The organism is Haladaptatus sp. DYF46 (assembly GCF_021083305.1).
In the GTDB taxonomy this organism is placed as follows: domain Archaea; phylum Halobacteriota; class Halobacteria; order Halobacteriales; family Haladaptataceae; genus Haladaptatus.
In genome coordinates this window covers 1-57,671 of the sequence record NZ_JAJFAY010000006.1, presented here as the reverse complement: position 1 = coordinate 57,671, position 57,671 = coordinate 1, and the positions used below count along the sequence as shown (strand labels likewise).

Here is a 57,671-nt window from a genome sequence, read left to right as displayed (position 1 = left end):
GACGCGTTTCGATTCGCCAGCGACGAGAGATATCCGCTCGAACCCGACCAGTTCTTGAACCGGTCGTGCTTGACTCGGGGACTTCGCGCTCGCGTACAGCTGGACGACTTCGTGTCCGTCGCGGTCGCCCGAGTTGCTGACCGTGACTTCGGCGCTCACCCGCCCGGACGGAGCGAGCGAGTCGGTCGATAGCGATAGGTCGCCGTATTCGAAGTCGGTGTAGCTCAGACCGTGGCCGAACGGGTACAGGGGTGTGCTCGCCGTGTAGACGTGCTCTTCGTTCGCGGTGTTGGGTTTTCGGTTGTAATAAACCGGCAGTTGGCCGACCGACCGCGGGATGGAGACGGGGAGGCGGCCGCCGGGATTGTGTTCGCCGAACAACACTTCGGCGATTCCTTCACCCCCGCGTTCGCCCGGAAGCCACGCGTAGAGGAGCGCGGGCGCTTCCTCTACGATCCACTCGACGGAGTGGGGTTTCCCGCTCACGACGACGACGACCAACGGCGTTCCGGTCTCGTGGACGCGTTCCACGAGTTCCTGCTGGACGCCGGGGAGGTCCAAGTCGACCACGTCACAACCTTCGCCGCTGGTGGGAACGCTCGGGAGGTCGGCTTGCTTCTCGTCGATGTCGGAGAAATCGACGGCGGAGCGCGCGCCGACGAACGTGATGGCGACGTCGGCGTCTTCGGCCGCCTCGGCAGCCGAATCGAAGTTTTCGGTCGAGGATCCGGTCGTCGTACACCCCTGCTCGTATCGAACATCGAACCCGGCGTGCTCGCCGCGCGCTTCGATGGCGTCGAGTGGGGTCGTGGCATCGAAGTCGACTTCCTCCGTGGGATAGTGGGCCGGATACGCGTAATCGCCCATGAGTTCCTGTGCGTTGTCGGCTTTCGGACCGACGACGGCCACGGCGTTCAGTTCCTCCCCGTCGAAGGGGAGAAAATCGTCCTCGTTCTTCAGGAGGGTCATCGATTCGCGGGCGGCGCGGGTAGTGAGTTCTCTCGCGCTCTCGGTGTTGAACGGAGCGTCAGCGGCGTCGACGTCGACGGTCGGTTCGTCAAGGAGTCCCTTCTCGGCCTTCGCACGGAGGACCCGACGAACCGCCGTATCCACCGTCGCTTCGGCCACGTTTCCATCTTCGACGGCGTTCACGAGATGGTCTCCGTAGCAGTCCGTGTATGGGAGTTCGACGTCGAGACCGGCCTCGACGGCCATCACCCCCGCCGCTTGCTTCGATGCCGCGACGCCGTGCTCGCTTTGCAGGAATTCGACGCTGTAGTAGTCCGAAACCACCGTCCCGTCGAATCCCCACTCGCCACGGAGAACGTCCGTCAGCAACCACTCGTCGCTCGCACACGGGATGCCGTCGATGTCGTGGTAGGCGTTCATTACGGACTCGGCGTCGGCCGTTTTGATGACTGCCTCGAACGGGAACAAGTGGGTCTCCCGAAGTTCCCGGCGTCCGACGTTGACCGAACTGCGGTTTTTCCCGCCCTCGCCGGCGCCGTGACCGGCAAAGTGCTTGAGCGTTGCGGAGATGCCGTCGCCATCACCCTGCAAACCGTTTACGTATCCACGGGCCATCGCTGCGACGAGATACGGATCCTCGCCGAACGTTTCCTCGACGCGACCCCACCGAAGGTCCCGAGCGATGTCGAGCACCGGCGAGAGCGCGTGCGTCGTCCCGATCGCTTCCAACTGACCGCGGATGGTGTCCGTTATCTCCGCGACGAGGTCCGGCGACCACGTACTCGCGACGCCGATCATCTGCGGGAACGTCGTTCCGCTCGGTCCCATATAGCCGCTCAGACACTCCTCGTGGGGAATCGCGGGGATGCCGAGTCGAGTCTCGTTCCCGAGATAGTCCTGGAGTTCGTTCGTCCGTTTCGCGGCTTCCCGTGGTGGAAGGCTTCCTTCCCCGCCGAGTCTCGTCAGGTGACCGATTCCGTTTTCGAGGAGTTTTTCCACTGCCTCCCGGTCGAGGCTTCCATCGTCGTCGAGCAGTTTGTTCGCGTTCACCGACCCCAGTTGTGCGACCTTTTCCGTTATCGTCATCTCTTCGAGGAGCTCTTCTACTCGCCCTTCGTCGGCGATACGAGGCTCTCCACGATCCGATTCAGTTTGCATCAGTTGATCTCTCACAATCACATCTCTTAATGGTTTGGACGGGAGGTATCGCGGTATTTCCGCGCTCGGTTACTCGCTTCCCTCGGCAACGATGGAGTAGTCCACGACAACGGTACCGCCTAAACGCACGACGGAACAGGTGTGATTCGAGCCGTCACCGAACTGGAGGTCGTTCCGCCAGTTCGGGAAGCCGGGAACGCCCACGGCGTTCGCCATCGATTCCCGCCAATACGGCATCCAAACTCATTTCTCGGACGATGCCGCGCCGATATCTACCGCCAATTCCCCGATTCGGCAGTCGAAACGTCATGAGCCGATACATCCGACGCGAAGTGCAAACACGTCACCGGCTTCGTCGGGTATCTCGACGAGACCGACCCCATGGACGGACAGATTCCGACGACCGGAACCGAATCGAGGGAACAAACGTCACGCCGAAAAAGGACGAACCGAACGGCGGTACCGAGTGGTTCCTCAGTAGCTGTCGTACACCGTCTTCTCGATGGTGTAGAACTCCAGTCCCTCGTCGCCCTGTTCGCGCCACGTCTCGCTGGACGAGCGCTTGAACCCGCCGAAGGGAACGTGCAGTTCGAGTCCCGTCGTCTTGTCGTTGACCTTCACGACGCCCGCCTCCACCTCGTCGATGAAGCGGTTGGCTTCCGTGTGGTCGTCGGTGACGATGCTCGCCGAGAGGCCGTAGTGAACGTCGTTCGCGACGTGGAGACCCTCGTCGAAATCGCTCACCTTGATGACGGCGACGACCGGCCCGAAGACCTCCTCCTGTGCGATTCGCATCTCGGAGTCCACGTCGGTGAACACGGTCGGCTCGACGAAGTAGCCCGATTCGACCGCGTCACCGTCGGGCGTGCCGCCGCCCGCAGCGAGCGTCGCGCCTTCCTCCTCGGCGATGCCGATGTAATCGAGCGTCGATTCGAGTTCGCTCTCGCTGACCTGCGGTCCCATCTCGTGATCGGCACCCGGTCCGATGTCGATGGATTCGGCGCGGTCCACGAGTTCGGCGACGAACTCGTCGTACACGTCCTCGTGGACGATGGCGCGGGAACACGCGGTACACGACTGGCCGGTCGTTCCGAACCCGCCGTTGGCGACGATGTCGGCCGCCTCCGCCGGGTCCGCCGAGGACGCGACGACCGTCGGGTTCTTGCCGCCGAGTTCCGTCTGGACGCGCTTCCCGGCGTCCGTCGCTTGGTCGTACACCATTCCGCCGACTTCGCTGCTCCCGGTGAACGACACCGCGTCCACCGCGTCGTGTTCGATGAACTCGGTGCCGACGGTGCTTCCCGACCCGGTGACGACGTTCAGGACGCCGTCGGGCAGACCCGCCTCGTCCAGCGCTCGCGCGAGTTCGATGGCGACGCCGGGTGCGGCCGATGCGGGCTTGAGAACGACCGTGTTCCCCGATGCGAGTGCCGGCGCGAGCTTCCACGCCGGGATGGCGATGGGATAGTTCCACGGCGTGATGAGCGAAGCGACGCCGACCGGTTCCTTGACCGTGTACAGGTTCTGGTTCGGCGCGCTCGGACTCTTCATCGTCCCGCCGAGGTCGGCCGCCTTCCCGGCGAAGTAGTGGAAGATGTCGATTGCCCGTTGAACCTCTCCACTGGCTTCGGCGTAGGCCTTGCCTTCCTCCGCGACGAGCATGTCCGTGAGTTCCTCTTTGCGTTCCGCGAGCAGACTTCCCGCCTCTCGGAGGATTTTCCCGCGCTCCGGTCCCGGTGTGGACGCCCAGTCGTTCGCAGCGGCCGCGGCGGCTTCGACCGCATCCGTCGCGTCGGCCGTACTGGACGACTGATAGCGTCCCGCGACCTCGCTCGGGTTTGCGGGGTTCTCCACCTCGATGGTGTCGCCCGTCTCCGCTTCTGTCCACTCGCCGTTGACGTAATTTTTCGTCGTGTGCGACATCATCCTCCTATTCACACCTCTCCCATACGACTTTTACGGTCCGACGAAGGTTTGGCGCGAATTTTTACTATCGCCATCAGTAGCTTTTTGCCGACCGGGTCGAATCATCGGATTATGACCGTCAACGACTACCTAAACGGCGTCAGGCAGCGAGATTGGGAGGAACTGGATGCGGGGACCCTCCGCCTCGCCGTCGTGGGGCTCGGGTGGTGGACGCGCGAACAGGCCATCCCGTCGATTCGGGAATCGAAGTTCTGCCAGACGACCGTCGCCGTCAGCAGTTCACACGAAAAGGCGGAAGACGCCGCCGACGAAATCCCGACCGCCACGGCCGCCATCACCTACGAAGAGTTCGTGGACGGTCGCGCGACCGACGAATACGACGCCGTGTACGTCTGCACGCCGAACGCGTATCACCTTCAGTACGTGTCCGCCGCGGCGGACCACGGAAAGGCCGTCCTCTGTGAAAAGCCGATGGAAGCCACGCTCGAACGGGCGGAGGAACTCGTCGCGGCCGCCGAAGACATCCCGCTGATGGTTGCCTACCGGATGCAAACCGATCCGCAGGTCCGGCGGATGCGCGAACTCGTCCGCGACGGTGCCATCGGCGACCCGGTCGCCGTCCACGGCCACATGGAACAGCAGATGCTCGACTTCGTCTCGGGCAACCCCGACCAGTGGCGACTCGATCCCGACCTCGCCGGCTACGGTTCGACGGTGATGGACTTGGGAATCTATCCGCTGAACACCGCCCGGTTCGTCCTCGACGCCGACCCCGTGAGCGTGACCGCACAGATGCACTCCGAACACGACGCGTTCGACGAGGTCCCCGATGAACACGCCACCTTCTCGCTCCAGTTCGACGACGGCACGTACGCGGCCTGTACCGTCAGCCAGAACGCAAACCTATCGGGTGGTTTCCAACTCATCGGAACCGAGGGCGAACTGCGCCTCGACCCTGCCTTTTTGGGCATGACGCCGCAGACGCTCACGCTTCGGGGCGCGGAGGGGCGGGAGATGAAAATCGACGACGGCCGACGCGACCTGTTCGGCGACGAGATGACCGAGGAGTTCGATTACTTCGCCGACCGCGTCATTCGCGGCGTCGAACCCACGCCGGACGGCGACCACGCGCTCGTCGACATGCGGACGCTCGCCGCCATTTACGAGGCCGCCCACACAGGAACACGGGTCACGGTCGAGTAACCGACCCGAACGGCTTCTCCCGATTCGCAACCTTTACTACCGACCTCTAGGAACCCTCGCATGCAATGGTTGATCATGCGAAGCTCCGCGACCCGAACGCGGAGTATACGATGCGCGACCTCTCCGCCGAAACGATGGGCATCACGAACCGTCGCGGCGGGGTCCGCGATGCGGAGATAACCGACGTTCAGACGACGATGGTGGACGGCAACTACCCGTGGATTCTCGTTCGCGTCTACACCGACGCCGGCGTCGTCGGTACCGGCGAGGCCTACTGGGGCGGCGGCGACACGGCCATCATCGAGCGGATGAAGCCGTTCCTCGTCGGCGAAAACCCGCTCGACATCGACCGACTTTACGAACACCTCGTCCAGAAGATGTCCGGCGAAGGTTCCATTTCCGGAAAGACCATCTCGGCCATCTCCGGCATCGAAATCGCCCTCCACGACCTCGCGGGTAAACTCGTCGAACTCCCCGCCTACCAACTCGTCGGCGGGAAATACCGCGACGAAGTTCGGGTCTACTGTGACCTCCACACCGAGGACGAAGCCGACCCGCAAGCCTGCGCGGACGAAGGCGTCCGCGTCGTCGAGGAATTGGGATACGACGCCATCAAGTTCGACCTCGACGTCCCGTCGGGCCACGAGAAGGACCGCGCGAACCGCCACCTCCGCGGCCCGGAAATAGATCACAAGGTCGAAATCGTCGAAGCCGTCACGGAGGCCGTCGGCGACCGCGCGGACGTGGCGTTCGACTGCCACTGGTCGTTCACGAGCGGCAGCGCGAAACGCCTCGCCCGCGAACTCGAGGAGTACGACGTGTGGTGGCTCGAAGACCCGATACCGCCGGAGAACCACGACGTACAGCGGAAAGTCACGGAATCGACGACGACGCCCATCGCCGTGGGCGAGAACGTCTACCGGAAGTTCGGCCAGCGGACGCTGCTCGAACCGCAGGCCGTGGACATCGTCGCGCCTGACCTGCCCCGCGTGGGCGGCATGCGCGAGACGAGAAAGGTCGCCGACCTCGCGGACATGTACTACATCCCGGTCGCGATGCACAACGTCTCCTCGCCCATCGGGACGATGGCATCCGCGCAGGTCGCCGCGGCGATTCCCAACAGCCTCGCGGTCGAATACCACTCCTACCAACTCGGCTGGTGGGAGGATCTCGTGGAGGAGGACGACCTCATTCAGGACGGTCGAATGGAGATCCCCGAGGAACCCGGCCTCGGCGTGACGCTCGACTTGGACGCCGTCGAGGAACACATGGTCGAGGGTGGGGAGTTGTTTGGCGAAGAGTAATCTTCGTCGAGCCAGCGGAGTTTCACTCCGCGTTGTTTGATGAGGCGTAGCCTCATCAAGCCAGCAAAGCTCCAATTTGCGTCGTTCGACGAAGAGTAATCTTCGTCGAGCCAGCGGAGTTTTACTCCGCGTTGTTCGACGAAGTGTAGCCCGACACCTCCTCGGTCGAAAACGCTTCCGACGACGATACTCTTTTAACACCTTCCGCTCATCACTGTGTATGCGCTATTACCGACTCCCCGGGGGAGAGACTCGCTCATCCACGGATTACTTGGTAGCAATCGACGACGACGGAACCGCATACGACCTCTCGTCCGTTTCAGCCGATCTCGGCTCGTTCAGGGATCTCGCCCGCGCGGCGAACGCGAACGGCGAATCGGTCGATTCGATCGCCCGAAAACGTCTCGGCGAGGCCGAACGCATCGATTTCGACGCCGCCCGGGACGTCCTCCAACCCGTCATCGCCGACGAGGTGTGGGCGGCGGGTGTCACGTATCAAATCAGCGAGGAGGCACGCAAAGCCGAGAGCGGAAAACCCGAGGTGTACATGGACGTGTACGACAGCGACCGACCGGAACTGTTCATGAAGGCCACGCCGTCGCGGACGGTCGGGCCGGGAGAAGCCATCGGGGTGCGCGGAGACTCCACGTGGGACGTCCCGGAACCGGAACTCGGCATCGTCCTGCACCGCGGCGACATCGTCGGCTACACCATCGGAAACGACGTTTCCAGCCGCGACATCGAAGGGAAGAACCCGCTGTACCTTCCGCAGGCGAAGGTGTACGACCGTTGTTGTTCGCTCGGCCCGTGTGTCGCCTCGGCGGAAACGGTCGAGGACCCTCACGACCTCTCGATGTCCCTCTCGATACGACGCGACGGTGAAACGGTGTACGAGGACTCGACGTCGACGAGCGAGATGGTGACCACCTGCGAGGAACTCGTCTCCTATCTCGCTCGCCACAACAGCCTTCCGGAGACGCTGGTTCTGCTCACGGGAACCGCGCTCGTGCCTCCGGAGTCGTTCACCCTCTCCGAAGGTGATGAAGTCGTCATCGACATCGACCGTATCGGCCAGCTCGTCAACGATACCGTCACCGTCTGACCCGATAGCAAGCGCTAACGCACCCGAACAGAGTCATCTTTTCCGGCGGGCGGTCCGTTTCGACGTGATGGCCCGTCCGCTCGGTCGTCAACGTGTTCTACAATCCAGAACAGAACTGGACGACAAGGAAGGTGGTATTCCGGTCGAGAAACCCTCGGTCGAGTGGTGACCCCTCGTCTCACCGAGTTATACGCCGGAATAACGCAGCTGTTGCAATTTATCGATGGAGTGTAATGGTTCTGGCATCGAGAACAAATTTCGGCTGAATTCGTTATACGATCGACTATTCGCTTCCTCTCCACCATTGGCATTACAATCGTAGGGTTGTATGCCTTACGAAGATTTATCCGATTTTACTGCTGTTGGCCCCCGATCGGCGACCGCGGTGGGAAATCGTTTTCTGCAGCAGAATCCACGAAGATCTGCATTCCCGATGTTGGAACCGAACGGAACCGCATCTCTCCGCAACCACGGTGTTCTTGAAGAACGATGACCGCTCGAAGTTTTGAACCGGAATCGACCGTTTCTCCGGCGTGAGTCCGTGTTTCGTGCGAAGTCCTTCGGTGGGAATCGTAGCTCTGTTCGTCGAACCCCGTCCGCTCACTCGGAACGTACGGTGTCGATAACCCCGCGGAGATATCCGACGGTAAATCCGCGCGCTCGGTGACGCCAATCGTCGTCGCCGACCATCTTCGGGACGTGGTCCGGAATGGCTACCCCATCGAATCCGACGTCGTGAAGCGTTCGAACCACTTCGACGGTGTCGAAGTTCCCCATATCCACGAACGTCTCGTGAAACTCCGGAACCGTCCCCACGACATCTCGGAAGTGGATAAAGACGATCTGGTCGCGCTCACCAAACCGGCGAAGTACTTGCGAGACGTCCTCGCCCATCTGGGAGAAACAGCCGAGACACAGCTTCAATCCATGGTTATCGCTCGGAACGAGGTTCATCGCCCGTTCGAAGTTCTCGACGTTGCGGAACAGTCGAGGGATGCCTCCGAGCGATTCTATCACCGGCGGGTCGACGGGGTGCAGTGCGAGTTGGACGCCCGCTTCTTCCGCTACCGGGAGCACCGCTTCTAAGAACTCGCGGTAGTTGTCCCAAAATTCGGGTTCCGTGTACTCCCTGTCCAAATCGGGAGCGAGCGCGTGCGGATCGTCGAGTTCGGCGAGGTCGAACCCGGTGCCGAGCGCTTGACCGCGAACGTTCACTGGAGATGTTCGCATCGGCACGACGCCACGGGGGTTCCATTGATATCCCAAGATGGGAATCTCTGCCTCGCCGAGATTCCGGATGAGGGTTGTGATCTGGTCGAGCGATTCTTCACTTCCTTCCCGACCGAACATGATGTCCCCGTACAGTGAATACGGAAGCGATTGAATACCTGTGAGCGACAGCCCCGCCGATTCGACCCGTTCGCGCGCTGCCGTTAGCTCTGTAACCGTGGGGATCGAATCGCGGCCGACGGAAACCGTTTGAGCCCCTTCCTTGTCGTTGAACTCGTCCGGTTCCTCGTCCGTGTCCGCGTGATCGACGAATATGTCGGTCGCACCCAATTGACGGATGTATCTCAAACGGTCCTCCGAGAGCGAACGTGTTCTGACACCGACCCGAACAGCAGCACCTTTCGACGTCTCAGCAGTAGCACGGTTGCTATCCATACCTCAACCACGTTCTGGAACACATAAATATATTTGATATCTTAAAAACAAGTTCGGTGGATGAAAAACCGTTTCCGCCCCCTTACGATGTGATTCACCCGATCTCGTTCCCCGTGTCGGAGTGAAAAAGGACAACTATCTTTTTCGTGTATTTTGATGTTAACCGTATCGAGTATGCGGTCAATACTGTGGATTTTTTATCGTAGAGGACAGTGGGTACCGTATGGCTCCACGCACAAAAAAAGCGGCAAACAAAATAAAATCCATCGACACGTCATTCGAGATCATTGAATATCTCATGGAAAAGGATGGTGCTGGAGTGACTGAACTTGCGAACAACCTAGGACGGTCTAAGAGTACGATCCACGCTCATTTAAACACCCTCGAGCAACGAAGGTACGTGGTACAAACCGGCGACACGTACCGCGTTGGGCTACGGTTTTTGAATATCGGCGGGTACGCCGCCCACTCCAACTCGGTGTATCGGCTCACGAAAGACGAGGTAGACGAACTTGCGGCCGAAACCGGTCTCGCCGCTCAACTCGTCGTCGAAGAACACGGCAAAGGGATCATCGTTCATCAGTCGAGAGGAAACAAAGCGGTTCAAACGGATTCCCACATCGGTACCGAACGGCATCTTCATTGCACGGCATTCGGAAAGGCCATGCTCGCATACTTCCCCCGCGAGCGAGTTCGAGAGATCCTCGACAGACACGGGATGGTCGAACGGACTTCGAGGACCATCACATCGATGGACGAACTCACCAAGGAATGTGAGGAAATTCGTTCACGAAACGTGGCGTTCGACGATAACGAACAAATCGAAGGCATTCGATGCGTAGGGGTGCCAATACTCACAAACACCGAGGAGGTCCTCGGAGCTATCAGCGTTTCCGGGTCGACTCGTCATATGGACGATGAAACGTTCCGCAAGAGAATGCCCGAGCTAATTCAACATACGGTGCGTGTTATCGAGATAAACTATTCGAACGTGTGAAGAATGGATGGGATAGCTACTATCGAATCGGAGTCCATACCCTCTTCGTGTTACGGTGTCGGATTCGCAACGTGGGAACGAGCGTGAATGGTTTTTACGAACGGGTCTGCTTTACAGACATAGTGCTGTAATCCGTCTCTCCGTTCGATAATATAGAACACCATCCGCGTACGGAGCATCCCATCGTGACAACTAGATGAATGATATGTCGTATTCGACGTCCGAACGCTCCGAAACGGCCGACTCCAGCCGTAACCGAACGGTGAGTACCGTTGTGTTCGATAATTCGGAACGGAATCTGGGGTCCCCCGGAACCTCGATTACGGACTCGGAACTTCGACTCGCTCGTTCGTCGCCGCGGACTCGTACGCCGCTTCCTTTACTATCGTCGCACGCAGGGCGTCCCGTGCCGTAGCCGGGGGTGTTTCGTTTTCTCGGATCGACTCGATGAACGCTTCCGGTTTCGTCTTTCGCTCACCGCTGTCCGCATATGGTGACACTTCCGAACCATCGCCAGTAATCTTCTTCATCGTTCTGTCTTCCCATTCTCGACCATCGAAGTACATCGCTCCCTGGTCGTCCCAGATGTGGATATGTTCTCGCGTTCGGGGGACGATACCCGAATCGAAGACGTTTGCGATCGTACCGTTTTCGAACTCGATAACGATCGAGGATTGTGTATCGAGTCGTTCGTCGTCGCCGTGATAGTCCATTCGAGCAGTAACGTATTTCGGAGTCAGTCCTGTCACCCAGAGTATCGCATCGATGATGTGCGTACCTGTCGTATAGAGGTGGCCACCGCCACTCAAGGAGGTGTTCATACGCCAATTGGTTCCCTTTTCGAAGTGGTGACGCCAGTCTTGAGTAATCTCGGCGGTGACGAATGTCGGCGTCGAATTCCCGAGCGCCCAGCGTTCGCGGGCCTCGATGAACCCGGGGTTCAGGTGACGTTGGTACCCGACCATCAACACGGAATCGCTCGCCTCGTCCCGTTCGACCAGCGCTTTCGCATCGGCGAGATCGATGGTCAACGGTTTCTCACAGAGGACGTGAAGTCCCCGGTCGAGAGCGGCGACGGTTTGCTCGTAGTGGAGTCCATTCGGGGTGACGATGAGTACGGCGTCTAGCGACTCGTCGTCCAGCATCCGCTCGTAATCCTCGTAGAGCGACGTCTCAGGAACGGCAAGTCGCGTCGCCGTTTTGGATAACGCGGCCGGATCGATGTCTGCTATCGCCGAAACCTCTGCCGATGGGAGTCGGTTGAATTGCTCCCCCAGTACGCCTCCCAAGCCTCCTGTGCCCACTATTCCTATTTGACTTACGGCATCGCCGTTCGTATGATCGGTCATTGCGGTGTGTTCGTGGGAATCAATCACGAGGATATAAACTTATGGAAAGATCATAGTTTGAATATATGTTGGAACATCTACGAACAACTACTTCGTACGGCGTCAATTCTCCAATCATCGGACCACGAAAAATCTCACACCGTGAGGATAGCGTCAGTGCGCTGGATGTCTCCCTTACCGATGACGAAATAGAAACGCTCGAGGCACCGATCGACCCCACGTGGTGTTCGAAGAACCTCTGATAACCGGTCGCGCGACTGTGCGCTCTAAAACGACCGATACTGGTCATATCGACCGTTTCGGTGTCGTCTCCCGCTGGACCTAGGTGGTAACTTCCGTTCGCTTGATCCGTGGGGACGAGCGACCATTTATATGGCTCCTCTTTGGATACTACCGTATGAAACAAACACCGAATCCGAGCGTCACGTCTCGTGCTCGAACCGACCATACGCATTGGATGACGGTAGCGGCCTACGCCGTCCTCGGTATCGCCGTGACTATCTACACGGCTTACACGCTTCTGCCGGTCAGTACAAGTCCGTATAGCTTTCTCACGGGTCTCGTACTGACCGGTGCTGCCCTGTTGAGCTTGTTCGCATACTTCGCTCTATTCAAGGATACGATCCATCTCTCACACACCGAGTCCCAGTGGAAGCCGAGTTGGGTCCGATACTTCATCTCGGGGTTCGCCATTCCATTCTTCTGTTACCTACTCCTTGTAGAGGGTATCTCACTCGGAAAACCGACGCCGTTGATCATCGTCTACTCGTTGATTTTCTCCACGACCGTCACGTGTCTCGTCTACCTTTCCTTCCGTCGGCGCTACGTGGGACTGGCATAACTGGCGGGGTGTCGTTCCTCTCGTCCACTCGCACTTGTTCTCCACGGAACTGATTTATTCCTCAGATATAGTGTATAATACTAATAGCAACTCATATATAGGGTGAAATCATCAACTCATGATAGACCATGGCAAACACAGGTTGTAGTAGACGCAAGTATATGAGCCTCGCCGCCGCGATGGGCGCAGGTAGTATCGCTGGCTGTTCCGGTGGCGGCGGTGGCGGCAGCGGTTCGGACACGATAACCGTCTGGTCTGACGCGTTCGATTCCCAGACACCGAAGCTCAAGAAACTGATGCGCGATTCGGTGGACGGGAAGGTCGAATTTTCGGATATGCGCTACGACAGTATCAAGAAGAAGTATCTCACCGGCGCAAAAACGGGGACGCCGGACGTCGTCGAAGCGACGCCGAACCACCGAGGCGATTACGTCTCGGCGGATCTGATCGAGCCGTTGACCGACCGGGTGGACAAGCTCGACTACAAGGACGGATACACCGGTCTGGATACGATGAAGTACAAAGACGATATCTGGGCGTTACCCTATATCGGAAACGGTCGTGGGTTCGTCTACCGACAGGATATACTCGAGAAGTACGGCTTCGAGGTCCCCGAAAAATGGTCGGACTTCGTCGAAATGGGCGCTGAAATCACGAAAAAAGAGGACGGGATGCACGGCTTCACGCTCACCAGCCAGAAAGGAAACACTCGCGGACTTCAGGAGTTCCTGTCGTTCCTCTTCCAACGTGTCGATGCGATATTCGAACCGGACGGAGACGGATGGAAACTGGTGCCGACGGCGGAGGACTTCGGTATCGTCTTCAAGGAGTACTTCTGGGATCCCTTCTACAAGACGGATAAACCCGCGACGGACCCGAACGCGAGGGGAATCGACTCCCTCGCTCACGATATCGCGTACGTGAACGGGAACTATGCCGCCATCTCCACCGGCCCGTGGATTCCGGGATTGGCCAGCGGGTCGGACGACACCAACGAACAGGCGATGAAGAACTATCGGAACAGCGTCGCAACGCATAACCCCCGAGTCGAAGGTGGTGAGAAAGGCACGTACATGGAAGTCAAGCCCGTTTTCCTGAACAACAACTCGAAAAACAAGGACGACGCGTGGAACGTGGTCAAAGCGGCCACGAGTCCGGAGGGAATCAAAACGTTCCTCGAAGAGGACCCCGGCAATCTCCCGGCCCACGAGGACGTCGAATGGAACGTCCCCGAGCAGACCAACAATCCCGATTGGAAAGGGTTCAAAGAGGTCTTCAAAACCGGGAAGTCCTACGGATTTTGGAGCGTCAGTAAGGTTTCGACGACGTGGTTCGACCTGTCGCAGAAGGTGATGTACGACGAGATAGACCCGATGAAGGCGGGCAAACAACTCCACCAGGAGTGGTCCAGCAAGGCAGGGGAAATCTAAACGCGTCCTCTTTTCGAGAATTTCGGCGCAAACTCGGTAGTACCGCACTGATATCGGTCGTCCTTCCGTAACACTTCCAGCGTCGATACGTTCGGCACTCTTCTCACCGACGCTACTCGTTCCGGGGTGAGAGAATATACGTACACCAACTCGACGGGTGTTTCGTCGTCGGTGTTCGAATCGAAGTGAGGAGAAGACGGCCTTCAATACCATCTCGTTTCTCTACCGAATCCCATTACTCCTCTCGATTCGGTCGTGCTGAAACGAGTGTGTGGTTCGGTTCGCAGCGAGGTGAGAAACCGTCGCTGCCGAGAAATCGGCGGTTACGTACCGTGCATTCCGCCGCTTGCGAGCCCCTCGACGATGTAATTCTGGACGAGGGCGAAGAACACGATCGACGGAATCGCGGTGACGGTTGCTGCTGTGACCGTCGCTCCCCAGTTGATGGTGTTCGCGCTCTGGAACAGGAAGAGGCCGAAGGGGAGCGTTCGCGTTCCGCCACTCTGTGAGAGGACCGACACGAAGAGGAAATCGTTCCACGACGTGACGAAGGTGTAAAACGATGCGACGGCGATGCCGGGCAGCGCCAGCGGAATGATCACGTGGTAGAGGGCGGTTAAGTGAGAGCAACCGTCTATCCGTGCTGCTTCGTCGAGCGCTTTCGGTATTTCGTCGAAGAATCCTTTCAGTAGCCACATGGCCAACGGGAGCGCCCGCACGCAGTGTGCGAGGATGATCCCGAGATAGGAGTCGACGAGGCTCAACGAGTACATCATCAGGAAGAACGGGATGATGATCAGCGCGGGGGGCAACATCTTCGTCGACATGAAAGCGACGAGCAGTACCTTCCGCCCCGGGTAGGTGAATCGGCTCAGCGAGTACGCCCCGAGAATTCCCAACACGAGCGTTATCGCGGTCGTACTGAACGCGATGATTATCGAATTGACTAACAGCGATTGGAACTGCGGATCGGACAGTACCAACTCGTAATTGCCGAGCGTGAAGTTCTCCGCCGAGGGAATGATGATGAGATGGTCCGCCTGAATGATCGAACCCGATTTGATAGTCGATAGCGCGAGCCACACGACCGGGAGGAGAAACCAGATGAAATACAGTGCCAACGCCGCGTACACACCGAGCGCGTATTTGAGACTGTGCTCTTCGCCGACCCATGCGTCTAAGCGGTCGATGACGCCTTCGTTTCCGTCCGTCGTATGTCGATTAGTTGTTGCCATTGTCGTTCTGTTTTCCGTTGGTCGTGGTTCGGGAGCCGTCGTCGTTCGAAGCCATCATTCCGTGTCCTCCAGTACGATGTAGACGGTCGTGAACATCGCCAATAAGACGAGCATCACGGCGCCGACGGCCGACGCGTACCCCAACGCGTACTCGCGGAACGCCTGTTGATACACGTACGTGCCGAGTACTTCCGTCGCGTTCACGGGACCGCCGCCGGTCGCGATATAAATCATCTGGAACGAATTAAACGCGGCGATGGTCTCGATGACGATCATGATCATCGAAATGTACGAGATGTTCGGTAAGGTGATGTATCGAAACATCTGTAGCCGACCGGCACCGTCTATTTCCGCCGCTTCGTAGTACTCCTCGGGAATCGACTGCATGCTGGCCATAAGCGCGATGGCGACGAACGGGGTGTCTTTCCAGACCCGTAACATCGTTACCAGCGGCAGCGCGAGCGACTTGTCGCCGAACCACGATTTGTTCGGCCCACCGACCATCTTCATCAGTAGATTGGCCAAGCCATAGTCGACCTGAAACGTCCACGTCCAGATGATGACGATAACCACGGGGGGAATTACCCACGGGACCATGGATAAACTCCGTAGCTTTCCGATCCCGGGCAGATTCTCCTTGAGTAAGAGCGCGAGGCCGAGTCCGAGGAGATACATCGACACCACGGCTCCGACCGTCAGCAGTACCGTCTGTTTCAGTGCGAGCGCGAACACCGGGTCCGCGAACAATTCGTGATAGTTCACCAATCCGATCCACTCGACGTTGTCGGGATTCAGGAACGAACGAGAGTGAAAGCTAATCCAGAGGGCTTGTATCGTCGGATACACGATGATCACGAGCATCATCACCGTCGCGGGTAGTACGAGCCCGTATCCGACCCACGTTTCACGTGCGAACCACTCGGCCTCGCCGAAGAATCGGCGTACGCGATGAAATCTATACTCTTCTCCCGTAGGTGTCGACATCGATTGTGACAATTATCGACGGCCATATAAAAATTTATGCCAAAAACCGACACGAATGTGTGTACAATAAGATAGTACTCCCCGATTCGACTCTCAATCGCTACAGCTGCCACGCGGAAAACGCCTTATATTGTTCGAGACCACATTTATCAATATACTTCAAAAAGACATATAGTAACAATTCGCAAATACTCCGTTCAGCAATGGCGGATCTAGAGCTACGAAACTTCACGAAGGTTTATCAATCGGGGTCCGCGGATCCGATCATCGGCGTCGATGACCTCAGTATCACGCTGGAGGAAGGCAACTTCCTCGTTCTGGTCGGCCCGTCCGGATGCGGAAAGTCCACGACGCTTCGGAGCATCGCCGGTCTCGAATCGGTGTCGGAGGGTGAGATTCGGATCGACGGAACGGTCGTCAACGACGAGAAGCCGAAAAACCGGGACATCGCGATGGTGTTTCAGAACTACGCGCTCTATCCGCACATGTCCGCGCGTGAAAACATGAGTTTCGGGCTCAAAATGACCACGGACCTGTCGGATGAGGAAGTCTCGGACCGCGTCGAGCGCGTCTCGGAGATGATGGGCATCGACGACCTGCTGGGGGATAAACCGAAGGAACTCTCCGGGGGGCAGCAACAACGGGTGGCCCTCGGTCGTGCTATCGTTCGTGAACCCCACGTGTTCCTGTTGGACGAACCGCTCTCGAACCTCGACGCCAAACTCCGGGCACACATGCGTACCGAGATTCAGGAACTGCAGGAGAACCTGAACATCACCACCGTCTACGTCACGCACGACCAGACGGAGGCGATGACGATGGGGGACAAAATCGCAATCCTCGATGGTGGGACGCTTCAACAAGTCGGAACCCCGCTGGAATGTTATTACACGCCACAAAACCAGTTCGTCGCGGGTTTCATCGGCGAACCGGCGATGAACTTCTTCGAGATGGAAGTCGACGACGGGGACCTCGTGAGTGACAGGGTCAGATATCCCCTTTCCGGCACTCGTCTCGACGCGGTACGTGGAGAGGGCCACGTCACGCTCGGCATTCGTCCGGAGGATATCGAACTCGCCGATGGTCCGGGCGATCATACGATCCGTGCGAACGTCAACGTCGTCGAACCGCTCGGAGACATCAACTACATGCACGCCGACGTCGAGGGTATCGAGTTGACGGTGAAGATACCCGGCGAACGATACGTAGAACAGGACACCGATGTCACGCTGGTGCTTCCCGAAGAGAAGATCCATCTCTTCAGCGGCGAAACGGGCGACACGCTTTGTAACCGAAGTTTGCCGACGGACGAATCGTTCCCGAAACAACTGTCCTCCCACGGGGATTGAGACCCCTCCGACGAATGGTCCTTCCGTGACCGGAAACGAACGGCCTCGTGTGCGTTAGTCCTTCGACAGTTCCGTTGCCGGCAGTACACCGTCCACCTTCAGAACGAGATTCGCGGCTTCCGTGGCGCTGATGATCGCGTTCCGTTTTACCGCCGCAACATCGACGATTTCGGACGCGTACGCGTCGGTCGACTCCCCGGAACGGACGTTTATCCCAGCATCCCTCTCGCCGCCGTCGTGGGCGGCACGTAGCTCGGTCAGGGCCCGTAACGAGTCGCATCCCGCATTTTTCGCGAGGACGTATGGGATCTTTTCCAACGCGTCCGCGAAAGCCTCCATCGCCAGTTGCTCGCGGCCGCTCCGTTGTACCGCACTGTTCCGAACGCTTTTCGCGAGTTCCATCTCTATCGCACCGGCACCCGGAACGACTTGCCCATCGGAGAGCAATCGGACACCGAGGCCGATCGCATCGGTGACGGCACGTTCGAGTTCGTCCGAGACGGTCTTCGTCGTCCCCCGGAGGACCAGCGTCACGGCGGCCGCAGCCGTTCGATCGATGTAGAAGGTGTTTTCGTCCCCGGTATAGAGAACGTCCGCTCGCCCGACCTCGTTTCGTATCTTCACACTCGGGTCGGAAACGATCGGTACGTCGAGCAACCGTGCCAAAAACTCCATGTCCGGTTTGGGAGTGAACCTCGTTATCGGAACGCCCTCCTCGGCCAGACGCCCCGCTATTTCGTCGTCGACGCGTTTCTGACAAAACACGACGTCGACTCCGGCCTCGACGATACCGTCTACTATCCGACGGCGGACGCGCGAATCCCGCTGGACGAACCGTCGATACCGATTCGGGTCGCTCACGTCGGCGATGAAGTCGCTTTCCGAGTCACCAACTTCGAGCGGTGCCTTTACGAGAAGTACGGAGGCATCGTCGAGTTCGACGGGTACGTCCTCGACGATCGGTGACTTCTCTATAACCGCGCCGGAACGTAGCTCGGATTCCCCGACCCGTCGGCCGGGGCGACGAACGACGGCGATTCGCTCGGTGTGGTCCCCGCCTTTTCGGTCGCCGACCTGTCGAAAGGCATCGACGAGCAGTTCCGCTATCGCTCTCCCCTCCGCATGGGAGACGGTTCCGGCGAGGGTACTCGCTATCGCCTGCTCGAACAGGGGGTCGTCCTCGTTCGCTACGCCCCTCGCCATGGTCTCCAACTGATCGCACGCGAGGGAACTCGCGGCGCGAAATCCGGAGACTATCGATGTCGGATGGACTCCCTCGGAGAGGAGCGTCCGTACTTCCCGTATCAGTTCTCCCGCGATGATTATCGCGGTCGTCGTTCCGTCCCCTACCTCCGACTTCTGTGCAAACCCTACGTGTGCAACCATCGTTCCGAATGGATCGTCGAACGACATCCTCTCCAGGACGGTCGCACCGTCGTTGGTGATCGTCACGTCACCGTTCTCGTCGATGACCATCTTGTCCATCCCGTTCGGCCCGAGCGTCGATCTGACTGCCCCTGCGACCGCTCGGGCCGCTCTAGCGTTGTGGAACTGTACCGTTCGTTCTTCTTCGCCGTTGGAGTCCCACCATCTCCTCCCGTCCGTGGTGGCTTGAGCCATGTGATACCTATTTGCGTGGACATCCTTAAATACGTTCTGTGACCCCGAAATACCAGAACGAACCGATTCCGATATCGTCCTTCTTCCTAAACTTCCGTATTCATAAAATATATGTTTCTTCGGGAGATTGGGTGACGTAGTTATGGAGAGTGAGATAGGTTCGAAGACTGATGGTAGTGCAACTGCTTCCAAACGGAGCGACCAGGTCGAGAACATAAAAATCGGCTACGTCGGTGGGGGAAGTCGGGGATGGGCGTACACGCTGATCAACGACCTCGCACAGTGTCCGACGATATCCGGGAAAGTGGTGTTGTACGACCGCGTTTTCGACAGTGCCAAACGAAACGAGCGGTTCGGAAACTGGGTACAGGAGCGCGAGGGGGCGGTGGGTGACTGGGAGTACGAGGCGGTCGAGGAGCGAGACCGGGCGCTCGACGGTGCCGATTTCGTCATTCTCTCCACGCAAGACCCTCCCCCGGAAACGATGGCCCACGAAATCGATATCCCCGCCGAATACGGCATCCATCAGTCCGTCGGCGACACGGTCGGACCCGGTGGAACCGTGCGGGCGATGCGAACCATCCCGGTGTATCGGGACATCGCCGCGGCCGTTCGGGAGCACTGCCCGGACGCGTGGGTGGTAAACTACACGAATCCGATGACCGTCTGTGTACGGACGTTGTACGAGGAGTTCCCCGACATCAACGCTATCGGCTGTTGTCACGAGGTGTTTCATACCCAGGAACATCTGGCGGAACTCGTCGGGAAGTACCGTGATACGGACCAGCCGTCGAGAAAGGAAATCGACGCGAACGTCAAAGGAATCAACCATTTCACGTGGATCGACGAAGCGAGTTGGCGCGGAGAGGACCTCCACCCCCTCATCGAACGGCACCTCGAAGAGGAGATTCGTGACCGCTCGTTCGAACCGGGTAGTTTGGACGGCGAATCCTATTTCGTCGATAACGAACTCGTCACCTACGAACTCTACGAACGGTTCGGAACGTTCCCGGCCGCGGGGGACCGACATTTGGCGGAATTCGTCCCTTGGTTTCTTACCCCCGACGACGAAACGGAGATCCAACGGTGGGGGATCCGTCTCACACCCAGCGAGTATCGGATCGACCGCCAGGAGGACGCACTTTCGAAGTTCCACGACCCGATGAACGGCGAGGAGGAGTTCGAGTTCTTCGACTCCGGCGAGGAACTGGTCGAAATCATGCACGCACTGTTGGGGTTCGAGGCGCTGAAGACGAACCTCAATCTGCCGAACCGCGGTCAAGTATCGAACCTCCCGTCGAACGCCGTCGTCGAGACGAACGCGCTCTTCACCGACGACAGCGTGACGCCGCTGGCTTCGGGTGAACTTCCCGCACAGGTACACAACCTCGTCAGTACACACGTCGAAAACCAGGAGACGCTCATCGAAGCGGGTTTTTCGGGCGATCTCGACCTCGCGTTTCGAGCGTTCCTCAACGACCCGCTCGTCTCCATCCCCATGACGGAAGCACGGGCGATGTTCGACGACTTGGTCAACGCAGTTCGACCCTATCTGGAAGACCACTGGGACTTCGAGAACGCATCGGCGGTTCGTTGATACCGATGTTGTCGATCGTCGAACCGACCATTGTTTATTCACAACCCCTCGTTTCGAGGGTGTACTCCAGTGATATCGTTCGGGAACGGCCCGTTCGAACATCGGTTTCACACTCCTCTCCGATTCGAAGCTCACTTCGCAAAAACCTTTCACCGATGCCGCTCGAACGAAATTTTAAATATACCGTCAACGAACCTACCACGAGAACAGCCAATGAATACAGTAGTAGTAACCGGTAGTTTCGGTCGGTTAGGCCGCTGGACCGTCGATATGCTGGCAGAAGAGGGATATTCGGTCGTCGGCATCGATACGACCCATCCGGGGTCGGGAGTGAGAGCGCGAGACCGTGTGGAGCTCAAATCCTGCGATTTGACCACGCAGGGTGCGTTCGAGGAGTTGGTCCGGGAAGCCGATCCGGACGCTGTCGTACACCTCGCCGCGATTCCGAACCCGGAAGTTCACCCCGGAACGCAGGTATTCGAGAACAACGTAATGAGTACCTACAACGTTCTCACCGCAGCGGGGAGGGAGGGTCTTCCCGTGACGTGGGCGTCGAGCGAGAGTGCGTACGGATTTCCGTTCGCGGAAAACCCGGCGCTCCCCGAATACCTTCCCATCGACGAAGGTCATCCTCTACGACCGGAAGACCCCTACGGTTCGTCGAAACTCGTCGGCGAGGACGTCGCGGACGTCGTCACACGACGATACGGCATTCCGATCGCCAGTCTTCGGATTTCGAACGTCCAATATCCGGGCAGGTATTCGGTACTCGACGGTCGAGACTCGCTGGAAAACGGCGTCGGTAACTTTTGGTCGTACGTGGACGGACGCGACGTCGCAACCGCGGTTTCCCAGTCGTTGGACGCGGATCTGTCGGGCCACGAGCCGTTCGTTATCGCGGCCGACGACAACTATCTGGGCCGACCGACGACGGAAGCGTTCGAGGAGTACTTCGGCGACCTCCCGGACGACGTTTCGATACGTGGCGAGGAGTCGGCCTTGTGTTCGGAAAAAGCGAAAGCAGCTCTCGGATGGCAACCGAAGCACACTTGGCGAACGGCGGCAGACGAGAATCGGCCCGTGCCGACCCTCACGACGTAAGCCGGAGACGACCAGAAGTATGAGAGAAACCACTATCAAATCGGTATCCGACGGCGTTCGACTCGATGGTGACGTCGAGGGAACACCGTGGTCCGAAGCTAACCGAATCGACGTCGATCAGTTCAATTGGCACCGGGACGGCCCGAAGCCGTCGCTGACAGCACGGATACTGTACGACGACGACGCGCTGTATCTACAGTTTCACGTCGAGGATCACAACATCTCTTCGCTCGTGACGGACCTGAACGGACCGACGTATCGGGACAGTTCGGTCGAACTGTTCGCCGACCCAAATCCGAACGAGGATTCACGGTACTTCAACTTCGAAGCGAACTGTTGTGGCTACTTCAAACTGGCGTGGCAGGAAAAGGGCTGGCAGGAACGCGATATCGGACGCGATCTCGTCTCGGCGAGTGTGGCCGAACGAGTCCGTGTCGAAACGTCCATCGAAGGACCGACGCGCGAACCACGTGACGACGACGAAGGGTGGTGGTTGGCTGCCGCACTTCCCTTTTCGGTACTTCGGTCGCTGACGGGTATCGATATCGATCCGGATTCGGATACCGTTTGGAGGGGAAACGTGTACCGAAGCGGTGTTCCCTCCGACGAACAGAAGGCGACGTGGAATCCCATGCCGACGCAGGTGCCTGCGTATCACTCCCCGACGTATTTCGGCCGGTTCACATTCGACTGACGGGGTTGGAGGCATCTCACCACCGAAAGGGGAAAGCGCGGGTACGTTCAACGAACGAACTCTGTCCACGGGCCGTCGACGTACGGATACTCATCGATAACGTCGCGGTTCACCTCGATACCGAGTCCGGGGTCGTCGGAAAGTTCGAGCGTTCCGTCTTTTATTTCGAGCGGAGTCGATAGGATGTCGGTCGCGAGCGGATTCGGGTACATCCCCGGAGTACCTGCGTCCTCGTAGATCGGATATTCGAGGAACGGCGTCTCGGGCGCGGACGCCGCCAAATGGGCGTTTGCGACCAGTCCGAGTTCCGTTCCGAAGTGGTGTGGCACGAACGTAACCGGCGACTCGCGGCAGTATTCGACGACTTTTCGGCAGCCGGAGAAGCCACAGTGTTGTCGAACGTCGCCCTGTATATAGTCGACACCGCCGGTCTTCGCCAATTCGATCAGGTCCTCCGGCATCGCCTTGCTTTCCCCGCCCGCTAACGGTACACCGGTCCGTTTCGAAATGTGGCGGTACCGTTCGTGGTCGCTCGGCTCGATCGGTTCTTCCACCCATCGAACACCGTACGTTCCGTGGTCCGATACGAGGTCGACGATGGTGTTTCGGTCGTATGATCGCTGCCCGAAACCCCACCACGTGTGTCCATCGACCATGACATCGATTCGTTCACCGACGGCGTCGTGAACGCGGCGTATCATTTCCCTGTCCTCGTCCGGTCCCCGCCCGACGTGATATTTGTATCCCTCGAAACCGTCCTCAGTGACTCGTTTCGCCTCGGCGGCCACGTCGTCCGGTGAGGGATACATCCCTCCCGACGCGTAGAGAGGGATTTCGGGGGTACCGTCGCCTTCCTCGGCGAGCAGTTCGTACACCGGTACCCCGTGTTGTTTGCCCGCTATATCGTAGAGCGCGATGTCGAGAGCCGCTGTGGACCGGGATTTGAACTCCTGGGACAGTGTCGTCTGTCTGATTATCTTCCCGACAGTCTCTATTGACGTGATCTTTTCCCGTTTCAAACTGGGGGCGATCGCCCGTTCGATCACCGTCACGAAGTCATCGAGGCTTCCATCGGTGGAAAACTCCCTCATCACTGAACTACTGGCGTCGACCGGTGCGTACCCCATTTCACCGCTGACTGTTTCCACGGTTACGAGGACCAAATCACGCTTGAGTATCCGCCGCCGCCCGCTGTAGAGTTGGTATTCCCGAGGAGGATCGAGCGTGGACGACAGGTTATACGCCTGTATATCGGCAATTTGCATCTCTCTGGACTACTGTACACGTAGATGGTTTATATAATTATTCGCCTGCGATAATCGTCGCTGGCGTGGAACCACTCGCCTGGTGGGGTCACAACGACACCGATGGACGCTGATTCGTACGCCGTTCGGGTTACGGCGGCCCTCACACCGGACCCGTTCGGTATGATCGAACAACCCGTCGCAAACCCCCTGTTTCCGGCGTCCCGTTACAGGACTACTACTGTAATAATGCCGTGCAGGAAGGCCCGAAAGGAACGCGCACACCTTGATTCGGTATTATCGAACGATACTGTCCGATACGGAAAACGGTGTCCCGCTTCGAAAACTTGACTCTTCTAACAGTTGGTCAAAAACACATCGCGGGTGGTCGCAAGCCGCAGACCTAAACGGGTCGAAAGTTACTGCTGGTAGGCGTCCGATTCCGAGAGGACAGCGGAACCTCCGAGGTTCCACTCGTCGAGATAGTCCGCTTCCGCATCGACGAGTTCGGCGAACAGTTCCCGTGCGGTCTCCGTCTGGAGCGACCTGACCTGTGGGTCGTTGAGGAACGCCTGAAACGCGAGGTCCACGTTCCCTCCATCGACGGCCGCCTCGATGAGCGTTTCGTGGGTGTCCACGTGGGTTCGAAGTTGCGTGCGTACCGGTCGCGGAAGCGGGCCGGCGGTGATCGGTTTGGCGTTGTTCGGCGTTATCAGCGCGTTCGTTTCGACTACCGCTCCGTCGGGGAGGTCCGATATCTGTCCACGGTTGGGGAGATTCACGTGCGTCTTCATCATGTCCCCGGAGGTGAGCGTTCGGATGAGGTCGACGGCGATTTCGCCGGATTCGGCGAGCGAAAACTCCTCCCGTCCGTCCATCCACGACTTGACGTCGTACGTCTGATGGTCCGTCGCGTCGTCCTCCCAGTGTTGACTGCGGTATTCGCTCGTCGTCCGCTTGACTCCCCACCGGTTGAGGTCGTCGGGCATCGTCCCTTGGATGAACCACGGGGCGTACTCGACCAGGTGCCGGTCGCCCGCTGCGGGAAGAACCCCGAACCGCCGATACAACTCGAACGTCACCTGATTGTTGTCGACGAACGGGTCCTCGTCCGCCATTTCCGCCACGCTGAACTCCCGCGTCGCGCCGTCCTGTTGCAAGTGATAATCGATCACGTCGAAGAGATCGATTCCACGCCAGTACGCCTCGTCGACCCACGTGAAATGGTTGATTCCCTTGACGTTCATGTCGATCTCGTCGCGGTCCGGTCGTCCCACGTCGAAATACTCACCGACCAAATCGGCCAGCATGTCCTGTGCGTGGAACACCTCGTGGCATAACCCGAGTGCGTTGATATCGGGGAACGCCTCGTACAGTGCGCGGGTCGCCCACGTCATCGGGTTGGTGTAGTTCAGTACCCACGCGTCGGGACAGTGTTCTCCGATAGCGGCACCCAATTCACGATACACTGGAATCGTCCGCATCGCACGCAGTATCCCGCCGGGACCGATGGTCGCCGCGACGGCCCCGTATATCCCGTATTCCTCCGGAATGTCGAGGTCGTGAACGAACGTCTCGGCGGGGTTGAACTGCGTGGAGAGAATGACGAAATCGGCACCGTCGAGCGCCCGGTCTCGCTCCTCGACCGCCTCGTACTCCCAGTCACCCACCGCCCCCTCGCGCTCCTGTACCCAGTTTCCGAATTCCGCGTTGAGTTCGGCGCTCTCGTAGTTGATGTCGTACAAGGCTACCTCGCCTTCGACCTCGGTACAGAGGGCGAGGTCGCGGAACAGATTTGGCGCCCACTGCCGACTACCACCGCCGATATAGGTGATTTTGACGCGGTCGTCCGGGAGTTTCGGAAGCGATTGCTGGTGGCTACTCTGGCCGATCAGCTGCTGATCATTCACCATGGACTGTAGTATCTTTCACATAGGTCTTAGGTGTTATGCTCGCCCTTTAACTCGACACCTCGTCGTACTGAAATTCGGTCCACGCCCCCTCGACGAACGGGTAGTCCTCGACGACGTCCATGTTCACTTCGATACCCAGTCCCGGTCCGTCCGGGACCGTCAAAACGCCGGTGTCGATGTCCGGCGTTTCATCGACGATATCGAACGCCAGTTCGAACGGATACATTCCCGGCTCATCGGACGAATCGAGTACGGGGTCGTTCTCGAAAACAGGATATTCCAACAATTCCGCCTGTGGTGCGGCAGCGGTGAGGTGTGCGTTCGCGATCAATCCGAGCCACGTCCCGAAGTTGTGGGGGACGAACGTGACGGGTCGGTCGATACAGAACTCCACGGCGTTCCAACATCCCGAAAATCCCCCGTGATGACGAACGTCACCTTGCAGGAAGTCGACTGCGCCGGTGCGTCCGAGTTCGACCAATCCCGCCGCGGACTCCTCGCTCTCGCCTCCAGCGAGCGGGACGTCGCCGCTTAGAGCGCGATATCCGTCGTAGTCGTCCGGTTCCACCGGTTCCTCGACCCAGTACACATCGTGCTCCGCGGCGTGCTCGACGAGGGACCGGACGGTCTCCCGTCCGTACGACCGGTCGTCCATCTTCCACCACGTGTGTGCATCGGCCATGATCTCCAAGTCCACGGTTTCGTCGAGGCGTTCGACGATCCGGCGGTCGTCTTCCGGTCCGATGCCTGGACGATACTTGTATCCGAAGAACCCTTCGTCGTCGAGGAGTTTCGCCTGTCGAACGTAGCCCTCCAGTTCCATGTACATTCCCGCGCTCGCATACAACGGAAGTTCCGGGGTCGGTGTCGTCCCGTGACGTTCGCAAAGCAGTTGGTAAATCGGTGCTCCGACTTCCTTCCCGAGCAGGTCGTACAGCGACACGTCGATTACGGATTTGACTTGATTACGGAGACGCTCGGGGAGGTCCATCGCGGCGACGACGGCGTGAGCCTGTTCGATTTCGTCGATCGTTTCGCCTTCGAACTCGTCAGCGACGGGTCCGTTGATCACGTCGGCGAAGGTGGCCTGTGACGCGCCGTCGAAATATTCCCGCATCGCGGAACTGCTCGCGCCCGCGGGTGCGAACCCACGGGTTCCGCCCGCCGTCTCGACGACGACGAGGACGACGTCCCGTTTCAGAAGTCGACGTCTCCCTGCGTGAAAACGGCGCGTTTGAGGCGGATCGATAGGTGACGACAGTGCGTACCCGCGAACATCGGTGATGTTCATATTCCTAACATCGGTGACGAGAACTTAAACTACTAGCTCGATACCGAAACCGTGTCACATCGTTCTGTCATCAATTGTGAAATCAAAATGATAGCAGGACTTATATCCTACGGGATGAATTCTCAACTATGTCTTTGTCAGACGATACGGTGAGGGAGCGCCTTCGAGGCGTCGCAGTTGGTTTATTGACGCCGTTTGACGACGAACTGGAGGTCGACCACGCGAAGATGGAAGAAAACGCTCGAACGATATACGAGGCCGGGATTCGAACGTTTCTCTCGACGGCAAATATAAGCGAATATCACTCGCTGACACACGAAGAGCGGGTGGACATCGCCGAAACGAACACCGACGCGCTCCCTTCTGACGCCTGCATTCTCGCCGGAGTCGGGGGAAACACGAAGGACGCAAGACGACTCATCAGGGATTACGACGACGTCGGCGTTGACACCATGATGATCATGCCACCCGACCATACGTACGTTCACGAACAGGGACTACTCCGGTATTATCGAAAGCTCACGTCAGTTACGGAGACACCGTTCGTACCGTACGTTCGCGGGTTCGATCCATCGGTCGCATTTCTCCGTGATATGAGCGGGATCGACGGCATCGTCGGCATAAAATACGCACTGGAAGACCCGGTAAAACTCGGGGCGAGCATCGCCGCTGGGGACGACGAGACGGTCTGGATCGACGGACTCGCGGAGCCGTATTCGATCTCGTACTGGAACGAGGGTATCGAAGGCTTTTCCGCCGGCGTCAGTAACTTCCGCCCGGAAGTAGGCCTCGAACTCTTCGACGCGCTTTCGGCCGGGGAGTGGGAGTATGCCCGACAGCTCCGGAACATCTGTTTACCGTATCAGAACTTCCGCGGGGAAACCGGCCAGCACAACTCCCTTCCCGGAGCGATCAGCGTCCCGGCGGTGAAGAAGGGACTCGACCTCGCCGGTCTCAACGGTGGGCAAGTTCGTGAGCCGATCGTCCCGCTTTCGGAGGAGGAGGAACGTCGGGCCGAGGACCTGTACCGACAACTGGACGACGACATCGAGCGATTGATCGGGTGAACCCATCCGAATCACGTACGGTTCATTCCGGCGGCGCGTTCCACTCCTCACCGTCGTCCTGCGGCCGATAGCCGATTTTCGACCGCGCGTGTTCCAAGTCGAACCACCGTCTGTAGTTGTCGCTGACGCCGTAGAACACGTCGAACTCGACATTCTCGTCCTCGAGACAGCAGTCGACTTGGTGGGCGAAGTCGCGTCGGGACTGCCACATCGCCTTCATCCGTGCGACTTGCTCCTCGTACTCCGGGCTGCCCCGTTCGTACTCCCCGTCTTCGACTCCGCTTTCGGCGTCGCCGTACGGATGGTCGTACGCGTTACTCCGGACGCTACAGATTCGCAGCGCGTAGAACCGTTTCGGGTAGTCGTAGTTCTCGACGTAGTATCGACCGAGATTTTCGCCGAAGCTCTTGGTGGTGCCGTAAAACGAATCCGGACGCACGGGAACGGTGTGGTCCAGTACGATGTCGGTATCGCGACGATAAATCCCGGGCGAATTCTCCCGCTCGTACATCCCGACCACGTGATTCGTCGAACCGAAAACGACCGTCTCGACTTCCGCCTCGCGGGCGGCCTCCAGCGCGTTGAGCATCCCGAGGACGTTCGGTTCGAAAACGTCCTCCCACGTCCCATCCACGTACGGATAGGCCGCGAGATGGACGACAGCCTCCTGTCCCTCGAAGGCGGGTCGAATCGCTTCGTAATTCGACACGTCAGCGACCACGGTGTCGAAGCCTCCGTACGGATGGCCGTCGGGACGGTCCGAGCGATTCAGATACGTGAACTCGTACTCGTGACGGTCGTGGAGATGGTCGATAATGGCGGTCCCACACCGGCCGTAGGTGCCCGTTAAAAGAACGTTCATCGGTCGAAAAAACAAGGGGACAGACCATAAACCTGTGCCTCCGAACGAAACCTGTGAACGGATCGCTTCAGTTCGCGTGGTCCTCGTCGCCGAAGGGAGTCACTGTTCCCGAAACACATATGTGGTACCGAAGGGAACTCCGACCGTGGGTCGAAAAGAGACATAAATTATGGGTGGTGACCCCGACGAAATTCGGGACGAATGCGTTCTACGGGGCTGTTCCGTAACGGGATTTCGTCGTAACCACCACCGTCACAACTAGCGACGTCAATTACACCGGACACTGGTCCGAATAACAAGGAAGAAACCAACATGGAAATCACCGAAATAGAAGCGATTCCACTCTCACACTCGCTCGACGAAGGCCGCGGCGTCGGGAGTGCACGTGGGATTCACACCACTCGATCGACGACGCTCGTCAAACTGACGACCGACGATGGAGCCGTCGGCTGGGGTGAAGCGTTCGCCCCGGCACGGACGACGGCGACCTTGATAGACGAACTGTTCGCGGACAAAATCGTCGGAATGGACCCTTTCGAAGTCGAATCACTCGCGGAACGGTCGTACATGGACGGGTATCACTTCGGCGGGAGTGCCATCGTCCAATGTGCGCTCAGCGGTATCGACGTTGCGATGTGGGATCTCATCGGAAAGAGCGTAAACCGCCCCGTGCATCGACTGTTGGGCGGGACGAAGACGACTTCGATCACCCCGTACGCGTCGACGATGTACGTCACCGAATGGGGGCAGGACCCCGCCGAACCGATAGAGCGAGCGGTCGAGGAGGGATTCACCGCGGCGAAGATCAAGATCGGTCGCGGGTTCGAAGACGACGTCGAACGCGTCCGAACGGCCCGAGAGATACTCGGCGACGACGCGTCCTTGATGGTCGATTTCAACGGGAACTATCGACCGAAGCAGGTCGCTCGGTCCATGGAGAACCTCTCGCGGTTCGACATCGCGTGGGTCGAAGAACCGGTTCCCCCGGAGAACCATTCGGGATATCGGCAGGTACGAGACCTCGTCGACGTTCCGATAGCGGCGGGCGAGGCCCATTTCAACCGATTCGAGTTCAAACGACTCATCGACGACCGAACCGTCGACATCGTCCAACCGAATCTGGGTCGGTGCGGTGGTCTTTCCGAAGCGCGCCGTATCGCCGATATGGCGACGACGGAAAACGTGGCGGTTCGTCCCCACGTGTGGAACAGCAGCGTCGGGTTGGCGGCGGCGATCCAGTTCGCCGCGAGCGTTCCGGCGTATCCACACCCCGACCACGTCCCGGAACCGCTCCTCTTCGAGTTCGACCGAAGCGAGAACCCCCTTCGAGACGACCTGCTGGTCGACCGAATCGACCCCACGGGAGGCGTGTTGGAGGTGCCACAGGAACCCGGACTCGGAATCACGGTGGACGAGGACGCCGTCGAACGGTACCGACTGGACTGAACCGGTACTCACACGTGCTTTGAATCCCGTCACCGACCATGGATGCAGTCCTCGACAGCGGAATGGCGTACGCGGTCATCGGGGCCGTCGTCTGGGGATACTTCCTCTTTCTCAACAAATATCAGTTCGACCGGGTACCGTCTACCGTTTTCATGACGATCACCTTCGCCTCTGCGGCGGGCTGGTACGCGCTCGTCGCGGTAGTGACCGGGACGCCGATGACACTTCCCACACGATATTCCGGGACCGATTGGGCGGTCGTATTCGGCGCCATCGTGTTCTTGGCTGTCGGTCTGTTCCTCCTGTTTCACTCGATTCAAATCGGGCAAGTGTCGTACGTCGCGCCGATCAGCAAAATCACACCCGTGTTCGTGCTTCCGTTCGAAATCGTCCTCCTCGACGAACGGCTGACGGCCGTTCAGTTCCTCGGTGTGGGGCTGGCCACGCTGGCGGTGTACGTTGCGAACTATCAGGGTGACAACTTGGCGACACCGGTGTTGAAGGCGACGACGTACCGGCCCGCACAGTTGGCACTCCTGAGCGCGTTCGTCTTGGCGATTTTGAACGTCGCACAGCGGGTCGTCCTTCAGGAGTTGGCGTTTCCGAGGACGACGTGGGTCATCCTCAAACTCGGCGGCACGGCAGCCCTCCTGTCACCGCTAGCGGCTCGTGATTGGCGTTCCGAGTTCACCGGATCGTTTCCGAAACTCGTCTTCTCGGGGGCGATTCTGATCGTCGGGGAACACTTCATCGCGCTCGCCTTCACACGGATCCCGGCGAGCATCGCGTCACCGATCCTCAGTATGCAGGCGGTCGTCGCCGTGTTGTTAGGCGGAGTCGTCTTGAACGAAGAGGATCTCCGAATCCGTCTCGTCGCGGCAGTTATCGCCGTGTTCGGGGTCGGGTTTATCGCGATTTGACCCTCCGTCATCGTTTCGCTCGAAAGTGACCGGTGGAACTCGAACGATCGTCTCCTATTCGTAGTTCGCACCCCCCTCGGCGAGGACCGATCGAAACGCATCGGCCGCGGTCCGAAACCCGTCGGGACCGCTCAGTCCCGTACTCGGTCCCGCGTACTGGAGGTGGGGTTCGAGCGAGGCGAACCCGTCGAATCCCCGCGCGTCGAGGACACGAATCAAGTCGTCGAATCGCCCGTCGCCTTCTCCGGCAGGTCGTATCTCTCCCCGTTCGCCCATCTCGGCGTCCTTGACGTGGAGATACTCGACGTACTCGGCCAGCAGTGCGAACGCGTACGGATAGGCCTCGACCCCTATCTCGACGAAGTTCGCCGGGTCGAACGCGGCGCGGAGGTTCGGGGAGTCCACGGTCGTGAGGACGTCACGGCACCGTTCGGCGGTATCGCCGTAGATGTCCTTCTCGTTCTCGTGGATGAGCGTCACACCTGCTTCCTCCGCGCGCTCGGCTTTCCAGTGCATCCGTCGCATGACTTCGTCTCGGTGGTCCGCCGGGTCGTCACCCTCCGGGATGTAGTAAGAGAAGATGCGAACGTACTCCACGTCGAAGAAGTCCGCACTCTTGATGGCGCGTTCGAAGCGCTCCTTGTGGGGTTCGAAATCCTCCGTGATGTCGATTTTCCCGATGGGTGAGCCGATGGAGGAGATGGCGATGCCGCGCTCGTTTATGGCGTCCCGAATGCGTTCGAGTGCAGTGTCGTCCAAGTCGAGGACGTTGGTATCGTCGACCCCTCGGAGGTCGAAGTAGTCGATATCGAGCGTTTCGAGGACGTCGAGTTGTGTTTTCAGGTCGGGATCGATTTCGTCCGCGAACCCGGAGAGAACGAAGCTACTGCCGTCGCTGGTCGTTGGTTTTTGTGCGGTGTCTGATGCCATTATGTCGGTTTTCAGGACGGCCGTGACGGTGTTAACAGTTTCGACGCCGGTGAAATGACCGGTATCCTTTTGCGGTGGCCGTGAGACGTCTCGAATCGAATGACGGAGAACGTCCGTATCGCCATCGCCGGTATCGGTGCGGTGGCGGAGATGCACGCGGAATCGATAGATGACCTGCCGAACGCCGAACTTGTCGCCGGATCCTGCCGGACGGCCGAGAAGGGTGACGAGTTCGCGGACGAGTACGGCTGTAACCATTATGCGGACACGGAGACGATGTTGGACGAGATGATCCCCGACGTCCTCGTGGTCTGCACGCCGAGCGGTGCCCACCTCGAACCCACGCTCGCCGCGGCGAACCGCGGTGTTCACGTCCTCTGTGAGAAACCGCTCGAAATAACGACCGAGCGCATCGACGAGATGATCGAGGCGTGCGAGGCGGCGGGCATTCGACTCGGTGGCGTCTTCCCACAGCGGTACAATCCCGTGGTCGAAACGATGTACGACGCGGCAGCGTCGGGCCGATTCGGTCGGCTCGCGGTCGCGAACGCGTACGTGCCGTGGTGGCGTCCGGACGACTATTACGAGGGGGCGTGGCAGGGAACCGAGGAACTCGACGGTGGCGGCGCGGTAATGAACCAGTCGATTCATAGCGTGGATGCCGTTCAGTGGCTCGCCGGTGCGACCATGAATATCCATGGGGACGAAAACCCGGTCGAGGAGGTGTTTGCGTACACGGGGAGGCTCGCACACGACGACGAACGGATGGAGGTCGAAGATACCGCTGTCACCGTCCTTCGGTTTCGGAACGGGACGCTCGGCCAACTGCTCGGTACGACTTCGATGTATCCGGGGTCACTCAAGCGCGTCCAGCTCGGAGGACGTGAGGGCACCGCGGAGCTCCTCGAAGACGAACTCGTGACGTGGGAGTTTCGCGAGGAACAGCCGAACGACTCGGCGGTTCGTACGAAATTCACCGAGACGACTAACGGTGGCGGTGCTGCTGACCCGATGTCCATCGATTACGAGTATCACCGCCGGAACATCGCGGCCTATCTCAACGCGCTGACGAACGACGCGCCCTTCATGCTCGACGGACGGGAGGCACGCAAAGCCGTCGAGATTATCGAGGCCATCTACGCCTCGGCCGACCGGGGAACGCCCGTCCGTCTCGCATAAACCCCGATTCCGAGCGATGCTCGCGCCGGCAACCGTACGATACAACCCTCCCTTCGATCGTTTCTCTACGTACACTGTTCTGCGGAGCGGCGTCACGACAGTTCTCACGTTGCACCTCCGACATCTCGTCGCCAAATTCTAATCTCTAGTAAAAATAAAATATTTAAAGTTTTTATATAGTAATAAAATGACTGCAATAGGGATAAAAATGTCTATAGTCCCTCTTATAACTTACTTGGGGTGTTTATGTGGTGCTTGCAATCATCTGTATTTTGCGTCCATATCGGAAATTAATGGCCGTATGTCCATTTTCCCTGCCGGGGCTCGCACGTGAATCTCGGAGCTCACTCCGCGTCCAATCCGAGGAGCCGTTCGGCGTTACGGTGGGCGAGCTTTTCCACGTCCGCGGGGGCGAGTTCCGCGTTTCCGAGCAATCGGCGGCCGTCGTCGATGGAACTGTACGGGTAGTCCACGGCGAACATGACGTGGTCGACGCCGACGGCCCGAATCGCCATCGCGAGCGGCGGTCGGCTGAACATCCCGCTCGTGGTGAGCCAGTCGTCGATTCGGTCGAGCATGAACGGAATCATCTCGCCCATGTGCCCGAGGACGACGTTCAATTCCGGGTGGCGGTCGAACGCCCCCGAAGCGATCAGCCGCAACGCGTGGAGTCCCGTTTCGGCGTGCCATCCCCAACTCGTCGTGGCGAGCGAAAAGTCGACGTCCGAGTCGAACCCCTCGTAGTACGTAGCGTCGACGTTCTGTGGGGGATAGCCGGGATGGATGTAGAGGGGAACGTCGAGTCGTGCGGCCCGTTCGAGTTCTGAGACCGCCGCGTCGGGGTCGGCCATCGGCAGCGTGGCGAACCCGACGAAGCGATCCGGGTGGGCGGCGACGGCGTCGGCGAGTTCGTCGTTGGCGTCCTTCGCGAGCTCGACCCACTCCTCCGCCGTCATCTCCGCGGACCCCAACTGCGTGTGCGAGACGACCTGTACGTCCATCCCTCCCTCGTCCATCTCCGTCAGTCGACCTTCACCGAGGTCGCGGAGTCGGTCGGTCGGCGACGAATCCCCCTCTCCGCCTTCGCCGGGGTCGCTCCCCGCACCCTTCTCGACGAAGCCGTTCGAGACGAAGTGTCCCTCCACGCCGATGATTTTCATCTCCCTCATACGTCCCCCGACGTACGTTCTCCAACGTGTTAAACGCGGACCGTCGGCGGTCGCGGGCGAGTTACCACTCGGCCAGACTGCCGTCGTCGTGGTGCCAGACGGGATTGTGCCACATGACGTCGTGTTCCGCGCGTTCCCGCACTTGCTCTTCGTCGATTGCGATGCCGAGCCCCGGAGCGTCCGGCGCGGCGATGTACCCGCCCGAGAACCCGAACACGGTCGGATCGTCGAGGAGGGCCAACCCGCCGCTCTTGTCCACGTCGTGGAGGTTCAAACTCTGTTCCTGCACCACGACGTTTCGCGAACAGAACCCGACCTGAACGGCCGCGGCGAGGGCGATGGGGCCGACGGGACAGTGGGGAACGAGCGCCACGTCGTGCGTCTCGGCCATCGTGGCGACCTTTCGCATCTCGGTGATCCCGCCGACATGCGTGACGTCCGGGTGGAAGACGCCGGCGACCCCGTCGGTGAGGGCCGATTCGAACTCCCATCGGGAGTACAGTCGCTCCCCCGTCGACACCGGTACTGTCGTGTGCATTGTGACTTCCCGAAGTCGGTCGTTCTGCTCCGGCGGAACCGGCTGTTCGAAGTACATCGGGTCGTACTCGTCCAGCGCGCTGACGACACGTTTCGCCATCGGGAACGACACTCGCCCGTGAAAGTCGACCCCGATGTCGATCCCGTCACCGACGGCGCTTCTCACCGATTCGAAGCGGGCTTCGACGGCGTCGACGGCGGCGGGCGACGCCAGCATGCGAAACTCGGCGGTCGCGTTGAGCTTGAGCGCCGAGTAGCCCGCATCGACCATCTCGCGGGCCGAAACGGCGATGTCCTCGGGCGTCTCCCCGCCGATCCACTGGTGGATTCGCAATCTGTCTCGGACCGGCCCGCCGAGAAGCGCGTGGACGGGTGCCCCGTACCGCTTTCCCTTGATGTCCCACAGCGCCATGTCGATTCCCGCGATGGCGCTCATCAGAATCGGACCGCCCCGAAAGAACCCGCCGCGATACATCGTCTCCCAATGCTTCTCGATGGGGAGCGGGTCCTCGCCGAGGAGATACGTCGCCATCAGTTCCTCGACGGCACCGCGAACCGCTTTGATGCGTCCCTGAACGATCGGCTCACCCCAGCCGACCGTCCCGTCCGAGGTTTCTACCCGGAGGAGAAGCCACCGGGGCGGCACTTCGAACAGTTCGTAGTCGACGATGTGCATACGCGACACTCACAGCGGAGCCACTTGACCGTTGTGCGCATCGCCGAATCGCGTGAATCGAACGGGTTCGGACGCGGCGGCCGGAACCCATCACTCGCTCGTTCCGTAGCTCTCCAACTTGCCCTGTATCCGGCGAATCTCCTCGTCGGGGAGGATGTCGGGCGTTCCGACCGTCGAGGCGAGGTGGTGGATGCGGGCGCAGTACTCGACCATCTGTGCCACGTCGAAGGCGCTCGCCAGCGAGTCGGAGGCGGTGAGAACGCCGTGATTCTTCAGCAGCGTCGCCTTGAACTCGTCGCCGAGCGCTTCGGTCGCCGCGGCGCCGAGTTCGGGTGTGGCGTGGGTTCGGTACTCCGCGACGGGAACCTCCGTCCCCGCAAACGCGACGAGGTAGTGCGACGCCGGAATCGGCTCGCCGAGCGCCGCGAAGGCCGTCGCGTACGGCGAGTGCGTGTGGACGACGCCGCCGACGTCGTCGCGCTCTTCGTACACCGAGAGGTGCATCGGTAGCTCCGTCGACGGTTCACGGTCCCCGGCGAGGACGTTGCCGTCGAAGTCCACCACGGGAACGTCCCAGACGTCGATGTCGCCGTACGGGACGCCCGAGGGACTGATGGCGATGTGTTCGTCGTCGAGCCTGATGCTCAGGTTGCCGCCGGTTCCTTCGGTCAATCCGCGCTCGATGAGTTCGACCCCGTAGTCGCGGATGGCGCTGCGTTCGTCGTGATACTGGTCTTTCTCTTCGGACATGAGTTACTCCGAGGCGACTCCGGCGTCGGCCATTCGGTCCGTCAGTTCGGCTTCGGCTTCGGCGGTAAGGGTTCGATGGTGAACCGCGGCACCGGTCTCCGTGTCGAAGAGGTGTACCGTCCGCTCGGGGATATCGACGTACAGTTCGTCGCCCTCCTTCACCGGCCGCTGGCCGTCGATTTCGACGACGAACGTCTCGTCGTGTGACTGCTCGACCGGTTTCAGGTAGAGGTATCGGATGCTTCCCATCGGCTCCACGACGTCGACGGTACAGCGGAACTGGTTGTCGCGTTCCGGTTCCTCCGTGACCTCGACGTCCTCCGGCCGAACGCCGATGGTCACGCGGTCGTACCGGTCCACGGACGTCGCGAGTTCCTCGGACAGTTCGTAGTCGAACCCGTCCGACCGGAGCGTGGACCCGTCCCGTTCGGCTTCGAAGAAGTTCATCGAGGGCGACCCGATGAAGCCCGCGACGAAGCGGTTCGCCGGTTTGTAGAAGCATTCGAGCGGCGTGCCGGCCTGCTGGAGTTCGCCGCCGTCGAGGACGACGAGTCGGTCGCCCATCGTCATTGCCTCCGTCTGGTCGTGCGTGACGTAGAGGGTCGTCACGTCGAGTTCGGACTGCAGACGGTTGATTTCGGTTCGCATGGTCGTCCGTAGCTTCGCGTCGAGGTTGGATAACGGTTCGTCCATGAGGAACGCGTCGGGGTCGCGGACGATGGCCCGGCCGAGCGCGACGCGCTGGCGTTGGCCGCCGGACATCTGGGACGGACTGTTGTCCAGCAGGCGTTCGATGCCCATCGTCTCCGCGACGCGCTCCACGCGCTCCTCGATTTCGTCGCCCGAGAGGTCCGTCGACATCTTGAGCCCGAAGCTCATGTTCTCCCGGACGGTCATGTTCGGGTAGAGCGCGTAGTTCTGGAACACCATGGCGATGTTCCGTTCGCGCGGCGACTTCCCGTTCACCAGTTCGTCCTGAATCCAGATGTCTCCCTCGGATTGCTGTTCCAGCCCCGAGACCATCCGAAGCAGCGTCGATTTCCCGCTCCCGGACGGCCCGACGAGGACGACGAACTCGCCGTCCCCGATGTCGATGTCGACGTCGTCCACGGCGACGATCTCGCCCTGCCCGCTTCCGAACCGTTTGACGACGCTGTCGATAGTTATTCCGGCCATCGGAGTAGTATCGTCGTTCTTCACAAATAAACCTTCACGTCGATATCGGAAAATAAACGATCCGATGGGACTCCCCCGTCACTCCTTCAGCACGGCGCCGAAGCTCAGGCCGGACGCGAGGTATCGATTCGCGACGACGAGGAGTAACAGCACGGGAATGATCATCGTCATGGAAGCCGCCGCCAACATCGACCACTCGATGTTCCGGGACCCGATGAAGCTGTACACCGCGAGCGAGAGCGTGGTCGCCCGGTTGTTCGTGAGGATGAGCGAGAACAACAGTTCGATCCACGCGAAGATGAAGCTGATGATCGCGACGGAGATGATGCCGGGGAGTGCCGACGGCAACACGACTTTCCGGAACGCCTGTGAGCGCGTCGCGCCGTCGACCATCGCGGCCTCTTCGAGCGACTGCGGGATGCCGTCGAAGAACGCCTTCATCACCCAGACGACCAGCGCCACGTTGATCGTCACGTACATGAACACCAGTCCGATGATGGTGTCGTAGAGGTTGAACGTGCGGAATATCACGAAGAACGGGATGACGACCGCGATGGGCGGCAGCATCCGCGACGACAGTATCCAGATGAGCACGTCGGGTTTCTTCGGTACGTCGTACCGCGAGAGGACGTACGCCCCCGGAATCCCGATGGCCAACACGATGAGGACCGAGGCGGTGACGCTGACGACGCTATTGGTGAACGCGGTGACGAACGACGGGTCGTTCGCCAGTTCGAGGTAGTTGTACACCGTCGGCAGGAACACCCACTTCGGCGGCAGTTCCAGCGCCTTTCCCGGCGGCTTGAGCGACATGAACGCGAGCCACCCGAGCGGCGCGAGGCAGACGAACGTCCACGCGAGGAGCGCGGCGTGACGACCGACGGCTTTCGCGCGTTCCGAAACCGCCATCACTCCAACACCCCCTCGAAGCCGACGACCCGAATCAGGACGTTACAGATGACGAGGACGACGACGAGGTACACGATTGCGAGCGCGCTCGCCGCGCCGATGTCGATGTACGTGAACCCGGTCTGGAAGATCTGGATGCTGATGAGCTTCGTCGCGTTCCCGGGGCCACCCCGCGTCAGGCCGTACACCGTCCCGAACGTCCGGAACAGGTCGATGAGGCGGATGAGGAACGCCACGAAGATGACCGGCTTCATGTACGGGATGACGACGTGGACGTACGTCCGCCACGTCGGCGCGCCGTCGATGCGGGCCGCCTCTATCAACTCGTCGGGCACGGACGACAGTCCGGCGTAGAGGATGATGAACATGAACGGCGTCCAGTTCCACGTGTCCATCAGGATGACCGTGAGCAACGGGACGTCCGTGAGGAAGTTCGGCGCGGCGAACGGCGTGTACGTCGAAATCGTGTACGCGATGATGCCTAACTGCGGGTCGAGCATTATCCGCCCTATCATGGCCAGACTGACCGGGGCCACGGCCATCGGCAGGATGAACGCGATGCGGTAGAACGTCCGCGCCCATCGGTTTTTCACGTTCGTCAACAGCGCGGCGAGCGCGAACCCGAGGACCAGCTCGAGGAGCAGCGCGCACGTCACGAATATCGCCGTCACCGTGATGGACTTCCACACGACGGGGTCGGTGAAGATGACCCTGAAGTTGTGCAGTCCGGCGAACGTGCCGATTCGTTCCGGGTTGACGTAGTTGTAGTTGACGAGGCTGAGGTACAGGTCGTAGATTCCGGGGAACACCGTGATGAGGAGGACGACGAGCACCATCGGCGTGGAGAGCCACACCGGGAGGTACTCGTTCCAGAGTGACCGACCCTCGTCTTGCGTTCCTTGCTCCGTTCGCGTTTGGGTGTCGATGCTCATGGTTCGGTGGTGTGGTCCGTCGATTTGCGGTGGGTACGTGTTCGTATCATGGTCAGTCCTGCTGGACGATGAGTTCGGCCTGTTGTGCGGACTTCGAGAGGGCCGATTCGACGGACTTGCCGCCGGTGATGGCCTTCTGAAGCTGGATGGAGTACTTCTGTGCCCAGACGGGGTACATCGCGTCGTACGGTTCCGTCACCGCGTCACTCAGCGATTCCAGCGACACACGACTGAACGTCTTCCCGTACTTCTTCTTGTACGCCTTCTTCGACCAGATGGATTGGCGCGTCGGGAACGACGCGTTCCGCTGAATCGACATCCACCGTTGGGTCGGCTTCGACGTCGCCCACAGCATGAACAGGAACGCCGCCTCGGGGTGTCGCGCGGCCTTCGACGTGGACAGTTGCCACGTGAACGCGCCCGGCGCGAACTTGCTTCCCTTCGTCGTCGGCGTCACCATCTTGGCGACGCCAATTTCGCCCCCGTCGGGGGAGGAGTCGGCGAAGCTTCCCCAGAAGAGGTTCGCGTCGTTCATCACGTGCGCGGCGTTGCCGCCTTGCATGGCCGCGACCACCTCCGACCACGTCATGGTCCCGATAGACGGCGGGCCGTACTTCTGTAACGCATCGACGTAGTACCGACACGCCCGCTTCGCCGCGTCGGTATCGAGGCCGGATTCGTCCGGGTACTGCTTCCAGAGGCTCCCGCCGTACTCCCGAATCCACGCGTCCATCGTGTAGACGTTCATGCCGTACCCTTTCTGGCCGCGGTTGACGAGCCCCGACATGCCCTCTTCTTCCTCCTGAATGACCTTCGCGTTGTGGAGGAACTGGTCGGTCGTCTTCGGCACCGACAGGCCGTGTTTCTCGTAGAGGTCCTTCCGATAGAACATCGTGTGAACCTCGACGGTTATCGGCATGCCCGTCCAATGTTTCGTCCGACCGGCCCCGTGGCACGCCTCGCGACAGACACCGAGGAGGTCGTTCGGTTGATACCACTGCTCGTCGAAGAGATCATCGCGCTCGAAGTACGGGTCGAGGAACTGGAGCCACCCCGCCTCGCGGAACTGGTTGACGACTTGGTCCATGAAGAAGACGTCGAACTTTCCGGCTCCGGTGCTCACGTCGGTGAGTCGCTTCGTCCGGAACTGCTGTTCCGGGAGGATGTTCCACACCACGTCGATGCCCGTCAACTCCTCGAACAGCGGGACGAGCGGACGGATGTTGTCTATCCACGCGTGTTGGACTGCTCCGACGTTGATGGTCGTCCCCTCGTGTTGCTTCCACTCGATGTTCGCGCCGGTGTACTCGGAGAGGCTGATTTTCGCGTCGCCGCTCGTCGGGTCCACCGTCTTCGTATCGCTCCCCGACGAGGCCTCTCCGCCTCGCGTACAGCCGCTGAGGCCGACTGCCGCGCTCGTCCCGGCGACCGCGAGGAAGTCGCGGCGCGTCCTATTCGTCATTGGTCGGCTCCGTTGCCGTGGTTCGATTGCTCGTGTTCATTGTCCGTGTCTGGTGATGGTCAGTCCCCTGCAGGCGTTCGGCCGGGTTCGTCGCATCGACCGCGTGTGCGTCCGACGACGCCGTCGATATCGACCGAACCGTCCGGCGGGATGTCGATGGCTTCGATACCGGTTTCCGTCGACAGTTATCCACGCGAATAATTCCATTACTCATAATTAAGCATTGCCCTTACTACAACCACTTGAAGTCACTATTTCTTCTCAAGTACACGAAACAAATATATGGTCAAACCCAGTCACTCCGAACATGGACTGTGACTTGTCCGAGCGGACCGCGCTCGTCACCGGCGCGGGCCGCGGTATGGGTAGAGAGACGGCGAAACGATTCGCGACCAACGGTGCCGACGTCGTCGTCAACGACGTGGACCCCGACGTCGCAGAGGAAACTGCCGCCGAGATTCGTGACTTGGGTGTCGAGTGCATCGGCATCGGCGCGGACGTGACGGACAGCGCGGAAGTCGAAGCGATGGTGGAGACGGCCACGGAGCGTCTCGGACCGATAGACATCCTCGTGAACAACGCGGGCGTCGGCGACGCCGGGCCGTTCCTCGACGAGGGGTACGACGACACGTTCGAGTTGAACATCGACGTCCACCTCAACGGGTCGTTGAACTGCATCCGAGCGGTCGTGGACGGGATGGTCGAGCGCGGATACGGGAAGATGATCAACGTCACGTCGATTCACACGAAGAACGGCGTCGGGATGTCGCCCGCCTACGACGTCGGGAAGTTCAGCCTGCTCGGGTTGACCAAGAGTCTCGCGCTCGAACTCGGTCGGGAAGGCGTCCGCGTCAACGCCGTCGCGCCGGGGTGGGTGAACACCCGGATGACGGAGGAGTTCAGCGACGCCGTCCGGAAACAGATACTCGACAACAACCCGCTCGGGCGGTTCGCCGACCCCGAGGACGTCGCGCAGGCGACGACGTTCCTCGCGTCGCCCGCCAGCGACTACATCAACGGCCACGAACTGCGCGTCGACGGCGGGCAGGTCCCCATCGACAGTTGGCGGTTGGACAGTCGCTGAGCGTCATCGGTCAGCGTCATCGATCGTCGTTCGGGTAGATCATCTTCTTCAACCCCTTCTTGTCCTCCATCTGCGAGAACGCGTCCGAAAGTCCGTCGAGGTCGTACTCGTCGGTGACGAGCGGTTCGACGTCGATTCGCCCGTTTCGGAGGAACGTGACGGCGCGAGCGAAGTCGTTCGGGGTGAGCGAGAACGTCCCGACGAGTTCGAGTTCGTCGTAGTAGACGTCGAACGGGTCGATTTCGACGGTCGTTCCCTGCGGCGGGACGCCGAAGACGAGCGTCGTCCCGCCCGCGGACGGCAACGATAGGGCTGTTTCGATGGTCTCCGGGAGGCCGACGGCTTCGACGGCGATGTCCACTCGGTCGACGAGGTCGTCGAGTTCGGACGCCAACTCGGATTCGACGGGGTCGACCACGGCGTCAGCACCGGTTTCGAGCGCCAGTTCGCGCCGTTCGTCGACGGGTTCCGAGACGACGACCGTTCCCGCGCCGCTCGCGCGGAAGGTCTGGGCGAGGAGCAGACCGATGGGTCCCGCGCCGATGATGACGACCGTGTCGCCGGATTCGAGGGATACCTGATCGACGGCGTGAATGCAGCAGGCGAGGGGTTCGGCGAACGCGGCCGTCCGATACGGAACGTCCCCGATGGATTCGACGTACCCCGCGGGCGCACGGACGTATTCGGCGAACGCGCCGTCGATGATGGTGTCGGCCGCGCCGCCGATGGAGGTGAAGTTCTCACAGAGGTTCTCGTTGCCGTTCACGCACGCCTGACATCGGTTGCAGGGAATGGAGGGGTTGATGGCGACCCTGTCCCCGACGTCGACGTCCGACACGTCGTCGCCGACGGCGACGACTTCCCCGGCGCTCTCGTGGCCCGGAATCGTCGGGAAATCGACGGGAAAGGTTCCGTGATACATGTGATAGTCGGTCATACAGACGCCACAGGCGTTCACGCGGACGAGGACGTCGTCCGCTCCCGGATTCGGTTTCTCTCGCTCCTCGATGGCGACGGAACCGGTATCCGTCAGTACTGCTGCTTTCATAGGCGGATATGACTGTCATCTCGGGACTGTCGGTTAAATCTTCTCCCCCGGACTCGCTTCCAACCCGTCTCGGGTTCCGGCCGCGTTCACCCGAATATTGTCTCCACTGATTCCTGCGAAATATTTACTATGGATGGGCGAACAGTATTCGGAACAGATGGGTGTACTAGACCGATTTGCGCTCGACGGAGAGACCGCCATCGTGACGGGAGCGGCCCGCGGACTCGGGAAGGAGATGGCGGACGCACTCGCGGAGGCGGGTGCCGACGTGGCGATAGTCGACGTCGATATCGAAACCGCGGAAGCGACGGCCTCGGAACTCGAAGAAATCGGCGTCGATACCACCGCCGTCGAGGTGGACGTGACGGACGAAGCCGAAGTCGAAGCGATGGTGGAGACGGTAACGGACCGTCTCGGACCGATAGACGTCCTGATAAACAACGCCGGCATCGCCGCGAACGCCCCGGCCGAGGAGATGGAGTACGAGACGTGGCAGAAGACGCTCGACGTGAACCTCTCGGGCGTGTTCCTCTGTGCGAAACACGTCGGTCGTCGAATGCTTGAACGGAGCGAGGGACGCATCGTCAACATCGCCTCGATGTCGGCGTACAACGTCAACGTTCCGCAGCCGCAGGTCGGATACAACGCGTCGAAGGCGGGCGTGCTGATGGTGACGAAGTCGATGGCCGTCGAATGGGCCGACCGCGGCGTTCGCGTCAACGCCATCGCGCCGGGGTACATGCGGACCGACCTCGTCGAGGAAGTACTCGAAGCCGACCCCGAGATGGAACGAACGTGGGTGGACAACACACCGATGGGACGGCTTGGCCGCCCGGACGACCTCCGCGGAATCGTCGTCTACCTCGCAAGCGAGGCGTCGGCGTACACGACCGGCGAAATCGTTCGCGTCGACGGCGGCTACACCTCGCGCTGAAGCGGAGTGGGGCCGACGTTGGTTCACCGGGACGCCAGTTCGCGCATCGTCGTCTTCGCGTCGTCCCATCCGCCGCCCGTCGGTTCGTACGTGCGAATATTCGTCGTCGCTTCGACGAGTTCGCGCCCCGTTTCGAGGTCGGGAAGCGACCCGGCGGCGACCGCCTGCGTCAGGAGGTTGCCCGTCGCCGTGGCTTCCGTCGGTCCCGCACGGACCACCCTCCCGGTCGCGTCAGCGAGGGTTCGGCAGAACAGTTCGTTTCGAACGCCGCCACCGCCGACGTGGAGCGTGGACGGGTCACGACCGGTCACGGACGCGATCTCGTCGAGCGCGACGGCCGTTTTCACCGCGAGGCTATCGAGGAGACAGCGGACGGTTTCGCCCTTCGTTTCCGGAATCGGTTGTTCTGTCTCCCGGCAGTAGTCGGCTATCCGCTCCGGCATCTCTCCGTCGATGCTGAAGGTCTCCGCGTCCGGGTCCACGAGCGTTTTCCTTGCAGGTACGTCGCGAGCGGCGGCTATCAACTCCTCGTAGGACGCCGACTCGCCGCGTTCCTCCCACGCCCATCGACACTCTTCGAGCAGGAAGAACCCGTTCACGTTCTTCAGCAGACGGACGGTGTGGTCGAAGCCCAGTTCGTTGGAGAGTCCGGCCTCGTAGGCCGCCGCCGAGCGGTTCGGCTGCGAAGTTACGAGTCCGAGGATGAACCACGACCCGGTGCTGAGGAACGCCGTACCGTCCGAAAGCGGCATTCCGGCGACGGCCGCCGCCGTGTCGTGGCTCGCCGGGAGGACCAGTTCCGGTTCCGACGGGAGATACTCCGCCGACACCGTTCCGGCCGTGCTTCCCGGTTCGCGGAGCGGCGGCAGCGGTTCGGTCGGGAGCGAGAGGTCATCGAGGAGGTCGGTGTTCCACGCCCGCCGTTCGGGGTCCAACATCTGCGTCGTCGAGGCGACGGTGACTTCCGTGACGGGGTCGCCGCCGAGGAGATACGTCAGCAACTGCGGCATCATCAGCAGGCGGTCCGCGTCGGCGAGACGGTCCGGTTCGTTTTCGGCGAGCGCGTGGTACTGCCAGAGCGTGTTCGGGGTGTTCCAGTGGTTGAGTCCGGTGGCGTCGAATATCGACCGCTTTCCGACCGCGTCGATGATAGCATCGCGCGTTTCGATCACCGCCGGGTCGCGGTAGGAGTACGGGTCGCCCATCGGTTCGCCGTCGCGGAGCAGTCCGAAATCGAGCCCCCACGTGTCGATTCCGACCGTGTCGACTCCGTCGAGTTCTTCGGCAGCCAACGAGAGGCCGGTTTCGATGTCATCGAGGAGCCTCGATAGCTCCCAAACGTATCGACCGTCCGTCTCCGTGGGTCGGTTGTCGAACCGGTAAATCTCGGCCACGTCCAGTCGGCCGGTTTCGATGCTTCCGGCGAACACCGTGCCGCCGTTAGCGCCGATATCCACTGCTACGTGTTTCATGCCGTTCTTTCGTTATCGATGTCCTCCATTGTTTTTAATGTTTCCCGAACTGACTCACGCTATGGAAAAGTCTTCAATTTAGCAGAAAATTACGGATAGCATACTGGTATGTTTAGGAGGACAAAACGGATCCGTGAGGGTCTCACACTTCGGTTTTCGTGTGGATACGTTCGAAAAGTCGGTGAACGCCCGTCTTCGACAGAACATAAATCATCATTCGGTATGAATTCAAACTGCTAGTTTAGCATCGGTGAACAAATATAAATGGCACTCTTGCGATGTACGCTCATGGACGAACCGAATCGGTATCCGGTGAAGGCGACGCGGACGTCGTTCGCGCTCATAGAAATTCTCGCGACCGATGGGCCGCTCGGCGTGACCAACGTGACCACCAGAATGGACGCGACGAAGGGAACCGTCCACAACCACCTGACGACGCTTCGCAGTTTGGGATACGTGAAGAAAATCGACGGCCGATACGACCTCACCTTGCGCGCGCTCGCGACGGGCGAACGGACGCGGGAGCGGTCGAACCTGTTCCGCGTTGCGAAACCCTACTTGGACAACCTCTCGAAGACGACCGGAGAATGGGTCGGCCTCTTCATCGAGGAGGAGGGCCGCGGGACTCGTGTCTATCACGCGGTGAGTTCCGGCACGTGGTCGCCGCCGTCGGTCGATGGTGACCAACTGCCGCTCCACGCGACCGCCGCTGGAAAGGCGATTCTCGCTTCGATGCCCGACCAACGTGTCGAGGAGTGCGTTCGACGACACGGGTTGCCCGCGCGAACACCCCAAACGATAACCGACCGGGAGACGCTCGACGCACAACTTCGAAGCGTCCGCGGTGACGGCGTCGCTTACTGTCGGGAGGAACGAATCGAAGGAGTCAACGGCGTTGCCGCTCCCGTCCGCAGTAACGAGGACGAGCGCGAGGGGGCCATCTCCGTGGTCGGACGGGCGGAGGTGCTCAACGGCAGGCGTTTCGAGGAGGACATCACCGGACAGGTGTTGAGTACCGCGAAGCAGGTAGAACTGGAACTCCGATCCGATTGAACTCGTTTAGTAATTCTAAACGATTCGACGGGTTCTCCGGTTCGTTCGTACTCTCGGTACCGGTCGGGAACCGTCCCTTGGTTCGTCGACCGCTATCGTCCTCGAAACTGCCGAGGCGACCGTGGTTCCTAATGTTCCCACATCTAAATTACAATGGTAGGGGTGTAATGCAATGGATCGTCAAAACGACGACGGTCCAACGGTTGGCTTGCATCCTACGTGGCCTCGTCACCTCGTCTCGTTCTCTATACTATCGTCTGGCATATGTGTTGTTCTAAATGCCTCTCTACTACCTATTCTGATCACCCCCCTCTTAAGAATAGCGTTTTTCCGTATCGTATCGAGCGGTAGGCGAAACCGAATCCGCTCCAGCCTCCCTACACACAGTGTATCGTGTAAGCGTAACAACGGCGACCCGGGCCGGTTCCCGGTCACTCCGTGTCGCGACGGAACCGAAACGGCGACCGGTCGTCGTCCGTGAAGAGCGCCCGACTCACGACAAGCCACGTCGGGATGGCGAGCACGACGATGGCGAGAAAGCGGACCCCCGAATCGAGTGGCGTGAGTAGGGCGCTGTAGAACCACACGATGGCGAACGTGAGGGCGAGCCGAATCATCGGCTTCAGCGCGACTTTCATTCGTTACCCAGCCGTCCGCCGTCCGCGACAGGTTCGTCGGCGTGGTCGAAGCCCTCGATGCTGAACCTGTCGTCGACGACCGCGTCCTCGGCGACGAAGCCCGTTCCGTACTCGAACTCGTCGACGTGAATGCACGCCGCCTTGTGCCCGTCGTTCGCCCCGGGTATCGCATCCAGCGACGGGTCAGTCGTCTTGCACTCCTCGGTAGCGTTCGGGCAGCGAGAGTGGAACGAACACCCTGACGGCGGGTCGAGCGGCGACGGGACCTCCCCCTCCAACGCCGTTCGCGTGCGGGCGAGGTCGGGATCCGGTTCCGGAATCGCGCGGAGTAACGACTTCGTGTACGGGTGTTGCGGACTTTCGAAGAGGTCCGACCCGTCCGCCACCTCCACTATCTCGCCGAGATACATGACCGCCACGCGATCACAGACGTGGCGGATGACGCTGAGGTCGTGGGCGATGAACAGGATCGTCAGATCCAACTCGTCCTGCAGATCCATCAACAAGTTGAGTACCTGGGCTTGGATGGAGACGTCGAGCGCCGAGACGGGTTCGTCGGCGACGATGAACTCCGGATCGACCGCCAGCGCGCGGGCGATACCGACGCGCTGGCGCTGCCCGCCCGAGAACTCGTGCGGATACCGATTGGAGAACTGCGGCGGAAGGCCGACCGTCTCCATCAGTTCGTCGACGCGCTCGTCGCGTTCGCCCTCGTACAGCCCGTGAATCTCCATCGGCTGTTTGAGCAGCTGTGAGATGGTCTTTCGACGGTTGAGACTGGACGCGGGGTCCTGAAACACCATCTGGATCCGCTTTCGCATCGCCTTCATCTCCCCATCCGACAGGTCGGTGAGGTCGGTTCCGTCGTAGCGAACCGTCCCCTCCGTCGGCTCGTCGAGGCGCAGGAGCGACCGTGCCGTCGTGGACTTTCCGCTTCCGGATTCGCCAACGAGTCCGAGCGTCTCGCCGCGTTCGATTTCGAAGTCGACGCCGTCGACGGCCTTGATGCGCTCCTCCGCGCCCATCAGTCGGTCGATCAGTCCATCGTTCTGAACGAAGTGCTTGCGCAGTCCGCTCACCTCCACCAGTGAGTCGTCAGTCATCGATTACTCCTCCATCGGCCGCGGTTTCGGTACGCGGACCGGTTTCCGTCTCGTTCGATGTCGGGCCGTATCCACGGGCGTGGATACAGGCGGCCTCGCGATTCGGTTCGACCGACCGCAGTTCCGGGTCGTACTCGCGACACGCGTCCGTCGCGTGCGGACATCGCGGATGGAACGAACACCCCGACGGCAGGGCGGCGAGGTTCGGCACGTCGCCTTTGACCGGGACCAACCGGTCCAGTTCTCCCCGCAGCGTCGGCAGCGAACGCATCAACCCGCGCGTGTAGGGGTGGCGCGGATTCTCGAAGAGGTCGTCCACGCTCGCGCGTTCGACGATGCGACCGCCGTACGCGACCGCGACGCGGTCGCAGGTGCCGGCGACGACGCCGAGATCGTGCGTGATGAGGATGATGCTCATGCCGTACTTTTCCTGAAGGTCGTCGAGCACTTCGAAGATCTGTGCCTCGATGGTCACGTCGAGTGCCGTCGTCGGTTCGTCCGCGATGAGCACGTCCGGTTCGCACGAGATCGCCATCGCGAGCAGTGCGCGCTGGCGCATCCCGCCCGAAAACTGGTGCGGATAGCTGTCGACGCGGGCCTCCGGTTCCGGAATCCCCACGTCTTTCATGAGCGAGACGGTGCGCTCGCGCGCTTCTCGCTTCGAAACGTCCTGATGTCGCAGGATGACGCGGCTGATCTGTTGGCCGATGGTGAACACCGGGTTCAGGCTCGTCATCGGGTCCTGGAACATCATCGATATCTCGTTGCCCCGTATCGCGCGCATCTCGGCTTCGCTCTTGTCCAACAGGTCGTCGCCGTCGTAGAGGACGCTTCCCCGTTCGATGCGTCCGGGTTCGTCGACGAGTTGCATCACGGAGAGCGCGGTAACGCTCTTTCCGGACCCGCTCTCGCCGACGATGCCGAGGGTTTCGCCCTCGTGGAGGTCAAACGAGGAGCCGTCGACGGCTTTCACCGTCCCTTCGTCCGTGTAGAACCGCGTGACGAGATCGCGAACCGACAGAATCGGGTCGCTCATTCTCTCGTTTCCTCCGTGTACCGCGGATCGAGTGCATCGCGTAGCCCGTCACCGAGCAGGTTGAACCCGAGGATGGTGAGCACGATGACCGCGCCCGGGAACACCGAGTACCACCACTCGCCGCTGTAGAGGTAGCCTCGCGCGTTCGACAGCATCAACCCGAGACTCGCCTTCGGGGGCTGGATACCGAGGCCGAGAAACGACAGCGCGGCGCTCGCCAGCACGGCCGTCCCCATGTACAACGTGCCCTGAACGACCACGGTCGGCAGCGTGTTCACGGCGATGTCCTTCAGGAGGATGTGTCGGTCGCTCGCTCCGAGCGCCTTGGCGGCGTCGATGTAATCCTCTTCCATCTCCTTGAGCACGGAGCCGCGCATGACGCGGGCGAAACTCGGAATGTAGACGACGCCGATGACGATGATTATCTTCACCAAGTTCGGAAGCACGAACGACGCGTATTCCGTCTCCCCGACGCCCAGTACGCCCAGCACCGCGATGGCGAGGATGAGGCTCGGGAACGAAAAGAGGATGTCCATGAACCGCATGATGATCTCGTCGATCCACGTGTTCCGGTAGTAGCCAGCTATCGCACCCGCGCTCACGCCGATGAGCATGGCGAAGAAGACGACGCCGAGCGACACCGTCATCAGTGTGCGCAAGCCGTAGAGGATGCGCGAGAGGATATCGCGGCCGTGATGGTCAGTTCCGAGGTAGGCGGTCATCGATCCGACCGCCTCGCCGTTCTCGTTTTCGACTATCATTTCGGCGCCCATCGGCATCGGGTTGTGTTCGCCCTCGGGTGCCTCGAACTGTGCGGTTGGGTCGTGCGGGGCGACGTAGGGTGCGAACAGCGCGAGGAGAACCATCGTGCCGATTATCCCACCGCCGATCAGCGATAGCTTGTTGCGCCGGAACTCCTTCCAGAACATCTGGAGCTGCGAGTGATGCGTCCCGGGGGCCGACTCAGCGTCGAACTCGTCCGCCTCTGCGTGGTCTTTCGTTGCCATCGTTAGTTCCTCCCGCCGTATCGGATTCTGGGGTCGAGGTAGGCGTAGAGTACGTCGACCGCGAGGTTCGCGAAGACGAACACCATCGAGATGAACAGGATGAGCGCCTGAATGATGCGGTAATCCCGCCGGTCGATGGCGAGTATCAGGAGCTTCCCGATTCCCGGGAGATTAAATACGGTCTCCGTCAGAATCGCCCCGTTCATCAGCTGTCCTAGGCCGACGCCGATGACGGTGACGACCGGGATGAGTGCGTTCTTTGTGGCGTCTTTCAGTATCACTTCGCGGCTGCTGATACCCATTGCTTTCGCCGTCTTGATGTAATCTTGGCTGAGCGTGTCGAGCATCTCCGAGCGCATCATCCGCGCGATGAGCGCGGAGTATGCCGTCCCGAGCGTAATCACTGGCAACGTCAGTTGCTGGAGGTTCGCCACCGGGTCGACCCACGGCGGCGTCCAACCGCCCGTCGCCCACGGGAACGAGAACTGAACCGCGAACACCATGATGAGGATGATCCCCAGCCAGAAATCGGGGATGGAGATACCGGTCAACGCGGCGATACGCGCCGCGTGGTCCTCGATCCGGTCCTGGCGCACGGCACTGATGATGCCGGTGGGAATGGCGATGAGTATCGCCATTATCATGCTGAGTATCGAGAGTTCGATCGTCAGCGGCAGTCGCTCCACGATGATGTCCGTCACTGGTGCCCCCTGTTGGACGGTCCACGACGTTCCTAGGTCGCCCTGTATGGCATCGGCCATCCAGAGCCCGTACTGGACGTACACCGGTTGGTCCAACCCCATGTCGTGTCGAATTTGGCTGACGAGCTTTTCGTCTTGGAGCGGCCCGAGCATCACGCGGACGGGGCCACCCGGTGCGAGGTGAACCAGCGCGAACACCACGACGCTGACACCGAGCAGTACTGGTATCGTCAGCAGCAGGCGTTTTGCGACGTAGCGTCCCATGCTCATCGCCCGATCACCACCGAAGCGGTTCTACATAGACTCATTCGTTCACTCCCTCTGGATCGAATTCCATGATTATATCCGTTTACTCACCGATCTCGATGTCCCGGTACTTGTCGACGAACGTGCCGATATCGTAGTTCTTGACCGAGTTGTTCCACGCCTCGAGCTTGTTCACGTACGCGATGTCGATCTGAATCGCGTGTTCGACGAGATACTCCTGGAGACGGTAGACGATCTCTTTCTGGGTCTTTTCGTCCGTCGCGGCCTGCGCTTCGCGCAACTGTGCGACGTACCACTCGTGTCCGTTCGAGTAATCTCCCTTGGCGTCCGCTGGTGGTTCAGGCCCGCTCGGGGCGTAGATGTCCATCAGGTCGTCCGCTTGGTGGTGCCAGTTGTTGTGGTTGTGGTTGTTGTTCGCGTAGCCTGCCTCCAGCCACGACGTCACGACCGGAATCGACTGTCCCCAGTCTTCCATGGCGGCGTGCCACTTGTTCGTGCTGTAAACCTCGTTCAACAGGGTCGACTTGTCCACGGCGGTGACGTTCACATCGATGCCGATGTTGGACAGCTGATTCTGGATGACGACGGCTTCGTCCTTGAACCACGAGCCCTTGGTGGCGATGATGTCCATCTCGAAGCCGTCGGGATTGCCCGCCTTTTCGAGTTCCGAGCGTGCTTTGTCGGGGTCGTAGAGCTTCATGTCCTTGAGCTTCGGCGACGTCCACTCGCTGTCGGGGTACCACGGACCTTTCTGGACGACGCCCTGTCCTTGGAAGATTTCGTCCAGAATCTCGTCGCCGTCGATGCCATAGAGCACCGCCCGCCGGTTGTTGACGTTGCTCATCGGGTTGCCCTCCGCTTCCATGAGGTTCACATAGAGCACCTGCGTGAGGTTTCCGGGAACCGATTCCGCCGTTATGTCCGGCTGGCCCTTCAGCCCCTCGAAATCCTTCGGCGGAACCTTGTTCGTGAGGTCTATCGTGCCGGAGCGGAGGTTGGCGAGGCGCGTGGAGTTCTCCCCGATGAAGTCGAACTTGATTTCATCGACCGACGGGATGCCGTCCATCCAGTAGTTCTCGTTTTTCTTCAACAGAACGTGACTTCCGCTCTTCCACTCGACGAACTCGTACGGGCCGGTCCCCGCACCGCTCGGATCGTTCGTCAGTTTCGTCGCGAGGCCGCTCGGCCCCTTCCCGTCCTGCGTCTCGCCGCGCGAATCCTTCGGGACGATTCCTTCCAGACTCCGTGTGAGCCACCAGTTGAGCGTCCCGAAGGGCTTCGACGTGTTCAGCCGGAGGGTCCGGTCGCCGACGATTTCGCTGCTCTCCACGAACGGCATGCGGCTCTTGATGGGGGAGTTGTTCTCGGGGTTCAGAATCCAATCGACGGAGTATTTGAAATCCTCGACGGTCACGTCGTCGCCGTTGTGGAACGTGATTCCGTCGCGGAGCGTGTACTCGAACGCCTTTCCGCCGTTCTTCGGTTCCGGCACTTCCGTCACGAGTCCCGGCTTCAGCTTCTCGTCGGGCGTCAGTTCGATGACCTCGTCGAAGATGAGGCCGCCGACGGTACTCGTTGCGGTGTCCGTCCAGAGCGCGGGATCGAAGTTCCACACTTCCGCGGAGATGGCGACGTTCAACCGCGTCTTCTTGCCGTTTCCGCCACCGCCGCCGCCACCGTTGCCGTTGCCGTCTCCGCCGCTGTCATCGCCGTCGTCCGACTTTCCGGAACATCCCGCGAGCGCAGTCCCGGCCAGCACGCCGGCGACGCCGACGAACTGCCGTCTATTCAGGTTGTATTCGATTATGTCATCTTCTTTCATGTCTACGTATACCTACTTCGATTCACACATTTTGGTGTGGTCTATCTTAGCACATGGAGATAGATTATATAATTGTTTTGTTGGCGGCACGGCCTCGTTTCGATACGTTTCGTTACGATTACCTGTCCCATAGCAGTTTAATAGTCGAACTTTGTTGTAGGGCCATGGCAGATGCCAGACCGCTCACCCTACGAGAGCTACGCAGAGACCTGCACAAAAATCCCGAATCCGGTTGGAAGGAGTTCCGTACGACTGCGCTCATCGCACACGAACTCGACGAACGCGACTACACCCTTCACCTCGGTACGGACGCCGTCGCCGAGGACGCCCGTCTCGGCGTTCCGGACGAGGCCGACATCGCGAACGCGGTCGCTCGCGCCCGTGAGGAGGGTGCACCGGAGTCGTTCATCGATCGAATGGACGATATCACCGGACTCGTCGCCGAGAAGTCGTACGGAGACGGGTCGGGACCGACCGTCGGTGTCCGAGTCGACATGGACGCGCTGGAACGCAGCGAGGCTACCGACGACGACCACCGCCCCGCCCGCGACGGGTTCGGGAGCACCCATCCGAACGAAATGCACGCGTGTGGCCACGACGGCCATACGGCCATCGGTCTCGGTATCGCACGCGAATTCGACGAGAACGGCGGTTTCGACGGGACGTTGAAACTGTTCTTCCAACCCGCGGAGGAGGGCGGGCGGGGTGGTAAACCGATGAGCGAGACCGACCACCTCGACGACGTCGAATACTTCCTCGCGCTTCACCTCGGACTCGGTAACGAGACGGGAATGGTCGTCGCGGCGTACGAGAACCCGCTGTCGAACGCGAAACTCGACGTGACGTTCGAGGGTGCCCCGAGTCACGCGGGGAACGCGCCGAACGAGGGACGCAACGCGTTACAGGCCGCGACGACGGCGATTCAGAACCTCTACGCCATCCCTCGCCACTCCGACGGCGCGACCCGGATCAACGTCGGGAAGGTCCACTCGCCGAATCCGCAGAACATAGTCGCCGAGGAGGTCCGGATGCGCGTCGAGGTTCGCGGCGGCTCGGCGGACCTGAACGACTACATGTTGGAGAAAGCGCGTCGCGTCGTCGAACATGCGGCCGGAATGCACGACGTGGAACTTCGAACCGGCCTCTACGGGAAGACGACGACGTTTACGGCCGACGATTCGATGATCGAGGCCGTCACGGCCGCGGTGGCCGACGTCGACACCGTCTCCACCGTCGTCGAACGCGCCGACATGGGCGGGAGCGAGGACGCGTCGTACCTCATCCGTCGCGTGCAGGAGAACGGCGGTGAAGCGACCTACGTCGGCATCGGCGCGAGCAACCCGCACGGCCACCACACGGCGCGATTCGATATCGACGAGGATTCCCTCGCTATCGGGGTTGACGTCGTCGCTCGTACCGTTCGAACGCTCTGATCGCTGCACTCGGACGTGATTCGCCGCTGGGTTCAGAGCGGCCGCGCCGTCGGTAGGGCGGCCATCGACTCGACGGCGCTACCGGTAGTTATCCGGACGATACACTGCGTTTATTACCCCTCATTTCGATTGAGCGGAGGTATGCAGGTTGACCAGGAACGCCTTCGTCGCGACGTCGAACGGAACGGCCAGTTCGGTGCTATCGACGTCGATGAAGGACACGGGCGGACGGTACTGACAGGAAGCGACGCGGACCGGCGCGCACGGGAGTTCTTCGTCTCGCGGCTCGAAGACGCCGGGCTCTCCGTGCGCGTCGATGCGGTCGGAAACATCGTCGGGCGGTGGACGCCGGAGGGGGTCGATCCCGACGCCGCGCCCGTGGCGGCCGGGAGTCACCTCGATTCCGTTCCCAAGGGGGGTATCTTCGACGGGCCGCTCGGCGTTTACGCTGCGCTCGAAGCCGTCCGAACGCTGCAAGCTTCGAACGCGGACCTCCGACGGCCGGTCGATGTCGTCTCGTTCACCGAGGAGGAAGGCGCACGGTTCTCGTTCGGATTGCTCGGGTCGTCCGTCGCCGCCGGCGTTCGAACGCCCGAGGAGGCGCTGTCGCTCGCTGATGACGAGGGGCGCACACTCGGGTCGCACCTGCAGAACGTCGGCTTTGCGGGCGACGACGATGTTCACGCGGACGAATGGTCCGCCTGGGCGGAACTGCACGTGGAACAGGGAACGACGTTGGAATCGGCCGGGAATCAGGTCGGCGTCGTGGACGCCATCACCGGCATCACGAACTGCAGGGTCGAAGTCGTCGGCGAGGCCGACCACGCGGGCGCGACGCCCATGGATGAACGGTCCGACGCGCTCACGACCGCGAGCGAGTTCATCGTCGACTTTCGTCGCGCCGCGGAAGAAGTGGTCGCCTCCACCAGTCCGACGGCCGTCGGAACGGTAGGCCGGTGCGACGTCGCGCCGAACGCTCGCAACATCGTTCCGGGGCACGTCGAACTCCACATGGACATCCGCGACGTCGAATACGAGTCGATGAACGCGCTCGCGGACCGCGCTCGACAGTCACTCACGCGTCTCGAACGCCGTGCTCCGGTTCGAACCGAATTCGACCGGTACCGTGACCAGCGGCCCAGCCGGATGGCTGACAGGTGTGTCGAAGTGGCATTGAACGCGGCTGAAACGCTCGATATCGGGGCACAGAAGATGCACTCCGCAGCGATGCACGATACTGCAAACGTCTCGTCGGTGACCGACACCGTGCTCCTATTTGCCCCCTCGCGGAACGGCCTGTCGCACAATCCACTCGAATGGACCGACTGGGACGATTGCGCCGCAGCGACCGATATACTCGCGACGACGCTGGCGGAACTGGCGAGCGACTACTAGCCGAATCGGACCTTGCACTCGACGATGGACGCGACTCGTTGCGTCGTAGATAGTTGCAACCGGGGTCTAGAAGCGGTATGTTGGCTTGTTTCTCTTTATATGTGTCGGATTCAATCGTCGGTGTTCGATTTCAATACTCCGACTTCCCCCGCGTAACGTCGGGAAATCACGCCGCCCTAAGATGATTTGCCCCCGGGGCTCGAGCTCCGTCGGTCGGTGATGGGACGATTAGACGAGTCAGAGCCGGACGAAAACACACGTACTACCTTCTCCCTTGAGATTGCAACATATGCAAACAACTATAACGGTCGTTTGCACAGTGATGGTATGAGCAAACTACCGAACAACGGGTCGCCATCACGGTCGTTGAGTACCGTTGTGACGGCGGTGAACGTGATACGGGCTCTGGAGGAGCTACGTAACGCGACCGTTGACGACTTGGTCGACCACCTCGACGTCTCCAAAACCACGATGTACAACCATCTTGCAACACTTCGACAAACCGGGCTCGTCGTCAAGAACGGCGACGCGTACGAACTCAGTCTTCAGTTCCTCCTCCTCGGCGAGTTCGTCCGCAACCAGCACGTCCTCTACAAAGTGGGGAAGAAGGAGGTCGAGAAGTTGGCCAAACGGACCAACGAGTACGCGCACCTCTCGACTGAGCAACACGGCCTTCGAATCAGCCTGCTCAAGGTACGCGGCGAGAAGGCCGTCGGGGACGAGTATCAGACGTCGAAGTTACAGAAACCCGACTATCTGCACCCGTCGGCGACGGGGAAGGCGATACTGTCACAACTCTCGCCCGAACGAACCGCGGAGATAATCGACTTTCACGGCCTGCCGGCCAAAACCCGGAACACCATCACCGACAGGGACGAACTTCTCGAAGAACTCGAAGAGACGCGCGAACGCGGTTACTCCTACAACGACGAGGAGGAGATCGAGGGGTTGCGCGCGGTCGGTGCGCCGATCAGGGACCGCGACGGAAACGTCCTCGGGGCGTTGAGCGTCTCCGGGCCGACGAGCCGGATGAAAGGAACGCAGTTCCAGGAGACGATTCCGGAGATGGTCACGAGCACCGCCAACGTCATCGAGGTCAACATCAACATGTCGGATCGGAGCTCCGACACGCCGGGTTTGGGGTAGTCCCGTCATCACGTCGCGCGCTGCTACCGAGAGGTGCTTCGGTGGGGACGGTTCCGCCCGTTCCGTCGTCGACGAACTCCTTCAAAAGACAGTAATCGTCGGCTTGGGTGTAACAAACGAACGCTCGACGCACCGGCTTCCGAATTCTCAGAAGCCATTACAGGACTATCACTGTAACACTTCACAGCTGAATGTGTACCACCGTCTACCGAATAAATAATAACACTACGTTGGAATCGAGAAGTAGTACGAATCAACCCGAGCCAGTGGTTTCGGTAGCGTCGATGAGGTGGTGTTTTTCCGAGTATGATCACTTCGACCAGTCACGCCCAACTTGCCGTTCGATGGGTCCAAAGCCATGGGCCGGTAAAAACGGCGAGCGAGTGGCGGTATTCACCCACACCCCTCCCACCCATAACAGAAGTTGAGACTGGTGCTCTCAATGCATAGAAATCGGTATGAGCGAGTGTTTTATTATGCTTTGACAAAAATTATCAACGTATGATTTCACGACGAAATGCCCTTGCTGGTGCCCTCGGTGTGTG

Annotated in this window: 48 protein-coding genes (1 of these 48 running past the window's edge); 20 read left to right on the top strand and 28 right to left on the bottom strand. The window is 60.3% G+C overall.

The features are described 5' to 3' along the window. The 3 genes from LJF34_RS22160 to LJF34_RS22150 all read right to left on the bottom strand — a co-directional run. Positions 1-2,055: the 5' portion of a glycoside hydrolase family 3 N-terminal domain-containing protein gene (locus tag LJF34_RS22160; RefSeq protein ID WP_231188221.1), read on the bottom strand. 204 nt of this gene lie to the left of the window's left edge; the window shows 2,055 of its 2,259 coding nt (coding positions 1-2,055); its start codon is at positions 2,053-2,055; its stop codon lies beyond the left edge, outside the window. A 141-nt stretch (positions 2,056-2,196) separates the two neighbouring features. After that, positions 2,197-2,343 carry a hypothetical protein gene (locus tag LJF34_RS22155; protein ID WP_231187899.1) on the bottom strand — a complete coding sequence of 49 codons (147 nt, stop codon included), beginning with the start codon at positions 2,341-2,343 and terminating at the stop codon, positions 2,197-2,199. Between the two features lie 258 nt (positions 2,344-2,601). Next, positions 2,602-4,050, bottom strand: coding sequence for an aldehyde dehydrogenase family protein (locus LJF34_RS22150; protein ID WP_231187898.1), 1,449 nt, complete (start codon positions 4,048-4,050; stop codon positions 2,602-2,604). A gap of 114 nt (positions 4,051-4,164) precedes the next feature. Between LJF34_RS22150 and gfo6 the strand changes: the two genes are divergently transcribed. From gfo6 to LJF34_RS22135, 3 genes are all read left to right on the top strand, one after another. Continuing rightward, positions 4,165-5,256: a D-xylose 1-dehydrogenase Gfo6 gene (gene gfo6, locus LJF34_RS22145; protein ID WP_231187897.1), complete on the top strand. Its 1,092-nt coding sequence runs from the start codon at positions 4,165-4,167 to the stop codon at positions 5,254-5,256. Between the two features lie 65 nt (positions 5,257-5,321). Then, entirely contained in the window at positions 5,322-6,560 is a 1,239-nt protein-coding gene (locus LJF34_RS22140; RefSeq protein WP_231187895.1) for a mandelate racemase/muconate lactonizing enzyme family protein, read from the top strand. Positions 6,561-6,780: 220 nt separating this feature from the next. Then, complete coding sequence (locus LJF34_RS22135) at positions 6,781-7,662, top strand: fumarylacetoacetate hydrolase family protein (protein WP_231187894.1); 882 nt, start codon at positions 6,781-6,783, stop codon at positions 7,660-7,662. Between the two features lie 600 nt (positions 7,663-8,262). Here the strand turns inward: LJF34_RS22135 and LJF34_RS22130 are convergent. Next, positions 8,263-9,327 (bottom strand): mannonate dehydratase, encoded by a 1,065-nt coding sequence (locus LJF34_RS22130; protein WP_231187893.1) that lies wholly within the window; start codon positions 9,325-9,327, stop codon positions 8,263-8,265. Positions 9,328-9,550: 223 nt separating this feature from the next. On the opposite strand from LJF34_RS22130, the gene LJF34_RS22125 reads away from it, so the two are divergent. Continuing rightward, positions 9,551-10,324, top strand: coding sequence for an IclR family transcriptional regulator (locus LJF34_RS22125; RefSeq protein ID WP_231187892.1), 774 nt, complete (start codon positions 9,551-9,553; stop codon positions 10,322-10,324). 320 nt (positions 10,325-10,644) lie between these two features. Here LJF34_RS22125 and LJF34_RS22120 read toward each other — a convergent pair whose 3' ends face one another. Then, positions 10,645-11,673 (bottom strand): Gfo/Idh/MocA family oxidoreductase, encoded by a 1,029-nt coding sequence (locus tag LJF34_RS22120; protein WP_255666422.1) that lies wholly within the window; start codon positions 11,671-11,673, stop codon positions 10,645-10,647. Between the two features lie 397 nt (positions 11,674-12,070). Here LJF34_RS22120 and LJF34_RS22115 point away from each other — a divergent pair, with 397 nt between their 5' ends. Both LJF34_RS22115 and LJF34_RS22110 read left to right on the top strand, forming a co-directional pair. Then, on the top strand, positions 12,071-12,514 hold the full coding sequence (locus tag LJF34_RS22115; RefSeq protein WP_231187890.1) for a hypothetical protein: 444 nt from the start codon (positions 12,071-12,073) through the stop codon (positions 12,512-12,514). Positions 12,515-12,675: 161 nt separating this feature from the next. Further along, on the top strand, positions 12,676-13,944 hold the full coding sequence (locus LJF34_RS22110) for an extracellular solute-binding protein (protein ID WP_231187889.1): 1,269 nt from the start codon (positions 12,676-12,678) through the stop codon (positions 13,942-13,944). 323 nt (positions 13,945-14,267) lie between these two features. Here LJF34_RS22110 and LJF34_RS22105 read toward each other — a convergent pair whose 3' ends face one another. Next, positions 14,268-15,179: a carbohydrate ABC transporter permease gene (locus LJF34_RS22105; protein WP_231187888.1), complete on the bottom strand. Its 912-nt coding sequence runs from the start codon at positions 15,177-15,179 to the stop codon at positions 14,268-14,270. A 54-nt stretch (positions 15,180-15,233) separates the two neighbouring features. Then, positions 15,234-16,163, bottom strand: coding sequence for a sugar ABC transporter permease (locus LJF34_RS22100; protein WP_231187887.1), 930 nt, complete (start codon positions 16,161-16,163; stop codon positions 15,234-15,236). Between the two features lie 203 nt (positions 16,164-16,366). Here LJF34_RS22100 and ugpC (LJF34_RS22095) point away from each other — a divergent pair, with 203 nt between their 5' ends. Next, the gene (ugpC, locus tag LJF34_RS22095; protein ID WP_231187885.1) at positions 16,367-17,512 is read left to right on the top strand and encodes a sn-glycerol-3-phosphate ABC transporter ATP-binding protein UgpC; all 1,146 of its coding nucleotides are present in this window, start codon (positions 16,367-16,369) and stop codon (positions 17,510-17,512) included. A gap of 54 nt (positions 17,513-17,566) precedes the next feature. Here ugpC (LJF34_RS22095) and thsB read toward each other — a convergent pair whose 3' ends face one another. Continuing rightward, complete coding sequence (gene thsB, locus LJF34_RS22090; RefSeq protein WP_231187883.1) at positions 17,567-19,132, bottom strand: thermosome subunit beta; 1,566 nt, start codon at positions 19,130-19,132, stop codon at positions 17,567-17,569. A gap of 142 nt (positions 19,133-19,274) precedes the next feature. On the opposite strand from thsB, the gene LJF34_RS22085 reads away from it, so the two are divergent. The 3 genes from LJF34_RS22085 (at position 19,275) to LJF34_RS22075 (ending at position 22,524) form a co-directional block, all read left to right on the top strand. After that, complete coding sequence (locus LJF34_RS22085; protein WP_231187881.1) at positions 19,275-20,729, top strand: glycoside hydrolase family 4; 1,455 nt, start codon at positions 19,275-19,277, stop codon at positions 20,727-20,729. 213 nt (positions 20,730-20,942) lie between these two features. Continuing rightward, entirely contained in the window at positions 20,943-21,830 is an 888-nt protein-coding gene (locus LJF34_RS22080) for an NAD(P)-dependent oxidoreductase (protein WP_231187879.1), read from the top strand. A 19-nt stretch (positions 21,831-21,849) separates the two neighbouring features. Continuing rightward, a complete protein-coding gene (locus LJF34_RS22075; RefSeq protein WP_231187877.1) occupies positions 21,850-22,524 on the top strand; it encodes a carbohydrate-binding family 9-like protein in 675 nt (224 codons plus the stop codon). 47 nt (positions 22,525-22,571) lie between these two features. On the opposite strand, the gene LJF34_RS22070 is transcribed toward LJF34_RS22075, so the two are convergent. The 3 genes from LJF34_RS22070 to LJF34_RS22060 form a co-directional block, all read right to left on the bottom strand. Next, a complete protein-coding gene (locus LJF34_RS22070; RefSeq protein ID WP_231187875.1) occupies positions 22,572-23,789 on the bottom strand; it encodes a mandelate racemase/muconate lactonizing enzyme family protein in 1,218 nt (405 codons plus the stop codon). Between the two features lie 398 nt (positions 23,790-24,187). Next, entirely contained in the window at positions 24,188-25,681 is a 1,494-nt protein-coding gene (locus LJF34_RS22065) for a glycoside hydrolase family 4 (RefSeq protein WP_231187873.1), read from the bottom strand. 46 nt (positions 25,682-25,727) lie between these two features. Continuing rightward, positions 25,728-26,972 carry a mandelate racemase/muconate lactonizing enzyme family protein gene (locus LJF34_RS22060; protein WP_231187871.1) on the bottom strand — a complete coding sequence of 415 codons (1,245 nt, stop codon included), beginning with the start codon at positions 26,970-26,972 and terminating at the stop codon, positions 25,728-25,730. A gap of 128 nt (positions 26,973-27,100) precedes the next feature. Here LJF34_RS22060 and LJF34_RS22055 point away from each other — a divergent pair, with 128 nt between their 5' ends. Further along, the gene (locus LJF34_RS22055) at positions 27,101-28,039 is read left to right on the top strand and encodes a dihydrodipicolinate synthase family protein (RefSeq protein ID WP_231187869.1); all 939 of its coding nucleotides are present in this window, start codon (positions 27,101-27,103) and stop codon (positions 28,037-28,039) included. Positions 28,040-28,061: 22 nt separating this feature from the next. Here the strand turns inward: LJF34_RS22055 and LJF34_RS22050 are convergent, their stop codons facing one another. Beyond that, the gene (locus LJF34_RS22050) at positions 28,062-28,901 is read right to left on the bottom strand and encodes an NAD(P)-dependent oxidoreductase (RefSeq protein ID WP_231187867.1); all 840 of its coding nucleotides are present in this window, start codon (positions 28,899-28,901) and stop codon (positions 28,062-28,064) included. Positions 28,902-29,213: 312 nt separating this feature from the next. Here LJF34_RS22050 and LJF34_RS22045 point away from each other — a divergent pair, with 312 nt between their 5' ends. Both LJF34_RS22045 and LJF34_RS22040 read left to right on the top strand, forming a co-directional pair. Then, positions 29,214-30,347 carry a mandelate racemase/muconate lactonizing enzyme family protein gene (locus tag LJF34_RS22045; protein WP_231187865.1) on the top strand — a complete coding sequence of 378 codons (1,134 nt, stop codon included), beginning with the start codon at positions 29,214-29,216 and terminating at the stop codon, positions 30,345-30,347. Between the two features lie 38 nt (positions 30,348-30,385). Continuing rightward, complete coding sequence (locus LJF34_RS22040) at positions 30,386-31,267, top strand: DMT family transporter (RefSeq protein ID WP_231187862.1); 882 nt, start codon at positions 30,386-30,388, stop codon at positions 31,265-31,267. 54 nt (positions 31,268-31,321) lie between these two features. Here LJF34_RS22040 and LJF34_RS22035 read toward each other — a convergent pair whose 3' ends face one another. Next, positions 31,322-32,197 carry a sugar phosphate isomerase/epimerase family protein gene (locus LJF34_RS22035; RefSeq protein WP_231187860.1) on the bottom strand — a complete coding sequence of 292 codons (876 nt, stop codon included), beginning with the start codon at positions 32,195-32,197 and terminating at the stop codon, positions 31,322-31,324. Between the two features lie 99 nt (positions 32,198-32,296). Here LJF34_RS22035 and LJF34_RS22030 point away from each other — a divergent pair, with 99 nt between their 5' ends. Further along, complete coding sequence (locus tag LJF34_RS22030) at positions 32,297-33,376, top strand: Gfo/Idh/MocA family oxidoreductase (protein WP_231187858.1); 1,080 nt, start codon at positions 32,297-32,299, stop codon at positions 33,374-33,376. Positions 33,377-33,720: 344 nt separating this feature from the next. Here LJF34_RS22030 and LJF34_RS22025 read toward each other — a convergent pair whose 3' ends face one another. The 7 genes from LJF34_RS22025 to LJF34_RS21995 form a co-directional block, all read right to left on the bottom strand. After that, entirely contained in the window at positions 33,721-34,545 is an 825-nt protein-coding gene (locus LJF34_RS22025) for an amidohydrolase family protein (RefSeq protein ID WP_231187857.1), read from the bottom strand. Positions 34,546-34,606: 61 nt separating this feature from the next. After that, the gene (gene dgoD / locus LJF34_RS22020; protein WP_231187856.1) at positions 34,607-35,758 is read right to left on the bottom strand and encodes a galactonate dehydratase; all 1,152 of its coding nucleotides are present in this window, start codon (positions 35,756-35,758) and stop codon (positions 34,607-34,609) included. A 90-nt stretch (positions 35,759-35,848) separates the two neighbouring features. Beyond that, positions 35,849-36,508, bottom strand: a complete 660-nt coding sequence (locus tag LJF34_RS22015) for a class II aldolase/adducin family protein (RefSeq protein WP_231187855.1) — start codon at positions 36,506-36,508, stop codon at positions 35,849-35,851. Positions 36,509-36,511: 3 nt separating this feature from the next. Continuing rightward, positions 36,512-37,684, bottom strand: coding sequence for a sn-glycerol-3-phosphate ABC transporter ATP-binding protein UgpC (gene ugpC, locus LJF34_RS22010; protein ID WP_231187854.1), 1,173 nt, complete (start codon positions 37,682-37,684; stop codon positions 36,512-36,514). Between the two features lie 78 nt (positions 37,685-37,762). Continuing rightward, positions 37,763-38,593 carry a carbohydrate ABC transporter permease gene (locus LJF34_RS22005; RefSeq protein ID WP_231187853.1) on the bottom strand — a complete coding sequence of 277 codons (831 nt, stop codon included), beginning with the start codon at positions 38,591-38,593 and terminating at the stop codon, positions 37,763-37,765. Then, positions 38,593-39,525: a sugar ABC transporter permease gene (locus tag LJF34_RS22000; RefSeq protein WP_231187852.1), complete on the bottom strand. Its 933-nt coding sequence runs from the start codon at positions 39,523-39,525 to the stop codon at positions 38,593-38,595. The genes LJF34_RS22005 and LJF34_RS22000 overlap by 1 nt, the downstream gene beginning before the upstream one ends. A 52-nt stretch (positions 39,526-39,577) precedes the next feature. Then, positions 39,578-40,987, bottom strand: coding sequence for a sugar ABC transporter substrate-binding protein (locus LJF34_RS21995; protein WP_231187850.1), 1,410 nt, complete (start codon positions 40,985-40,987; stop codon positions 39,578-39,580). 307 nt (positions 40,988-41,294) lie between these two features. On the opposite strand from LJF34_RS21995, the gene LJF34_RS21990 reads away from it, so the two are divergent. Then, the gene (locus tag LJF34_RS21990) at positions 41,295-42,071 is read left to right on the top strand and encodes an SDR family NAD(P)-dependent oxidoreductase (protein ID WP_231187848.1); all 777 of its coding nucleotides are present in this window, start codon (positions 41,295-41,297) and stop codon (positions 42,069-42,071) included. A 16-nt stretch (positions 42,072-42,087) separates the two neighbouring features. Here the strand turns inward: LJF34_RS21990 and LJF34_RS21985 are convergent, their stop codons facing one another. Then, positions 42,088-43,119, bottom strand: coding sequence for an alcohol dehydrogenase catalytic domain-containing protein (locus tag LJF34_RS21985; RefSeq protein WP_231187846.1), 1,032 nt, complete (start codon positions 43,117-43,119; stop codon positions 42,088-42,090). A gap of 157 nt (positions 43,120-43,276) precedes the next feature. On the opposite strand from LJF34_RS21985, the gene LJF34_RS21980 reads away from it, so the two are divergent. Continuing rightward, positions 43,277-44,053 carry a glucose 1-dehydrogenase gene (locus tag LJF34_RS21980; RefSeq protein ID WP_231187844.1) on the top strand — a complete coding sequence of 259 codons (777 nt, stop codon included), beginning with the start codon at positions 43,277-43,279 and terminating at the stop codon, positions 44,051-44,053. Between the two features lie 23 nt (positions 44,054-44,076). Here the strand turns inward: LJF34_RS21980 and LJF34_RS21975 are convergent, their stop codons facing one another. Continuing rightward, positions 44,077-45,525: a rhamnulokinase family protein gene (locus LJF34_RS21975; RefSeq protein WP_231187842.1), complete on the bottom strand. Its 1,449-nt coding sequence runs from the start codon at positions 45,523-45,525 to the stop codon at positions 44,077-44,079. Positions 45,526-45,789: 264 nt separating this feature from the next. Between LJF34_RS21975 and LJF34_RS21970 the strand changes: the two genes are divergently transcribed. Then, the gene (locus tag LJF34_RS21970) at positions 45,790-46,578 is read left to right on the top strand and encodes an IclR family transcriptional regulator (protein ID WP_231187840.1); all 789 of its coding nucleotides are present in this window, start codon (positions 45,790-45,792) and stop codon (positions 46,576-46,578) included. Between the two features lie 431 nt (positions 46,579-47,009). On the opposite strand, the gene LJF34_RS21965 is transcribed toward LJF34_RS21970, so the two are convergent. The 6 genes from LJF34_RS21965 to LJF34_RS21945 all read right to left on the bottom strand — a co-directional run bounded on the left by LJF34_RS21965 (position 47,010) and on the right by LJF34_RS21945 (position 53,152). Then, positions 47,010-47,216 (bottom strand): hypothetical protein, encoded by a 207-nt coding sequence (locus LJF34_RS21965; protein ID WP_231187838.1) that lies wholly within the window; start codon positions 47,214-47,216, stop codon positions 47,010-47,012. Beyond that, the gene (locus LJF34_RS29320) at positions 47,213-48,319 is read right to left on the bottom strand and encodes an oligopeptide/dipeptide ABC transporter ATP-binding protein (RefSeq protein ID WP_342765899.1); all 1,107 of its coding nucleotides are present in this window, start codon (positions 48,317-48,319) and stop codon (positions 47,213-47,215) included. The genes LJF34_RS21965 and LJF34_RS29320 overlap by 4 nt, the downstream gene beginning before the upstream one ends. Next, positions 48,312-49,355: an ABC transporter ATP-binding protein gene (locus LJF34_RS29315; protein ID WP_342765898.1), complete on the bottom strand. Its 1,044-nt coding sequence runs from the start codon at positions 49,353-49,355 to the stop codon at positions 48,312-48,314. The genes LJF34_RS29320 and LJF34_RS29315 overlap by 8 nt, the downstream gene beginning before the upstream one ends. Beyond that, entirely contained in the window at positions 49,352-50,362 is a 1,011-nt protein-coding gene (locus LJF34_RS21955) for an ABC transporter permease (RefSeq protein ID WP_231187836.1), read from the bottom strand. Before LJF34_RS21955 ends, LJF34_RS29315 begins: the two co-directional genes overlap by 4 nt. A gap of 2 nt (positions 50,363-50,364) precedes the next feature. Further along, a complete protein-coding gene (locus tag LJF34_RS21950) occupies positions 50,365-51,333 on the bottom strand; it encodes an ABC transporter permease (protein WP_231187834.1) in 969 nt (322 codons plus the stop codon). A 79-nt stretch (positions 51,334-51,412) separates the two neighbouring features. Beyond that, entirely contained in the window at positions 51,413-53,152 is a 1,740-nt protein-coding gene (locus LJF34_RS21945) for an ABC transporter substrate-binding protein (RefSeq protein WP_231187832.1), read from the bottom strand. Positions 53,153-53,316: 164 nt separating this feature from the next. On the opposite strand from LJF34_RS21945, the gene LJF34_RS21940 reads away from it, so the two are divergent. The 3 genes from LJF34_RS21940 to LJF34_RS21930 all read left to right on the top strand — a co-directional run bounded on the left by LJF34_RS21940 (position 53,317) and on the right by LJF34_RS21930 (position 57,126). Then, the gene (locus tag LJF34_RS21940; protein WP_231187830.1) at positions 53,317-54,585 is read left to right on the top strand and encodes an amidohydrolase; all 1,269 of its coding nucleotides are present in this window, start codon (positions 53,317-53,319) and stop codon (positions 54,583-54,585) included. Positions 54,586-54,726: 141 nt separating this feature from the next. Continuing rightward, positions 54,727-55,980: a M20 family metallo-hydrolase gene (locus LJF34_RS21935; protein WP_231187828.1), complete on the top strand. Its 1,254-nt coding sequence runs from the start codon at positions 54,727-54,729 to the stop codon at positions 55,978-55,980. A 327-nt stretch (positions 55,981-56,307) separates the two neighbouring features. After that, entirely contained in the window at positions 56,308-57,126 is an 819-nt protein-coding gene (locus LJF34_RS21930) for an IclR family transcriptional regulator (protein ID WP_231187827.1), read from the top strand. Positions 57,127-57,671: the final 545 nt, after the last annotated feature.

Bases quoted from the DNA above. Each gene is read 5' to 3' on its own strand.
- LJF34_RS21970 (WP_231187840.1), top strand. From the start codon at position 45,790: ATGGCACTCTTGCGATGTACGCTCATGGACGAACCGAATCGGTATCCG.
- LJF34_RS21965 (WP_231187838.1), bottom strand. From the start codon at position 47,216: ATGAAAGTCGCGCTGAAGCCGATGATTCGGCTCGCCCTCACGTTCGCC.
- thsB (WP_231187883.1), bottom strand. From the start codon at position 19,132: ATGGCTCAAGCCACCACGGACGGGAGGAGATGGTGGGACTCCAACGGC.
- LJF34_RS29315 (WP_342765898.1), bottom strand. From the start codon at position 49,355: ATGAGCGACCCGATTCTGTCGGTTCGCGATCTCGTCACGCGGTTCTAC.
- LJF34_RS21935 (WP_231187828.1), top strand. From the start codon at position 54,727: ATGCAGGTTGACCAGGAACGCCTTCGTCGCGACGTCGAACGGAACGGC.
- LJF34_RS22105 (WP_231187888.1), bottom strand. From the start codon at position 15,179: ATGGCAACAACTAATCGACATACGACGGACGGAAACGAAGGCGTCATC.
- LJF34_RS22135 (WP_231187894.1), top strand. From the start codon at position 6,781: ATGCGCTATTACCGACTCCCCGGGGGAGAGACTCGCTCATCCACGGAT.
- LJF34_RS21995 (WP_231187850.1), bottom strand. From the start codon at position 40,987: ATGACGAATAGGACGCGCCGCGACTTCCTCGCGGTCGCCGGGACGAGC.
- LJF34_RS22140 (WP_231187895.1), top strand. From the start codon at position 5,322: ATGGTTGATCATGCGAAGCTCCGCGACCCGAACGCGGAGTATACGATG.
- ugpC (WP_231187885.1), top strand. From the start codon at position 16,367: ATGGCGGATCTAGAGCTACGAAACTTCACGAAGGTTTATCAATCGGGG.
- LJF34_RS21950 (WP_231187834.1), bottom strand. From the start codon at position 51,333: ATGAGCATGGGACGCTACGTCGCAAAACGCCTGCTGCTGACGATACCA.
- LJF34_RS21930 (WP_231187827.1), top strand. From the start codon at position 56,308: ATGAGCAAACTACCGAACAACGGGTCGCCATCACGGTCGTTGAGTACC.
- LJF34_RS21955 (WP_231187836.1), bottom strand. From the start codon at position 50,362: ATGGCAACGAAAGACCACGCAGAGGCGGACGAGTTCGACGCTGAGTCG.
- LJF34_RS22015 (WP_231187855.1), bottom strand. From the start codon at position 36,508: ATGTCCGAAGAGAAAGACCAGTATCACGACGAACGCAGCGCCATCCGC.
- LJF34_RS21975 (WP_231187842.1), bottom strand. From the start codon at position 45,525: ATGAAACACGTAGCAGTGGATATCGGCGCTAACGGCGGCACGGTGTTC.
- LJF34_RS22115 (WP_231187890.1), top strand. From the start codon at position 12,071: ATGAAACAAACACCGAATCCGAGCGTCACGTCTCGTGCTCGAACCGAC.
- LJF34_RS22155 (WP_231187899.1), bottom strand. From the start codon at position 2,343: ATGGCGAACGCCGTGGGCGTTCCCGGCTTCCCGAACTGGCGGAACGAC.
- ugpC (WP_231187854.1), bottom strand. From the start codon at position 37,684: ATGGCCGGAATAACTATCGACAGCGTCGTCAAACGGTTCGGAAGCGGG.
- LJF34_RS21945 (WP_231187832.1), bottom strand. From the start codon at position 53,152: ATGAAAGAAGATGACATAATCGAATACAACCTGAATAGACGGCAGTTC.
- LJF34_RS29320 (WP_342765899.1), bottom strand. From the start codon at position 48,319: ATGACTGACGACTCACTGGTGGAGGTGAGCGGACTGCGCAAGCACTTC.
- LJF34_RS22075 (WP_231187877.1), top strand. From the start codon at position 21,850: ATGAGAGAAACCACTATCAAATCGGTATCCGACGGCGTTCGACTCGAT.
- LJF34_RS22005 (WP_231187853.1), bottom strand. From the start codon at position 38,593: ATGGCGGTTTCGGAACGCGCGAAAGCCGTCGGTCGTCACGCCGCGCTC.
- LJF34_RS22130 (WP_231187893.1), bottom strand. From the start codon at position 9,327: ATGGATAGCAACCGTGCTACTGCTGAGACGTCGAAAGGTGCTGCTGTT.
- LJF34_RS22040 (WP_231187862.1), top strand. From the start codon at position 30,386: ATGGATGCAGTCCTCGACAGCGGAATGGCGTACGCGGTCATCGGGGCC.
- LJF34_RS21940 (WP_231187830.1), top strand. From the start codon at position 53,317: ATGGCAGATGCCAGACCGCTCACCCTACGAGAGCTACGCAGAGACCTG.
- LJF34_RS22000 (WP_231187852.1), bottom strand. From the start codon at position 39,525: ATGAGCATCGACACCCAAACGCGAACGGAGCAAGGAACGCAAGACGAG.
- LJF34_RS22080 (WP_231187879.1), top strand. From the start codon at position 20,943: ATGAATACAGTAGTAGTAACCGGTAGTTTCGGTCGGTTAGGCCGCTGG.
- LJF34_RS22120 (WP_255666422.1), bottom strand. From the start codon at position 11,673: ATGACCGATCATACGAACGGCGATGCCGTAAGTCAAATAGGAATAGTG.
- LJF34_RS22110 (WP_231187889.1), top strand. From the start codon at position 12,676: ATGAGCCTCGCCGCCGCGATGGGCGCAGGTAGTATCGCTGGCTGTTCC.
- LJF34_RS22055 (WP_231187869.1), top strand. From the start codon at position 27,101: ATGTCTTTGTCAGACGATACGGTGAGGGAGCGCCTTCGAGGCGTCGCA.
- LJF34_RS22030 (WP_231187858.1), top strand. From the start codon at position 32,297: ATGACGGAGAACGTCCGTATCGCCATCGCCGGTATCGGTGCGGTGGCG.
- LJF34_RS21980 (WP_231187844.1), top strand. From the start codon at position 43,277: ATGGGTGTACTAGACCGATTTGCGCTCGACGGAGAGACCGCCATCGTG.
- LJF34_RS22125 (WP_231187892.1), top strand. From the start codon at position 9,551: ATGGCTCCACGCACAAAAAAAGCGGCAAACAAAATAAAATCCATCGAC.
- LJF34_RS22085 (WP_231187881.1), top strand. From the start codon at position 19,275: ATGGAGAGTGAGATAGGTTCGAAGACTGATGGTAGTGCAACTGCTTCC.
- LJF34_RS22070 (WP_231187875.1), bottom strand. From the start codon at position 23,789: ATGCAAATTGCCGATATACAGGCGTATAACCTGTCGTCCACGCTCGAT.
- LJF34_RS22065 (WP_231187873.1), bottom strand. From the start codon at position 25,681: ATGGTGAATGATCAGCAGCTGATCGGCCAGAGTAGCCACCAGCAATCG.
- dgoD (WP_231187856.1), bottom strand. From the start codon at position 35,758: ATGCACATCGTCGACTACGAACTGTTCGAAGTGCCGCCCCGGTGGCTT.
- LJF34_RS22045 (WP_231187865.1), top strand. From the start codon at position 29,214: ATGGAAATCACCGAAATAGAAGCGATTCCACTCTCACACTCGCTCGAC.
- LJF34_RS21985 (WP_231187846.1), bottom strand. From the start codon at position 43,119: ATGAAAGCAGCAGTACTGACGGATACCGGTTCCGTCGCCATCGAGGAG.
- LJF34_RS22060 (WP_231187871.1), bottom strand. From the start codon at position 26,972: ATGAACATCACCGATGTTCGCGGGTACGCACTGTCGTCACCTATCGAT.
- LJF34_RS22025 (WP_231187857.1), bottom strand. From the start codon at position 34,545: ATGAGGGAGATGAAAATCATCGGCGTGGAGGGACACTTCGTCTCGAAC.
- LJF34_RS22150 (WP_231187898.1), bottom strand. From the start codon at position 4,050: ATGTCGCACACGACGAAAAATTACGTCAACGGCGAGTGGACAGAAGCG.
- gfo6 (WP_231187897.1), top strand. From the start codon at position 4,165: ATGACCGTCAACGACTACCTAAACGGCGTCAGGCAGCGAGATTGGGAG.
- LJF34_RS22050 (WP_231187867.1), bottom strand. From the start codon at position 28,901: ATGAACGTTCTTTTAACGGGCACCTACGGCCGGTGTGGGACCGCCATT.
- LJF34_RS22100 (WP_231187887.1), bottom strand. From the start codon at position 16,163: ATGTCGACACCTACGGGAGAAGAGTATAGATTTCATCGCGTACGCCGA.
- LJF34_RS22035 (WP_231187860.1), bottom strand. From the start codon at position 32,197: ATGGCATCAGACACCGCACAAAAACCAACGACCAGCGACGGCAGTAGC.
- LJF34_RS21990 (WP_231187848.1), top strand. From the start codon at position 41,295: ATGGACTGTGACTTGTCCGAGCGGACCGCGCTCGTCACCGGCGCGGGC.